Source organism: Rhizobium sp. NPDC090279, from assembly GCF_044769665.1.
Lineage (GTDB): Bacteria > Pseudomonadota > Alphaproteobacteria > Rhizobiales > Rhizobiaceae > Rhizobium.
In genome coordinates this window covers 1-56,021 of the sequence record NZ_JBIVYI010000005.1, presented here as the reverse complement: position 1 = coordinate 56,021, position 56,021 = coordinate 1, and the positions used below count along the sequence as shown (strand labels likewise).

Annotated in this window: 53 protein-coding genes and 1 tRNA gene (1 of these 54 running past the window's edge); 24 read left to right on the top strand and 30 right to left on the bottom strand. The window is 61.2% G+C overall.

The window, feature by feature from the left end; translation table 11 throughout:
• The 3 genes in view from ACIQWP_RS13480 to ACIQWP_RS13470 are tightly spaced (at most 29 nt apart) and all read right to left on the bottom strand, a layout consistent with a single transcriptional unit that may run on beyond the window.
• Positions 1–639, bottom strand: partial view of a cisplatin damage response ATP-dependent DNA ligase gene (locus tag ACIQWP_RS13480; protein ID WP_402787761.1) — the 5' portion only. It extends 999 nt beyond the left edge of the window; only the first 639 of its 1,638 coding nucleotides appear in the window; the start codon lies at positions 637–639; its stop codon lies beyond the left edge, outside the window.
• Positions 639–1,649, bottom strand: a complete 1,011-nt coding sequence (locus tag ACIQWP_RS13475; protein WP_402787758.1) for a ligase-associated DNA damage response exonuclease — start codon at positions 1,647–1,649, stop codon at positions 639–641. The genes ACIQWP_RS13480 and ACIQWP_RS13475 overlap by 1 nt, the downstream gene beginning before the upstream one ends.
• 29 nt (positions 1,650–1,678) lie before the next feature.
• Positions 1,679–2,449, bottom strand: a complete 771-nt coding sequence (locus ACIQWP_RS13470) for a carbon-nitrogen hydrolase family protein (RefSeq protein ID WP_402787755.1) — start codon at positions 2,447–2,449, stop codon at positions 1,679–1,681.
• A gap of 207 nt (positions 2,450–2,656) precedes the next feature.
• Between ACIQWP_RS13470 and ACIQWP_RS13465 the strand changes: the two genes are divergently transcribed.
• On the top strand, positions 2,657–4,027 hold the full coding sequence (locus tag ACIQWP_RS13465; RefSeq protein ID WP_402787752.1) for a TIGR03808 family TAT-translocated repetitive protein: 1,371 nt from the start codon (positions 2,657–2,659) through the stop codon (positions 4,025–4,027).
• On the opposite strand, the gene ACIQWP_RS13460 is transcribed toward ACIQWP_RS13465, so the two are convergent.
• The 7 genes from ACIQWP_RS13460 to ACIQWP_RS13430 all read right to left on the bottom strand — a co-directional run bounded on the left by ACIQWP_RS13460 (position 4,024) and on the right by ACIQWP_RS13430 (position 14,451).
• Positions 4,024–4,812 (bottom strand): crotonase/enoyl-CoA hydratase family protein, encoded by a 789-nt coding sequence (locus ACIQWP_RS13460; protein WP_402787749.1) that lies wholly within the window; start codon positions 4,810–4,812, stop codon positions 4,024–4,026. The genes ACIQWP_RS13465 and ACIQWP_RS13460 overlap by 4 nt on opposite strands.
• Positions 4,809–5,678: a hydroxymethylglutaryl-CoA lyase gene (locus ACIQWP_RS13455; RefSeq protein ID WP_402787746.1), complete on the bottom strand. Its 870-nt coding sequence runs from the start codon at positions 5,676–5,678 to the stop codon at positions 4,809–4,811. Before ACIQWP_RS13455 ends, ACIQWP_RS13460 begins: the two co-directional genes overlap by 4 nt.
• Positions 5,675–7,663 carry an acetyl/propionyl/methylcrotonyl-CoA carboxylase subunit alpha gene (locus ACIQWP_RS13450; RefSeq protein WP_402787743.1) on the bottom strand — a complete coding sequence of 663 codons (1,989 nt, stop codon included), beginning with the start codon at positions 7,661–7,663 and terminating at the stop codon, positions 5,675–5,677. The genes ACIQWP_RS13455 and ACIQWP_RS13450 overlap by 4 nt, the downstream gene beginning before the upstream one ends.
• Positions 7,664–7,672: 9 nt before the next feature.
• Entirely contained in the window at positions 7,673–8,056 is a 384-nt protein-coding gene (locus tag ACIQWP_RS13445) for a RidA family protein (protein ID WP_402787741.1), read from the bottom strand.
• A 10-nt stretch (positions 8,057–8,066) separates the two neighbouring features.
• Positions 8,067–9,674: a carboxyl transferase domain-containing protein gene (locus tag ACIQWP_RS13440; RefSeq protein ID WP_402787738.1), complete on the bottom strand. Its 1,608-nt coding sequence runs from the start codon at positions 9,672–9,674 to the stop codon at positions 8,067–8,069.
• Between the two features lie 35 nt (positions 9,675–9,709).
• Positions 9,710–10,873 carry an isovaleryl-CoA dehydrogenase gene (locus tag ACIQWP_RS13435; RefSeq protein WP_402787735.1) on the bottom strand — a complete coding sequence of 388 codons (1,164 nt, stop codon included), beginning with the start codon at positions 10,871–10,873 and terminating at the stop codon, positions 9,710–9,712.
• Between the two features lie 86 nt (positions 10,874–10,959).
• Entirely contained in the window at positions 10,960–14,451 is a 3,492-nt protein-coding gene (locus ACIQWP_RS13430; RefSeq protein ID WP_402788718.1) for an indolepyruvate ferredoxin oxidoreductase family protein, read from the bottom strand.
• A 282-nt stretch (positions 14,452–14,733) separates the two neighbouring features.
• Between ACIQWP_RS13430 and ACIQWP_RS13425 the strand changes: the two genes are divergently transcribed.
• Entirely contained in the window at positions 14,734–15,393 is a 660-nt protein-coding gene (locus tag ACIQWP_RS13425) for a glutathione S-transferase family protein (protein WP_402787732.1), read from the top strand.
• Positions 15,394–15,400: 7 nt separating this feature from the next.
• Here ACIQWP_RS13425 and ACIQWP_RS13420 read toward each other — a convergent pair whose 3' ends face one another.
• Complete coding sequence (locus ACIQWP_RS13420) at positions 15,401–16,297, bottom strand: LysR substrate-binding domain-containing protein (protein WP_402787729.1); 897 nt, start codon at positions 16,295–16,297, stop codon at positions 15,401–15,403.
• A gap of 150 nt (positions 16,298–16,447) precedes the next feature.
• Between ACIQWP_RS13420 and ACIQWP_RS13415 the strand changes: the two genes are divergently transcribed.
• Together ACIQWP_RS13415 and ACIQWP_RS13410 are read left to right on the top strand one after the other, a co-directional pair.
• Positions 16,448–16,633, top strand: coding sequence for a hypothetical protein (locus ACIQWP_RS13415; protein ID WP_402787726.1), 186 nt, complete (start codon positions 16,448–16,450; stop codon positions 16,631–16,633).
• A gap of 25 nt (positions 16,634–16,658) precedes the next feature.
• Positions 16,659–17,015: an MmcQ/YjbR family DNA-binding protein gene (locus ACIQWP_RS13410; RefSeq protein WP_402787723.1), complete on the top strand. Its 357-nt coding sequence runs from the start codon at positions 16,659–16,661 to the stop codon at positions 17,013–17,015.
• Between the two features lie 5 nt (positions 17,016–17,020).
• Here ACIQWP_RS13410 and ACIQWP_RS13405 read toward each other — a convergent pair whose 3' ends face one another.
• Complete coding sequence (locus ACIQWP_RS13405; RefSeq protein WP_402787720.1) at positions 17,021–17,641, bottom strand: glutathione S-transferase family protein; 621 nt, start codon at positions 17,639–17,641, stop codon at positions 17,021–17,023.
• Positions 17,642–17,930: 289 nt separating this feature from the next.
• Positions 17,931–18,287 carry a DUF4406 domain-containing protein gene (locus tag ACIQWP_RS13400; protein ID WP_402787717.1) on the bottom strand — a complete coding sequence of 119 codons (357 nt, stop codon included), beginning with the start codon at positions 18,285–18,287 and terminating at the stop codon, positions 17,931–17,933.
• Between the two features lie 124 nt (positions 18,288–18,411).
• On the opposite strand from ACIQWP_RS13400, the gene ACIQWP_RS13395 reads away from it, so the two are divergent.
• A complete protein-coding gene (locus tag ACIQWP_RS13395) occupies positions 18,412–19,167 on the top strand; it encodes a DeoR/GlpR family DNA-binding transcription regulator (RefSeq protein ID WP_402787714.1) in 756 nt (251 codons plus the stop codon).
• A 165-nt stretch (positions 19,168–19,332) separates the two neighbouring features.
• The gene (locus ACIQWP_RS13390) at positions 19,333–19,809 is read left to right on the top strand and encodes a DUF2127 domain-containing protein (protein ID WP_402787711.1); all 477 of its coding nucleotides are present in this window, start codon (positions 19,333–19,335) and stop codon (positions 19,807–19,809) included.
• Between the two features lie 19 nt (positions 19,810–19,828).
• Here the strand turns inward: ACIQWP_RS13390 and ACIQWP_RS13385 are convergent, their stop codons facing one another.
• Positions 19,829–20,836 (bottom strand): asparaginase, encoded by a 1,008-nt coding sequence (locus ACIQWP_RS13385; protein WP_402787708.1) that lies wholly within the window; start codon positions 20,834–20,836, stop codon positions 19,829–19,831.
• A 101-nt stretch (positions 20,837–20,937) separates the two neighbouring features.
• A complete protein-coding gene (locus ACIQWP_RS13380; protein ID WP_402787705.1) occupies positions 20,938–21,564 on the bottom strand; it encodes a helix-turn-helix transcriptional regulator in 627 nt (208 codons plus the stop codon).
• A gap of 101 nt (positions 21,565–21,665) precedes the next feature.
• Here ACIQWP_RS13380 and ACIQWP_RS13375 point away from each other — a divergent pair, with 101 nt between their 5' ends.
• Positions 21,666–23,090 (top strand): MFS transporter, encoded by a 1,425-nt coding sequence (locus ACIQWP_RS13375; protein WP_402787701.1) that lies wholly within the window; start codon positions 21,666–21,668, stop codon positions 23,088–23,090.
• Here ACIQWP_RS13375 and ACIQWP_RS13370 read toward each other — a convergent pair.
• The 4 genes from ACIQWP_RS13370 to ACIQWP_RS13355 all read right to left on the bottom strand — a co-directional run bounded on the left by ACIQWP_RS13370 (position 23,071) and on the right by ACIQWP_RS13355 (position 27,193).
• Entirely contained in the window at positions 23,071–24,069 is a 999-nt protein-coding gene (locus ACIQWP_RS13370) for an NAD(P)H-quinone oxidoreductase (RefSeq protein WP_402787698.1), read from the bottom strand. The genes ACIQWP_RS13375 and ACIQWP_RS13370 overlap by 20 nt on opposite strands.
• Positions 24,070–24,148: 79 nt before the next feature.
• On the bottom strand, positions 24,149–25,954 hold the full coding sequence (locus ACIQWP_RS13365) for a GGDEF domain-containing protein (protein ID WP_402787695.1): 1,806 nt from the start codon (positions 25,952–25,954) through the stop codon (positions 24,149–24,151).
• Positions 25,955–26,164: 210 nt separating this feature from the next.
• Complete coding sequence (locus ACIQWP_RS13360) at positions 26,165–26,416, bottom strand: type II toxin-antitoxin system ParD family antitoxin (protein ID WP_402787692.1); 252 nt, start codon at positions 26,414–26,416, stop codon at positions 26,165–26,167.
• A 228-nt stretch (positions 26,417–26,644) separates the two neighbouring features.
• The gene (locus ACIQWP_RS13355; protein WP_402787689.1) at positions 26,645–27,193 is read right to left on the bottom strand and encodes an HdeD family acid-resistance protein; all 549 of its coding nucleotides are present in this window, start codon (positions 27,191–27,193) and stop codon (positions 26,645–26,647) included.
• A 153-nt stretch (positions 27,194–27,346) separates the two neighbouring features.
• Between ACIQWP_RS13355 and betI the strand changes: the two genes are divergently transcribed.
• From betI to ACIQWP_RS13330, 5 genes are all read left to right on the top strand, one after another.
• Positions 27,347–27,934: a transcriptional regulator BetI gene (gene betI / locus ACIQWP_RS13350; RefSeq protein WP_402787686.1), complete on the top strand. Its 588-nt coding sequence runs from the start codon at positions 27,347–27,349 to the stop codon at positions 27,932–27,934.
• 5 nt (positions 27,935–27,939) lie between these two features.
• Complete coding sequence (locus ACIQWP_RS13345; protein WP_402787683.1) at positions 27,940–28,581, top strand: glutathione S-transferase family protein; 642 nt, start codon at positions 27,940–27,942, stop codon at positions 28,579–28,581.
• Complete coding sequence (gene betB, locus ACIQWP_RS13340; protein ID WP_402787680.1) at positions 28,581–30,044, top strand: betaine-aldehyde dehydrogenase; 1,464 nt, start codon at positions 28,581–28,583, stop codon at positions 30,042–30,044. The genes ACIQWP_RS13345 and betB overlap by 1 nt, the downstream gene beginning before the upstream one ends.
• 171 nt (positions 30,045–30,215) lie before the next feature.
• On the top strand, positions 30,216–31,865 hold the full coding sequence (gene betA / locus ACIQWP_RS13335; RefSeq protein WP_402787677.1) for a choline dehydrogenase: 1,650 nt from the start codon (positions 30,216–30,218) through the stop codon (positions 31,863–31,865).
• A gap of 156 nt (positions 31,866–32,021) precedes the next feature.
• Entirely contained in the window at positions 32,022–33,383 is a 1,362-nt protein-coding gene (locus tag ACIQWP_RS13330) for a chloride channel protein (protein ID WP_402787674.1), read from the top strand.
• Between the two features lie 62 nt (positions 33,384–33,445).
• Here the strand turns inward: ACIQWP_RS13330 and ACIQWP_RS13325 are convergent, their stop codons facing one another.
• Positions 33,446–33,892, bottom strand: coding sequence for an RrF2 family transcriptional regulator (locus ACIQWP_RS13325; RefSeq protein ID WP_402787671.1), 447 nt, complete (start codon positions 33,890–33,892; stop codon positions 33,446–33,448).
• Between the two features lie 489 nt (positions 33,893–34,381).
• On the opposite strand from ACIQWP_RS13325, the gene ACIQWP_RS13320 reads away from it, so the two are divergent.
• The 4 genes from ACIQWP_RS13320 to ACIQWP_RS13305 all read left to right on the top strand — a co-directional run bounded on the left by ACIQWP_RS13320 (position 34,382) and on the right by ACIQWP_RS13305 (position 38,628).
• Positions 34,382–35,119 (top strand): phosphoadenylyl-sulfate reductase, encoded by a 738-nt coding sequence (locus tag ACIQWP_RS13320; RefSeq protein ID WP_402787669.1) that lies wholly within the window; start codon positions 34,382–34,384, stop codon positions 35,117–35,119.
• A 126-nt stretch (positions 35,120–35,245) separates the two neighbouring features.
• The gene (gene cysD, locus ACIQWP_RS13315; RefSeq protein ID WP_402787666.1) at positions 35,246–36,199 is read left to right on the top strand and encodes a sulfate adenylyltransferase subunit CysD; all 954 of its coding nucleotides are present in this window, start codon (positions 35,246–35,248) and stop codon (positions 36,197–36,199) included.
• A 1-nt stretch (position 36,200) separates the two neighbouring features.
• Complete coding sequence (gene cysN, locus ACIQWP_RS13310) at positions 36,201–37,679, top strand: sulfate adenylyltransferase subunit CysN (protein WP_402787663.1); 1,479 nt, start codon at positions 36,201–36,203, stop codon at positions 37,677–37,679.
• Between the two features lie 172 nt (positions 37,680–37,851).
• Positions 37,852–38,628 carry an alpha/beta fold hydrolase gene (locus tag ACIQWP_RS13305; protein ID WP_402787660.1) on the top strand — a complete coding sequence of 259 codons (777 nt, stop codon included), beginning with the start codon at positions 37,852–37,854 and terminating at the stop codon, positions 38,626–38,628.
• A 37-nt stretch (positions 38,629–38,665) separates the two neighbouring features.
• On the opposite strand, the gene hisC is transcribed toward ACIQWP_RS13305, so the two are convergent.
• A complete protein-coding gene (gene hisC, locus ACIQWP_RS13300) occupies positions 38,666–39,724 on the bottom strand; it encodes a histidinol-phosphate transaminase (RefSeq protein WP_402787658.1) in 1,059 nt (352 codons plus the stop codon).
• Between the two features lie 172 nt (positions 39,725–39,896).
• Complete coding sequence (locus ACIQWP_RS13295; RefSeq protein ID WP_402787655.1) at positions 39,897–40,820, bottom strand: LysR family transcriptional regulator; 924 nt, start codon at positions 40,818–40,820, stop codon at positions 39,897–39,899.
• Positions 40,821–41,001: 181 nt separating this feature from the next.
• Between ACIQWP_RS13295 and ACIQWP_RS13290 the strand changes: the two genes are divergently transcribed.
• From ACIQWP_RS13290 to ACIQWP_RS13275, 4 genes are all read left to right on the top strand, one after another.
• Positions 41,002–42,564: an MFS transporter gene (locus tag ACIQWP_RS13290; RefSeq protein ID WP_402787652.1), complete on the top strand. Its 1,563-nt coding sequence runs from the start codon at positions 41,002–41,004 to the stop codon at positions 42,562–42,564.
• A 240-nt stretch (positions 42,565–42,804) separates the two neighbouring features.
• A complete protein-coding gene (locus ACIQWP_RS13285) occupies positions 42,805–43,152 on the top strand; it encodes a hypothetical protein (protein ID WP_402787649.1) in 348 nt (115 codons plus the stop codon).
• A gap of 434 nt (positions 43,153–43,586) precedes the next feature.
• Positions 43,587–44,648 carry a porin gene (locus tag ACIQWP_RS13280; RefSeq protein WP_402787646.1) on the top strand — a complete coding sequence of 354 codons (1,062 nt, stop codon included), beginning with the start codon at positions 43,587–43,589 and terminating at the stop codon, positions 44,646–44,648.
• A gap of 409 nt (positions 44,649–45,057) precedes the next feature.
• Complete coding sequence (locus tag ACIQWP_RS13275) at positions 45,058–46,143, top strand: 3-deoxy-7-phosphoheptulonate synthase (protein WP_402787643.1); 1,086 nt, start codon at positions 45,058–45,060, stop codon at positions 46,141–46,143.
• Positions 46,144–46,146: 3 nt separating this feature from the next.
• On the opposite strand, the gene ACIQWP_RS13270 is transcribed toward ACIQWP_RS13275, so the two are convergent.
• From ACIQWP_RS13270 to ACIQWP_RS13245, 6 genes are all read right to left on the bottom strand, one after another.
• Positions 46,147–46,593: a DUF6314 family protein gene (locus ACIQWP_RS13270; RefSeq protein ID WP_402787640.1), complete on the bottom strand. Its 447-nt coding sequence runs from the start codon at positions 46,591–46,593 to the stop codon at positions 46,147–46,149.
• Entirely contained in the window at positions 46,562–47,089 is a 528-nt protein-coding gene (gene msrA / locus ACIQWP_RS13265; RefSeq protein WP_402787637.1) for a peptide-methionine (S)-S-oxide reductase MsrA, read from the bottom strand. Before msrA ends, ACIQWP_RS13270 begins: the two co-directional genes overlap by 32 nt.
• A complete protein-coding gene (gene msrB / locus ACIQWP_RS13260; RefSeq protein WP_402787634.1) occupies positions 47,086–47,535 on the bottom strand; it encodes a peptide-methionine (R)-S-oxide reductase MsrB in 450 nt (149 codons plus the stop codon). Before msrB ends, msrA begins: the two co-directional genes overlap by 4 nt.
• A gap of 181 nt (positions 47,536–47,716) precedes the next feature.
• A complete protein-coding gene (locus tag ACIQWP_RS13255) occupies positions 47,717–48,214 on the bottom strand; it encodes a GAF domain-containing protein (protein ID WP_402787631.1) in 498 nt (165 codons plus the stop codon).
• A gap of 38 nt (positions 48,215–48,252) precedes the next feature.
• On the bottom strand, positions 48,253–48,939 hold the full coding sequence (locus tag ACIQWP_RS13250) for a pentapeptide repeat-containing protein (RefSeq protein ID WP_402788716.1): 687 nt from the start codon (positions 48,937–48,939) through the stop codon (positions 48,253–48,255).
• A gap of 436 nt (positions 48,940–49,375) precedes the next feature.
• Positions 49,376–49,452 (bottom strand) — tRNA-Pro (locus ACIQWP_RS13245).
• A 305-nt stretch (positions 49,453–49,757) separates the two neighbouring features.
• On the opposite strand from ACIQWP_RS13245, the gene ACIQWP_RS13240 reads away from it, so the two are divergent.
• Positions 49,758–50,162: a hypothetical protein gene (locus tag ACIQWP_RS13240; RefSeq protein ID WP_402787628.1), complete on the top strand. Its 405-nt coding sequence runs from the start codon at positions 49,758–49,760 to the stop codon at positions 50,160–50,162.
• 69 nt (positions 50,163–50,231) lie between these two features.
• Here the strand turns inward: ACIQWP_RS13240 and ACIQWP_RS13235 are convergent, their stop codons facing one another.
• Positions 50,232–51,959: a hypothetical protein gene (locus tag ACIQWP_RS13235; RefSeq protein ID WP_402787625.1), complete on the bottom strand. Its 1,728-nt coding sequence runs from the start codon at positions 51,957–51,959 to the stop codon at positions 50,232–50,234.
• A complete protein-coding gene (locus tag ACIQWP_RS13230; RefSeq protein ID WP_402787622.1) occupies positions 51,959–53,032 on the bottom strand; it encodes a glycosyltransferase family 2 protein in 1,074 nt (357 codons plus the stop codon). The genes ACIQWP_RS13235 and ACIQWP_RS13230 overlap by 1 nt, the downstream gene beginning before the upstream one ends.
• Positions 53,033–53,335: 303 nt before the next feature.
• Between ACIQWP_RS13230 and ACIQWP_RS13225 the strand changes: the two genes are divergently transcribed.
• The 3 genes from ACIQWP_RS13225 to ACIQWP_RS13215 all read left to right on the top strand — a co-directional run bounded on the left by ACIQWP_RS13225 (position 53,336) and on the right by ACIQWP_RS13215 (position 55,657).
• Positions 53,336–54,151, top strand: coding sequence for a transporter substrate-binding domain-containing protein (locus ACIQWP_RS13225; protein ID WP_402787619.1), 816 nt, complete (start codon positions 53,336–53,338; stop codon positions 54,149–54,151).
• A gap of 128 nt (positions 54,152–54,279) precedes the next feature.
• Positions 54,280–54,948, top strand: coding sequence for an amino acid ABC transporter permease (locus ACIQWP_RS13220; RefSeq protein WP_174173850.1), 669 nt, complete (start codon positions 54,280–54,282; stop codon positions 54,946–54,948).
• On the top strand, positions 54,935–55,657 hold the full coding sequence (locus ACIQWP_RS13215) for an amino acid ABC transporter ATP-binding protein (RefSeq protein ID WP_402787613.1): 723 nt from the start codon (positions 54,935–54,937) through the stop codon (positions 55,655–55,657). Before ACIQWP_RS13220 ends, ACIQWP_RS13215 begins: the two co-directional genes overlap by 14 nt.
• Positions 55,658–56,021: the final 364 nt, after the last annotated feature.

The window sequence follows — 56,021 nt, the reverse complement described above, 5'->3', positions numbered from 1 at the left end:
CTCAACCGGATTGGCCAGCATGACGGAATGGAAGATCGCCGGCGTCGCCAGTATTGGCCGTTCGCCCTTACCCTCAAGCCAGCGGAACAGGCTTTCATAAGGCGGTTGCAAGCCATGCCACAGCGTTTCGATCTCGGTCACGTCCTTGCCGCTGAGCTCCGCCAGCGCCTGCTTGGCAAGACGGGCCGAGACGCCGATGCGCATCGCGCCGGTTGCAAGCTTGAGGAAGGCGAAACGGCCTGACGTATCCAGCCGGTCCAGCAGATCGCGCACGAAGCTGCGCACTTCGGTCCGCCCGAGCGCATTCATGCCGCGCACGACTTCGCCAAGCCTTGGCTGCTCGCCGGCGGGACGTTCGATATCGCTCTCCTTGTCCCAGACCAGCGAGATCGTTTCGGCGAGATCGCCGACATAATCATAGGAATAGCGGAAGAGCACCTCGTCCATGCGCTCGAGAACGAGTTCGCGCAGCATGGCGGGCTTGACGTTGCGCACCTCAAGCGTACCGGCGATCGCAGCCAGACCATAGCCACGGTCGGGATCGGGCGTATCGCGAAAATAATCGGTCAGCAGCTTCAGCTTGCCGTTGCGGCTCGGCGTCAGCACCAGTCGGTCGAGGAGATCGGCAAAGGCTTTCATCAATCGCCCTCGTCTTCGTAGCCGATGAGATGCAGCGGCTTGGCGGCGATGCCCTGCAGCTCACACCAGCGCACCAGGGCCTCTTCGCGTCCGTGGGTGACCCAGACCTCGCCCGGCTTCAGATCGGAGATCGTCTCGGTCAGTTCCGGCCAGTCGCAATGGTCCGAAATGACCAGCGGCAGCTCGACGCCAAGCTGCTTGGCGCGCTGGCGCACCATCATCCAGCCAGAGGCGAAGGCCGGCAGCGGATCGTGAAAGCGCCGCGCCCAGCGATCCTGGAAAGCGGAGGGCGGGCCGACGACGACGGCACCGTGGAAGATCGACTGATCGCGGCTTTCAATTGTGGCCGGCTTGAGTTCACCGAGTGCGATACCCTGGCTGACGTAATAGTCGCACAGCGTCTCCAGCGCACCATGGATGTAGATCGGCTTGTCATAGCCGGCATCGCGCAAGAGCCGAATGACGCGCTGCGCCTTGCCGAGCGCATAGGCGCCGATCAGATGCGTTCGCTCGGGAAACTGGTGAAGCGAAGCCAGGAGCTTGCGTGTCTCGGCCATGGGATCGGGATGGTGGAAGACCGGCAAGCCAAAGGTGGCCTCGGTGATGAACACATCGCAGGGAACCGGCACATAGGCTTCACAGGTCGGGTCCGGCCGGCGCTTGTAGTCGCCGGAAACGACGATGCGCAGACCATCCTTTTCCACGGCGATCTGCGCCGAGCCAAGCACGTGACCCGCTGGATGGAACCGAACCTTGACGCCGTTGATCGTCACCTCCTCGCCGAAGGCAACCGCCTGCTCCGAACCGGCAAAGCCATCGCCGTAGCGGATGCGCATGATATCGAGCGTCTGGCGCGTGGCGAGAACATGGACATGGCCGGAACGGGCATGGTCGGAATGGCCGTGCGTGACGAGCGCTCGCTCGACCGGCCGTACTGGATCGATATAGAAGCCGCCGATCGGGCAGAACAATCCTTCAGGCGCTGGGTAAAGCAGTTGTTCCGGTCTCATGGTTCGAGAGGATAGCGCGATTTGCACGATTAGGTAGCGATCGCGACAGCTTTTTGAGCAAATCCGCGTTCGGGTTGCCGGTCAGGCAGATCGAAGACGAGGACATCCTCGCAGTAAGGCTTCGCTTTGGCGACGATGACACCATTCGGATCGACGATCGCGCTGCTGCCATAGCTCACCCAGCCGTCGTCATTGCCGCCGACCACATCCGATGCCATGACCCAGCACCGCGTATGCCTTGCGCATGTCCGCAGGCTCGATATGCCCGGCTTGTGCCACTTCTCCGCCTTGTGGGGCCGGAGCATGAGATTGATGGGATTGCAGATGAGACCTGCTCCCTGCTCAGCCAGTCGGCGCGCTGTGTAGGGGTACCTCAGATCAGCGCAGATATTGATGCCGAAGCGCCAATGCCCCTCCTCCCAGACCGGGAAATCCTTTCCGGGCGTGCAGCCGCTTTCGAGCGGATGCGCCTTGGCATAGACCCCGACTATCCGGCCCGCTTTGGCGACGATGCTGCTATTGTAGAGCGCATCGCCCCTCTTCTCGAAAAGTCCGACGACGGCGGTCGTTCTCCCCGCCGCAAAGCGGGCGACGAGGGCGCTCAGATACGGATCATCCAGAGAAAGCGCGCGGCGCCGGGCGATCGCCTCGTTGTAGCTGTGCCCCTGCAGGTAACATTCGGGGAAAAGCGCGAGGTTGATTCCCTGTGCCTCGGCCCAGGCGAGGTCACGCGCCAAAACCTCGCCCGCCTGTTCGACGGCGTCGAAAAGTGCCAGACGTTGAAAGGCCGCGATCCGCATGCCGCAGGGTTAGCATGCGCCGTGAGTCGTCCCTAGCGGGAACGGATCGGTGGCAGAGTATCGCCTGTGCCGGACTGGTAAATGAAATGGGAAGATTTCTGTTCTGATGGCCGGCCGGGAGCCCGCGAACGGCTAGTCCTGTATCGAAACGACACAGATAGGCCTGGCATGATTTCTGCTTTGCCGATGTCGTCCCGGGAGTCCACAATGATCCAACGCCGCGCCTTCATCGCTTCCATCGCCGCTTCGGCAGCGGCCGGTCTGCTTGCGCCTCGCGTTTTCGCCGCGCCGCTTGCCAAGATGACGGGCGCCGAGCTGCGCGGGCCGATCGACGCCATTGCGCTGAAAACGACGCCCGGAACAAGCGATTTCAAGAGCGGCAAGCTGCAGGCGATGATCGACAATGCGGCGCGCACCAACATGCCGCTCTTCCTACCGCCGGGCACCTACAATATCTCCAATCTCACACTCCCCGATAACACCCGCATGACAGGCGTTCCCGGCGCCTCTCGGCTCGTCTATAGCGGTGACGGCCATCTGATGAATGCCGACAAGGCCAGGCGTATCGAGCTTTCCGGCCTCGTGCTCGATGGCGGCAATCGCTGGCTTGCCGATTATGCCGGCGGCCTCCTGCAATTTACAGGCGTCGATGAAGTGCTGATCGACAATTGCGAAGTTACCGGTAGCCGCAAGCATGCGCTGCAGCTGGAGCGCTGCGGCGGCCGGATCGAACGCAGCCGCATCTCGGGCGCCGCCGAGGCCGGCATCTATTCCGTCCAATCAACCGGATTGGCGGTCACCGGCAATCGCGTCGAGGATTGCGGCAATGGCGGCATTCTGATCCACCGCTGGGACAAGGCGGAGGATGGCAGCAGCGTCATCAACAACCGTATTGCCCGCATCCGCGCCAATGGCGGCGGCACCGGCCAGAACGGCAACGGCATCAATGTCTTCCGCGCCGATGGTGTCACCGTTTCGGGCAACCGGATTGCCGATTGCGCCTTTACCGCCATCCGCGCCAACTCGGCATCGAATGTACAGATCTCGAACAATCAATGCCTGCGCTCGGGCGAAACCGCCATCTATTGCGAATTCGAGTTCGTCGGTGCCACAATCAGCAACAATCTGGTCGATGGCGCCGCCAACGGCATCTCAGTCACCAATTTCGACAAGGGCGGAAGGCTTGCCTCAGTGACGGGCAATGTCATCCGTAACCTGTCTCTTACGGCGCCCTACGTGCAGGACGGCGGCTTTGGCATCGGCATCTCGGCCGAGGCCGATACGCTTGTTGCCGATAATGTCATCGAGAACGCGCCACTCTGGGGCATGAGGCTCGGTTGGGGTCAATATCTCCGCAACGTTGTCGCGACCGGCAATATCGTCAGACATGCCGGCATCGGCTGCGTCGTTTCGGTTGCGGACGGCGCCGGCTCGGCCGTGATTGCGGGCAACCTCTTTCATGAGATGCAGCAAGGCGCGATCATGGGCTTTCGCTGGGACAAGCCGGCATCCGGCGATCTCACCAAGGGAAATACGCAGTTCCCACAACTGACCATCGAAAACAACAGGCTCGTCTAGGCCGATCGCCAGTTCGGCTGCCGTTTTTCGAAGAAGGCGGTAACGCCCTCCTTTGCCTCCTCGGTCTCCCAGGCATCCGCCAATTGCTCGACGACATGGTCGATCATGCCATCGGTGATCGGCCTGCCGACCGAACGCGCCAAGGCTTTCGCGCGGGCCGCGGCCTGCGGAGACGCCGCCAGAAAATGGCGGACTTCCGCTTCCACGGCCTCATCCAGCGCCTCCTCGGCAACGACCCGTGAAAGCAAGCCGGTGGCGTGCGCCTGCCAGGCATCGATGATCTTGCCGGAGAGGAAGAGCGGGCGGGCATTCGCCTCACCGATGCGGGCGACGACATAGGGGCTGATGGTGGCGGGGATGATGCCGAGACGCACCTCCGTCAGGCCGAAGCGGGCCGTCGACGCCGAGATCACCATGTCGCAGACACTCAAGATGCCGATGCCGCCGCCGAAGGCATTGCCATGCACGCGGGCAACCAGCGGTTTCGGCAGCTCGTTCAGCGCCTTGAACAACATGGCAAGCCGGCGAGCCTCGACCATGCGCCCGGCGCGCGTGGCGTCGAACTGGGCGCGCATCCAGCCGAGATCGCCGCCAGCACAGAAGCTGGCGCCCTCGCCGGTCAGCACGACGACCCTCACCGACCTATCATGGGCGAGATCGTGCGTTGCCGCCGTCAGGGCATCGATCATCTCGGCCGACAGGGCATTGTGCTTTTCGGAGCGCGCCAGCGTCAGATGCGCAACACCGCGTTCATCGGTTTCGATGCGGATCGTTTGCGATGTCATGAGGCACTCCTGAGGCTGCGGGCAAAGGCGGCGGCGCGGGCGAGCTTGTCCTTGTCGAGGCCGGTTTCGTAGCCCTGCGCAACAAGATAGTCGTGAACCGAAACAGTATCGACATTGCCCTTGGCGCCGGGGGCGAAGGGGCACCCACCAAGACCACCGGCCGACGAATCGAAGACGCGCAAGCCGCGTTGAAGGGCAACGGCGATATTGTCGAGCGCACGGCCGGACGTGTCGTGAAAATGGCCGGCCAGAGCCACGGCGGGGAGCTCGCCCAAGACTGCGGCAAGCATCCGGTCGACGGCTTCGGGCGAACCTCTGCCGATGGTATCGCCGAGGCTGATCTCATAGCAGCCGAGGGCACGCAGCTGCCAGGCGACGCTGACGACATTTTGCGGCGGCACCGCGCCCTCATAGGGGCATTCGACGACACAGCTGACATAGCCGCGCAACGGGACGCCGCGATCGCGGCTGGCTGCGGCCACCGGCCGGAAGCGCTCGATGCTCTCGGCGATCGAGCAGTTGATATTGCGCATGGAGAAAGTTTCCGAGGCGGACGCAAAGATCGCCACCTCATCGGCACCGGCGGCAAGCGCTGCCTCGAAACCCTGCATGTTAGGCGCCAAGGCCGCGTAGCGAACGTCGGAACGACGCTCTATTCCGGCCATGACGACGGCGGCATCCGCCAGCTGCGGCACCCATTTCGGACTGACGAAGCTGGTCACTTCGATGCGCTCGAAACCGCAATCGGAGAGCAGATCGACCAGCTCGATCTTTCGCGCGGTGTCGACCGGCTCTTTCTCATTCTGCAGGCCGTCGCGCGGCGCCATCTCGACGATCGTGACATGGTTAGAAGGCTTGTCGGTCATGCGGTATCCTCCGGCCGAAGCGACAGGAGCACGGCGCTCTCGCTGGTCTGATCGCCCTCGCCGACATGCAGGCTTTCAACGATACCGTCGCGCGCCGCCGTCAACGTCAGCTCCATCTTCATGGCCTCCATGACGATCAGCGCCTGGCCCTTCACCACCGCGTCGCCTTCGCGCACCCGGACGATCTTGACGAGGCCCGGCATCGGCGCAATCACGCGGTCGCCGCCGCTGGCGGCCTCCTCTCCGCCATCCAGCGGATCGAGGCGATGGAAGTGATGCGTATGCCCATCGAGAAATAGCGTCATGCCTAACGGCGTCTCGAAGATATCGACGTGGGATTGCCGGCCGTCGATCTCGACATGTCGGGCAACACCGACAGCTTCGAAGAGACGGACGGGAATGGTGCGACCATCGAAGGCGACGCCAAAGAGCGCCGGACCCTCGGTGCTCACCCGGCAATCCCTATGGCCACCAGCAAAATGCAGTGTGACGGGGCGGCTGGCCTTCCCCCAGAGCTGCCATGCACCGAGCGAAAGCCAGGGGTCGTTGCCGGCAGCCCGCGCAAATCCGCCTGCCTCGACAATAGCGGCGATAGCAAGGGCCGCATCGTCGGGTTGCTGCGCTGAGGTCAACGCTTCCACATCCCGGTCGATCAATCCCGTGTCGGGATGGCCGGCGGCAAACTCCGGCTGGCGGCTGAGCCGGATCAGGAAATCGAGATTGGTGGTGGTGCCGGCAACCTGCGTCTGCTCCAGCCCGTGTGTCAGCTTGGCAAGGGCGGCTGCGCGATCGGGCGCATGCACCGTCAGCTTGGCGATCAGCGGATCGTAGTGCGGGGTGATGCTATCGCCCTCGCGCACGCCGGCATCGATGCGGACATCGCCTTCGGGAAAGCGCAAGTGCGACAGCGTGCCGGTTGCCGGCAGGAAGCCGCGCGATGGGTCTTCGGCGTAGATACGAGCTTCGAAGGACCAGCCGTTTATGGTGAGCTCATCTTGAGCCTTCGGCAGCGGCTCGCCGCTTGCCACACGCAATTGCCACTCGACCAGATCCACGCCGGCGATCGCCTCGGTGACGGGATGTTCGACCTGCAGGCGGGTATTCATCTCCATGAAGAAGAAGCGGTCCGGCGACAGCCCGCCGGAGACATCGGCGATGAATTCGACCGTGCCGGCGCCGCTATAATCGATGGCGCGGGCGGCGCGAATCGCCGCTTCGCCCATGGCGCTGCGCATCTCCTCGGTCATGCCGGGTGCCGGCGCTTCCTCGATCACCTTCTGGTGCCGGCGCTGCAGCGAGCAATCGCGCTCGAAGAGATGCACGACATTACTATGACTGTCGCCGAAGACCTGGATCTCGATGTGGCGCGGCTTGACCAGATATTTTTCAATCAGCACCACGTCGTCGCCGAAAGCCGATTTCGCCTCGCGCTTTGCCGCTTCCAGCGAGGCGGCGAATTCCTCCGGCCGGTCGACCCGGCGCATGCCCTTGCCGCCGCCGCCCGCCCGCGCCTTGATGAGAACCGGAAAGCCGATGCCATCGGCCTGTTCGGCAAGAAAGCCGGGCTCTTGTTCCTCACCATGATAGCCTGGAACAACCGGCACGCCTGCCCGCTCCATCAGCGCCTTGGCGGCATCCTTGAGCCCCATGGCCCTAATCGAGGCGGGCGACGGGCCGATGAAGATCAGACCCGCAGCCTCGACCGCCTCGGCGAAATCGGCATTTTCCGAGAGGAAGCCATAGCCGGGATGGATGGCTTGCGCTTGGGTGCGCTGAGCCGCGCCAATGATCTTCTCTTTCGAAAGATAGCTTTCGCGCGCCACCGCCTGGCCGATATGAACGGCCTCGTCGGCGAGCGCCACATGCAAGGCATCCCTGTCTGCGTCGGAATAGACGGCGACCGTGCGAATGCCCAGGCGCTTTGCGGTACGGATGACCCGGCAGGCGATTTCGCCGCGATTGGCGATCAATATCTTCGAAAACATCGGCAAACCCTATTGCGCGGCAATGACTTCGACTTCGAGCAACCAGGCCGTATCGAAAATACCAGCGATCACGACAGTCATGGCCGGCGTGAGCGCGCCCAGATATTCGGCGCGGATCTCGCGGTTCTCCATCGTGTGATGCCGGTCGGCGAGAAAGACCGTCACCTTGACGATGTCGGCCTTGCTCATGCCGGCCGCCTTCAGCTGGGCATCGACATTAAGCCACGCCTGCCGGGCCTGCGCCTTGAAGCCCTCGGGAAGCGTATCGTCCGATGTCAGCGGAACCTGGCCGCTGACAAAAAGCAATCGCTCGAAATTTTCGAGCTTTACGACCTGCGCATAACCGCCACGTGGTTGCGGCGCGTTCTTTGCATTGATGTTCTCGCGTTTCATTTCCATCTCCTCACATCCTGAAAAGACCGAAGCGCGTGTCTTCGATCGGCGCGTTGAGTGCTGCTGAAAGCGACAGAGCCAGCACGTCGCGGCTCTTGCGCGGGTCGACGATGCCATCGTCCCAAAGCCGGGCCGAGGCATAGAGCGGGTGGCTCTGGGTTTCGAACATCTTGAGCGTCGGCGCCTTGAAGGCGGCTTCTTCCTCTTTCGTCCAGGGCTTGCCGGCGCGGGCCAGCGCCTCGCCGCGCACGGTGGCAAGCACGCCGGCCGCCTGCTCCCCGCCCATGACGGAGATGCGACTGTTGGGCCAGGTCCAGAGGAAACGCGGCGAATAGGCACGGCCGGCCATGCCGTAATTGCCGGCGCCGAAGGAGCCGCCGATGAGCATGGTGATCTTCGGAACCTTGGTGGTGGCAACCGCCGTTACCAGCTTGGCGCCGTTCTTGGCGATGCCTTCCGTCTCGTATTTTCTACCGACCATGAAGCCGGTGATGTTCTGCAGGAAGACCAGCGGGATCTTGCGCTGCGAGCAAAGCTCGACGAAATGCGCGCCTTTCAGCGCCGATTCCGAGAAGAGGACACCGTTATTGGCGATGATCCCGACGGGAATGCCGTGGATATGGGCAAAGCCGCAGACCAATGTCGTGCCATAGCGCGCCTTGAACTCGTCGAGCCTAGAGCCATCCACCATTCGGGCGATAACCTCGCGCACATCATAGGGCGTGCGCAGATCGGAAGGCACGATGCCGAGGATTTCTTCGGGGTCGTAGAGCGGTGCCTCCGGCGTGCGAAGCTCGACACCCTCCAGCTTGCTCCGATTGAGATTGGCGACCGCCTGCCGGGCGAGCGCAAGCGCATGGACATCGTCGCGCGCCAGATGATCGGCAACGCCGGAAAGCCGCGTATGGACATCACCGCCGCCGAGATCCTCGGCCGAGACCACTTCCCCTGTCGCGGCCTTGACGAGTGGCGGGCCGGCGAGAAAGATCGTTCCCTGCTTCTCGACGATGATGGTTTCGTCCGACATGGCGGGCACATAGGCGCCACCCGCCGTGCAAGAGCCCATGACGACGGCGATCTGCGGGATGCCGGCCGCCGACATATTGGCCTGATTGTAGAAGATGCGGCCGAAATGATCGCGGTCCGGAAAGACCTCGTCCTGGTTCGGCAGATTGGCACCGCCGGAATCGACGAGGTAGATGCAAGGGAGATTGTTTTCCGCCGCAATCTCCTGTGCCCGCAGGTGTTTCTTCACCGTGATCGGATAATAGGTGCCGCCTTTGACCGTGGCATCGTTGCAGACGATCATGCAGTCGCGGCCCGAAACCCGGCCGATACCGGCGATCAGGCCGGCGCCCGGCGCCTCATCGCCGTGCATCCCGTGAGCAGCGGTCGCGCCGATTTCGAGAAACGGCATGGCGGGATCGATCAAGCCGGCAACGCGATCGCGCGGCAGCATCTTGCCGCGGCTGACATGCCGCTCGCGCGCCTGGGCACCGCCACCTTCCGCCGCTTTCGACGCCGCAACCTCGGCGACACCGATCGCCTCCAGCATGGCGGCGCGATTGTCGCGAAAGCGATCCGTGTGCGTCGATATCTCTGATTTCAGGACGGTCATGCGGTCTCACCGGTCGAGTAAAATGGAATTTGAAATCAGGCCGTTTCGCCGAACAATTCGCGGCCGATCAGCATGCGCCGGATTTCGGAGGTACCCGCGCCAATCTCATAGAGCTTGGCGTCGCGCAGTAGCCGTCCGGCAGGATAATCATTGGTGTAGCCGTTGCCGCCGAGCGCCTGGATGCATTCGAGCGCCAGCGAAGTCGCCTTTTCGGCCGAGTAAAGAATACAGCCAGCCGCATCCTTGCGCGTGGTCTCGCCGCGATCGCAAGCGGCAGCAACCGCATAGACATAGGCGCGCGCGGCGTTCATGGTGACATACATGTCGGCAAGCTTGCCCTGCATCAGCTGGAATTCGCCGATCGACTGACCGAACTGCTTGCGCTCATGCATGTAGGGCAGCACCACATCCATGCAGGCGGCCATGATGCCGACGGGACCGCCAGACAGCACGACGCGCTCGTAATCGAGACCCGACATCAGCACGCGAACGCCGCCATCGACGTGACCCAGAACATTCTCCTCGGGCACTTCGCAATCCATGAAGATCAGTTCCGAGGTGTTCGAGCCGCGCATGCCGAGCTTGTCGAGCTTCTGGCCGACGGAGAAACCCGCAAAACCCTTTTCGACCAGGAAGGCGGTGATCCCTCGCGGGCCGGCGTCCGGCGAAGTCTTGGCGTAGACGACGAGGACATCGGCATCGGGGCCATTGGTGATCCACATCTTGCTGCCGTTGAGCACATAGTGCGAGCCGCGCTTTTCGGCATGCAGCTTCATGGAGACGACGTCGGAGCCGGCGCCCGGTTCCGACATCGCCAATGCACCGACATGCTCGCCTGATACCAGCTTCGGCAGATAGCGCTCCTTTTGCGCCGTCGTGCCGTTGCGGTGGATCTGGTTGACGCAGAGGTTGGAATGGGCGCCATAACTCAGGCCGACGGAGGCCGACGCGCGGCTGATTTCCTCCATCGCGACCGTATGGGCGAGATAGCCGAGGCCGGAGCCGCCAAAGGCGTCGTCGACGGTGATCCCGAGCAGGCCGAGATCGCCCATCTCCCGCCATAGATGCATCGGGAAAGCGTTGTTGCGATCGATCTCGTCGGCAAACGGCGCGATGCGGTTGGCAGCGAAACGGCGCACCTGCTCGCGCAGTGCGTCGATGTCCTCTCCCAGCGCGAAGTTCAATCCCCCTGCAAACATTCTGTTTCTCCTCCCGGCCTTCCCGAACAACCGATCCTTGTGAACGTATATCTCTTTATGCCCGCTTCAAGCGTCTGCCGTGTTCGTCATGCCGCATCGGCAGGCACATGCTGCTTCTCCCGCGGCGCTTCGTAAGTCCTCAGCTTGTCGGAGATCCTTGCCATGATCTTGTGGGCGGCGTCCTCCTTCACCGGACCGAAGCCTCTTATCTCATCAAACAATGAGAGGATGGCAAGAGCCTCGGCCTCGTTGTCCTGGCGCAGGCCGACAAGGACGCGCTCGGCAATCCCTTCGTAGTCGGCGATCAGGCGACGCTCCGCCCGGCGCTCGGCCGTATAGCCAAAGGGATCGAGAGCGGTGCCGCGCAGCCGCTTCATCGGCGCAAGCGCGCGCAGGACAGGCAGAATCCAGGCACCGAATTCGCGCTTCTTCGGCCGGCCATTCGGGTCCTTGCCACCGAGGATGGGCGGGGCAAGATTGAAGGCCAGTTTGAAATCGCCTTCCATTTCGTCCCGCAGATTCGCCGCAAAGGCGGGGTCGGTCAGAAGCCGGGCGACCTCGTATTCATCCTTGTAGGCCAGAACCCGCGCATAGGTGACGGCAACGGCAAAAGGCACCTTGTCGGACAAGCGTTCTCGCGTGGCCAAGGCGTTGGCATGGGCGACGAAGGCGGCGTAGCGGTTGGCAAGGGCTGCGTCCTGATAGGCCGTCAAGTGCGCCTTGCGATGCTCGATGAGCTCATCGAGGCTCATGTCTGACAATGTCTTGCCAACATCCGGCCCGGCCATCATGGCATGCACCGCCCGCGGATCATGCGCCAGAAGCCTGCCCCACTGAAAGGCGGAGAGGCTCGACTTGACGGCCACGCCGTTGAGTTCGATCGCCTTTTCGATCGCCTCCAGCGACAGCGGCAGCAGACCGCGCTGCCAGGCAAAGCCGGTCAGCAGGATATTGGTCGATATGGCATCGCCGGTTACCTCGGTCGCGACACGGCCGAAATCGAGGAAGACGGACCTGTCGCTGACGGTCTTGGCGATCGTATGCTGCACCGAGCCGGTCTTGAAATCGAAATCGCGATTGCGGACGAAATCGGCAACCGGCATCAGGCCGGTATTGACGATGGCAGTGGTGCGCGCGGACGAGCAGAGCGTGATCGCATCCTTGGAGGCGCCGACCACCTCGTCGGCTGATAGCAGCAGGTCCGCACCGCCATTGACGATGCGCGACGAGGTGACATCGGCCTGATTAAGGCCGATGCGCAGGTGGCTCATGACCGCGCCTCCCTTCTGGGCAAGGCCGGCCATGTCGAGGATCATCGGCACCTTGCCGTCGAGATGCGCGGCCATGCCAAGGATGGCGCCGACAGTCAGAATACCGGTGCCGCCGACGCCGGCAATGGCGATATTCCAGGGGCGATCGGCGATGACGGGAATCTCCGGCATCGGCACTTCGATATCCGCATGGTCACGCGCTTTCCGCTTGCGGCGCTTGCCGCCATGCACCGTCACGAAGGATGGGCAGAAGCCTTTGACGCAGGAAAAGTCCTTGTTGCAGCTCGACTGGTTGATCTGGCGCTTGCGGCCGAATTCCGTCTCCAGCGGCTCGACGGAGATGCAGTTGGATTGCACGGAACAATCACCGCAGCCCTCGCAAACGGCCTTGTTGATGAAGACGCGCTTGGCCGGGTCTTCCATTAGACCACGGCTGCGGCGGCGACGCTTCTCGGCCGCACAGGTCTGCACGTAGACGATCGCCGAGCAGCCCTCGGTGTCGCGCAACGTCAGCATCACCCGATCGATATGATCGCGATGCAGCACCTTGACGCCCGGCGCCAGCTCGGAAGCGCTATAGGCATCGGGACGATCAGACAGAAGATAGATCGGCTTCACGCCTTCATCGTGCAGCTGCTTGGTCACCAGCTGCGGCGTCAGATGGCCGTCGATCTGCTGGCCGCCGGTCATGGCGACGGCGTCGTTATAGAGCAGCTTGTAGGTGACGTTGACCTTGGCGGCGACGGACTGGCGGACGGCGAGAATGCCAGAGTGGAAATAGGTGCCGTCGCCAAGATTGACGAACATATGCTTTTCGTCGGTGTAGCGGGCGATCGCCGTCCACGGCACGCCTTCACCGCCCATCTGCGTGAAGGTCTCGGTGTTGCGGTCCATCCAGGTCGCCATGTAGTGGCAGCCGATCCCGGCAATGGCGCGGCTGCCTTCCGGGACGCGGGTGGACGTATTGTGCGGACAGCCGGAACAGAAGAACGGCGTACGGTTCAGCGGCGCGACATGGCTGCGGCTGATCTGGCCGCGCTCGGCGAGATAAGCGAGCTTTGCGGCGATGCGGTCATGCAGGCCCTGATCGAGATCGAGCTTGACGATGCGTCCGGCGATGGCTCTGGCGACCGCGCCGACGGTCAGTGCCGAGGACAGGCTGAGGTAGGGTTTGTCGTGCTCGTCGAACTTGCCGACGATGCGCGGGCGGACGTCTGCACGCCAGTTGAACAGCTGCTGCTTGATCTGGTTCTCGATGATCTCGCGCCGCTCCTCGACGACGAGAACCTCGTCCAGCCCCTCGGAGAAATGCCGGACGGCCTCCGGCTCCAGCGGCCAGGGCATGCGCACCTTGAGGATGCGCAGGCCGATATCAGCCATTTCGCTCGGTCCGATCTCAAGCTCGCGCAATGCCTGCAGCACGTCCTCATAGGCCTTGCCGGAGGAGATGATGCCGAAGCGGGCGTTGGGCACGTCATGGGTGATTTCATCGACGCGATTGGCGCGGGCAAAGGCGATGGCCGCATAGGCCTTGTAATTCTGCAGGCGGTCGTCCTGCATCAGCGGTGGATCAGGCCAGCGCAGGTTGAGGCCGCCGGGAGGCATCTCGAAATCAGCAGGCAGGACGAATTGCCGCCGTTCGCCAGAGAGATCGACGGCTGCCGTCGTCTCGACCGTGTCGGCGATGAATTTCATGCCGACCCAGCAGCCCGAATAGCGCGACATGGCGATGCCGAGCAGGCCGTATTCCAGGAATTCGTGGATGGACGAGGGATAGATGACCGGCATGACCGCCGACATGAATTCATGGTCGGTCTGATGCGGAATGGTCGAGGATTTGGCGGAGTGATCGTCGCCAGCAAAACAGAGGACACCGCCATGCTTGGCGGTACCGGCGGCATTGCCGTGCTTCAGCACGTCGCCGGAACGATCGACGCCGGGGCCCTTGCCGTACCAGATGCCGAGCACGCCATCCTTGCGGGCGCCGGGGGAAAGACCGACCTGCTGCGAACCCCAGACCGCCGTTGCCGCAAGGTCTTCGTTGATGCCGGGCTGGAACGTGACATCATGGGCGTTGAGGTAAGTCTGCGCTTTCAGAAGCTGCTGATCATAGCCGCCGAGCGGCGAGCCGCGATAGCCCGAAATAAAGGCCGCCGTATTGAGGCCGGCGGCGCGGTCACGGCGCATCTGCGTCATGGGCAACCGCACCAGCGCCTGCAGGCCGGTCATGAAGACGCGGCCGTCCTCAGCCGTGTATTTGTCGTCCAGCGATACACTGGTTGCAAGCATCTGCTCTCCTCCCGAGATCGCAGCGACCGATTGCGCATATCCTTTCGCCGGATGCCTCCTGCCGCATCCGATGAAAACCTTGATGGAACCCTAACATGCGCCATGGCTAATTTCCGAACGAAGGCTGGGCGTCAACAGCATGTTTTGCAAAGAATTCGGGAAGTGCCCGATATTTTCGTGCTTGCAGAGCCAGGTGCGCGACCACTCATCACAAGCTTTCATCGAGATATCAGCGGTAGGGTCTTTTACTCTTCCGGTGAGCCTCATAATGTCGCGCCGACTCGAAAATAGGAGGCATTCATGCTGACGATCTATGGTGTCTATCGCTCGCGCGCCTCGCGCAATTACTGGATGGCGGAGGAGCTCGGCATCGAGTTCAAATCCGTACCCGTGATCCAGGCCAGCCGGCTTGCCAATCCGCTCGCGGCCGATGCGCCGATCAACACCCTGTCGCCGGAGTTTCTGGCCGTCAATCCGATGGGCATGATCCCCTGCATCACGGACAGCGATCTCGCCCTGCATGAATCGCTTGCCATCAACCTCTATCTCGCGCGCAAATATGGCGGCCCGCTGGCCGGCACGACTGTCGAAGAGGAAGGGCTTATGGCGATGTGGACGATGTGGGCCGCGACCGAAGTCGAGCCCTACAGCGTCGCGCTCGTCCGCATCTACGACAATGCCCAGGAAAACAGCGAGCAGGGCAAGGCAGGGATCGCAGTCGCTTGCCGCTCGCTAAAGAAGCCGCTCGACGTTCTGGAAAAGCATCTGCAAGATCAGGATTATCTCCTGGGCGATCGCTTCACTGCGGCAGACCTCAACCTGGCCGAGGTACTGCGCTATGCCCAGACCGAGCAGGAACTCTTCGACAACAGGCCGAAGATGAAGGCGTGGATCGAGCGCTGCCAGTCGCGAGCCGCCTACAAGGCGATGCAGGCGACACGCAGCAAGGAGCCGGTCTGATACAAGATTATTGGAAGAGACGGATGCTCTCTTCCATTTCCTCGCGTATCCAGGCCTTGAAGGCAGAGACCTTCTTCGGTTCGCGGACACCTTCGGCGGTGACGAAATAATGGCCGAAACCGGTGCTTGCGCGAATGCCGAAGGGATCGACGAGGCATTTCTGCTCCAGCGCATAGGCGGCCAGCGTCTGCCAGGCAAGCATCACGCCCTGCCCGGCCATGGCCGCATCCAGGCAGAGCGACGCGTCGTTGAAGATGTGCCGCTCTTCCATGCAATGACCCGAAAGCCCGGCCTTGCGCAGCCACACCTCCCAGCCGAACATCGCGTGTCCGTCGATGACGGCGGGAACTTTCAGGAGATCGGTAGGCTCCCGCAATGTGGCGGCGATCCGCGGCGTGACGACCGGGAAGACTTCCTGCGCCAGCAGCAGCTCGGACTTGACATCGGGCCACTGCCCGCTGCCGACCCGAATGCCGATATCGACATCCGACGTCGCCGGATTGATCAGGCGCGTGGTGGCATCGATGCGCAGGCGGATGTCCGGATGGCGGGCGGCGAAGCGATCAAGCCGGTACACCAGCCAGCGGGCTGCAAAAACCGGCGCGACCGAAATGGTGAGGATGTTCTCATCCCTATGCTGCGCCAGCGTGATTGCCGCCGAAAGCGCCTGAAAGCCTTCGCCAAGCCTCGTCAGTACCGCGAGACCCGATGCCGTGACCGTCATGCCCTTGGGCGTGCGCTCGAACAGCGGCCGACCGAGCTGCGCCTCGGCCTTGATGACCTGCTGGCTCACCGCGCCGACCGTCACGCCAAGTTCGTCGGCCGCCGCCTGCAGCGAGCCCAGCCGGCCAACCGCCTCAAGGGCGCGCAAACCATTCAGATGAACGTGGTTGAGGTTTTTCATTGTAGAATATCTATATCGGCATCTCGTCATTCTCAATTGCGCAAAACGGGAATTTGCGCGATTATTGCAGCATGGAATTGAAAACCGCTGCCGCTTCGCCAGCTGATGCCGCCATGGTTGCATCGATGCGGAGATCCAAGGAGGCATCTCATGTCGATCTTGAAGCTTTTCTTTAGTCATCTACTGGAAGAGGATCGTGAACGGGAAAGCGATCCTTTGCAGCATCCCATGCTCGCCGCCATGTCACTGGAAGAATTGGCCGACCTGCCGCTGATGCCGGAAAATCTCGGGCGTCCCATGGACAAGCGGATCGTTCAGCCGGAAGAATGTGCGTAAGAGGAACCTACTCGAGCGCACAAGCATGACATCGACCATCGACATGGACGCGATCGCGGAACGATTGCAGCGGCTTATAGCTCAAGCCCGGCTGCCGGCGGTGGAACCTGGCCTGCATTACGGCCTGCCGGCCTTCAAGGTCGGCGGCAAAGCCTTCGTCTCGGTGAAGAATAACGAAACCATCGTGCTGTCGCTGCCGATCGACCGCAAGGAACAATTGATGGAAATGGCGCCGGAGATCTATTTCCAGACCGATCACTATGTCGGCTGGCCCGCCCTGCCCCTGCGCATCGGTGCGATCGGCGATGAGGAGTTGCAATTGCGCCTGATCGAGGCGTGGCAATACCGCGCCCCGAAAAAGCTCCGGGCAACGTTCGACTGACGGGATCAGCCCTCTTCGATCGCGAGCGCTTTCTGGACAGCCGGGCGCTCGAGCATGCGCTGGTAGTGGGCGCTCACCTTCGCGAACTGGCTGCGATCGACATTGTCTCCCGGCAGCCATTTCGCCATGGTGAAGAGATAGCCGTCGGCGACGGTATACTGATCGCCCATCACCCACGGTCCCCTAAGCATCTTGTCTTCGAGCAAAGCGAAACTTTCGGCCATGGTCTGCGGCACCTTGGCCTTCATGGTCTCGATGGCGGCTGCATCGTCGGTCCAGCGGGCGCCGCGAGCCTTATGTGAATGGTTTATGTGGACGGTCGAGGCAATATAGCTGTTGAAGGCCTGCATCTGCGCAAATTCGAAGGGATCGTCGAGCGGTGCCAGCTTTGCGGCGGGCGCAATCTGGGCGAGATAGGCCTGGATCGCGATATTCTCCGTGATGACGCCCCGATCGGTCACCAGCGCGGGAACGCGGCCTTTGGGGTTGATGGCGAGATAGTCGGGCTGGCGTTGGTCGCCATTGGCGAGGATGAGGCGACGGTGCTCATAGGCGAGACCGGACTCTTCCAGGGCGATCAGACTGGCGAGCGCGCAGCTTCCAGGCGCGAAATAGAGTGTCAGCATGTTCCGTTCCTCGATTGGCGTCCATGGGAAGCTAAAGGCAAGCCGGCCAATACGGAAGGGGCTGACGCTGATGGCCGCTACAAAAGGTTTTGATCGATCGGGCCGATATGCCCATCTCCCCAACGCCGCATGCTCCTTCTCCCCTCGGGGAGAAGGTGGCCCAAAGGGTCGGATGAGGGGGATGCCAAGAGCGCAAAGCCGATGGGTTCAAGGCGTTTGCCCCCCTCATTCGCCTGTCGGCACCTTCTCCCCGGGGGGAGAAGGGGTCGTGCGGCAATGATCTGCGCGCTTACGCGCAACCGGGCACGTCTTCCAGTCTGTACCAGACGGGAATGCCGCGCTCGCGGGCGATGCGGACATCATTGTCGGCGCCCTTGGAATCGCCTGATAATCTCAGGACGCCTTCGCAAAGCTGCAGCAGGCGGCCAGCCGTCGGGTGGAAGATTTCTTCATAGAGGTTGTCGCCGATGCTCTTGCCGCCGGCGGCGTTCCAGACCGGCAAAGCGACCCATTCGCCGATCATTGGCAGATGTCCGGCCTTGAACAGGGCATAGGACGGTTCCTCCAGGCGTTTGAGGTTCTCGGCCATCTTCTTCGGATCATCGCCGGTGCCGGAGCGATACGGCCCCGCAATCAAGATCAACATGTCATGTCTCCTTTTCCTTCCCGCATCCTGCAGGAATTTGCACGAATATGCGTATATTTTCTTGAATGTCGAATCTATTCTGATAGATTCACGATATTTCGTGAGATAGCGTGCAAGGACCGACATGCTGACCAGCCAACGCAAAGCCCTCATCCTCGATCGATTGCGCCGGGACGGCCAGGTGATCGCCAAGGCACTGGCCGATGATCTCGATCTTTCCGAAGACACGATCCGGAGGGACTTGCGGGAGATGGCGGCGGCGAAATTGCTGAAGCGGGTGCATGGCGGTGCGCTGCCGCTTGCGCCTGAACTGCCGGATTTTACCGCACGACAGGCGCTCTCATCCGATGCGAAACGCCGGCTCGGCGCCTATGCTGCCAATATGATCAAGCCGGGCCAGACCGTGTTCCTCGACGGCGGCACGACGAATGCCGAAATTGCCCGTCAGCTGCCGAAGGATCTTGCCGCCACCGTCGTCACCCACAGCCCGACGATATCAGGCGAACTGGAGCATCATCCCTTGGCTGAGGTGATCCTGATCGGCGGCAAGCTCTACAAGCATTCGATGGTGGCGACGGGTGCCGCCGCCATGGCGGCGATCGCCTCCATAAGGGCCGATATCTTCTTTCTCGGCGTCACCGCCATCCATCCGGCGCGCGGCTTTTCGACCGGCGATTTCGAGGAGGCGGCCATCAAACGGCATATCGCGCAATGCTCGGCGGAAACCTATGTGCTGGCGACGCCCGAGAAGCTCGATGCAGTCTCGCCATGCCAGATCCTGCCCATGGGGAGCGTTTCCGGCCTGATCGTACCCTCCGACGTTTCCGAGGAAAGCCTGGCGCCTTACCGGGATGGCGAGGTTCCGCTCTTCCTGGCCTGACGACGGCAGACCGAACGGCTGGCAAAACAAGAGCCGCACGACCATTTGCGTTGCCGTCATCATGATGCGGTCGAAGATTGGTTCTATCCCGACCGGACAGCGGCTCGCCTTGCGGTCATCGCTGATCAAGCCTACCTCAATAGGTCCTCGAGGTTACGATCGCCCATGAACGAACGCCGCATTCACCAGCTTTTCGAAATCAGCGTCCTGTTGAAAGGTGCCCATGCCTTGATCGAATGCCTCGGCGGCATCGTGCTCGCGCTCGTCAGCACCGAGTCCATTCTTCGTTTGGCGAACAGGGTCACCCAGCCCGAGCTGCTCAACGACCCACATGATTTCATCGCGACGCATCTGCTCGCCTGGGCGCAGGACTTCTCCGTCGGCACCAAGAACTTCTACGCCTATTACCTGCTGAGCCATGGGCTGGTGAAGGTGCTGCTCGTGATCGGCCTGCTCAGGGGCAAGATGTGGGCCTATCCGGCATCGCTGGTGGCGCTCGGGCTTTTCATCGCCTATCAGCTTTACCGCTTCACCGACACGCACGGCATAGGACTCATCGTCCTCACTGTCTTCGACCTCGTGGTCATGATCCTCATCTGGCACGAATACAGGATCGTGCGGCAACATGTGCCAGCACGATAAGCTGGAGGCTGAAGCAGAGTTATGCCATCAGGGCAGAGGCCGGCCTGATATCGCCGACATGGATGCCGTTCCAGTTCTTGAAGGATCTGTCAGCCATCGCCATGAGGCCGGCATGAGCCGCGCCGTCTTTCTCGAAGAAGCGGGCGAGTGTCGCAGCCACCATGACCTCGGCCGCGCGACCGTTGCCATCGTCACACTTGACCGCGATGGCGATGCCCTGCTCGGGTATTGCAGCGCAAAACACGCCTTCGGCGCCGGTCTTGACGAAGATGCGGCCGGGCGCGATCTGCATCAGCTTCGTGCAGGCGCGATCGGTACCGGCAACATAAAAAGGTTCGGCCATGCAGGCCTCGAACAGCCGGCGCGATGCCTTGGCGCGCAACGGCTCTAGGCCAGCGCCAGTCGCCATCTTGGCAAAACCGTGCGCCAGTCCCTTGAGTGGCACCGCGTAGGTCGGGATCGAGCAGCCGTCGGTTCCGCAATTGTCATGGGCGAGAACGGCACCCGTCAGGCTCTGCATGGCGCCACGGATCTGCTGCTGCAGCGGATGGTCATAACCGACGTAGCCTTTGGGATCGATATCCTGATGACAGCAGGCGCAGACGAAGCCGGCATGCTTGCCGGAACAATTGTTATGCAGCGCCGTCGGCTTCTCGATGGTGCGGGCCTGATGGATCACGGTCTTCAGGTCGGAAGACCAATGCGCGCCGCATTCGAGCGTGCCGACATCGCGGCCGGCGCTTGCCAGCATCGCGGCGGCAAGCGCAACATGCTCATCCTCGCCATTGTGGGAGGAACAGGCGAGCGCCAGCTCCTTGTTGCCGAAGCCATAGGCGTCCGCGGCACCGCTTTCGACCAGCGGCAGCGCCTGCATCGCCTTGCAGGCGGAGCGCGGAAAGACGCCGCGTTCGATATCGCCGAGCGAGAAGACGAGCTTCCCATCGCCATCGACGACAACGACGGAGCCGCGATGGCGGCTTTCGACCAGATTGCCACGGGTGACTTCGACGCAGACGGGATTAGACATGACGGGAGGCAGCCTTTGATTTGCGAGATGGCCAGTGATAGCCGCTGCACCCGCAATTGCCAATCGTCAGCGACAGCCGCCGCCATCAAAAAGCCCATAGGTCAGGCGGCCGGCCGAATCCTATAGGCGCAACGCCGGGCGCCGAGAAGGATATGTTCCTCCCGCTCGACCTGCGCGCCGAGCACCGCGCGGAAAGTCTCCAGCTCGGAACGGCAGAAGCCGGCGCAGGCACATGCGGCGGCGCAGATGGGGCAGTGATTCTCCACCAGCATGAGCGAGCCATCATCGTCCTGCCAGTGATCGGCCATATAGCCTTCCTGCGTGCGGATGGCAGCCAGGCTCGCGACGCGCGACGACAGATCGGCCGCAAGGTCGATCTCGCTGCGATACCGTCGAAGGGTCTCCGTTTCGCGGGCGGAAATCACGGCATCCACGGCACCCTGCCCCAGCTGGCTGACCATGGTCGCAAGCAGCGTCGCGGTCAGGTCGGCATGGCCGTCGGGAAATTGCCGGTTGCCGGCAGCCGTCAGATGCCAGAACTGACGCGGCCTGCCCCGGCCGGCTGCAGCCTCCGCCACCGGCTCGACCAATCCCTCCTCCGCCATCTTCGTCAGCTGCTGACGAGCCGCCTCGGACGATATGCCGAGCGCGTCGCCGACGGCTGCTGCCAGCTGCGGCCCCTCGGTTTTCAACAGGATCAGGATTCGATTGGCAGGTGACTGACGCATTTTTCCAAGTTTTCTCTTGTTTTAATCCAACAAGGATGTAATTTTCCAAATTATAACTTGGAAAATAATCAACCGCTAGGGAAAATACCGAGGATCTGCCGATGTCCAGCATCGAAAACACTGCCCCCACTCCGTCGTCCTCCGTCTTCACATTGTTCTCGCCGAAACTTCTGCCCGCGACGCTGATGCTCGGCGGCGGCGTCACGCTCTATGCCGTCGAATCCTACATCACCGCCACGATCGCCCCCTCGATCGTCCGGGATATTGGCGGCCTCGAACTGTTTTCATGGATGACGACGCTCTTCGTCGCCGCCGGCGTGCTTGGATCGATTACCGTTGCCACGCGGCCGAAGGGCATGGGCCTGCGTACCGTTTATATCGGGGCGGCGCTCACCTTCGGCATCGGCAGCCTGGCCTGCGCCATCGCACCGATGATGCCCGTGTTGCTCGCGGGCCGCGCCATCCAGGGCTACGGCGCCGGCATGTTATCCGGCCTAGCCTACGCTTTCATCCGTTTCGTTTATCCGGAGGCGTTGTGGCGCAAGGCCTCCACACTCTATGCCGCCATCTGGGGAGTGGCGACGGTGCTCGGCCCGACGCTCGGCGGCCTCTTCGCCGCGGGAGGCGCATGGCGCGAGGCCTTCATCGTCCTCGTGCCACTGACCGTCATCATGGCGCTCTCCGCGCGCCGGCTGTTACCAAACGTGGCGGATGACCGGATCGACACGCGGACACCGCTTATGCAGATCGGGCTGCTGCTGACCGCCGTCCTGTTCGTCAGCATCGCCGGTACGGTCGAACACGGAATATACAAGGCGCTATTGATTGCAATTTCCATCGCGCTTGTCGCGACAATGGTCACGATCGAGCGCAAGAATGACGTACGGCTTCTGCCCTATGGCGCCGTCATGCTCGGCAATCCGATTTCGCGGCTCTATCTGACGATGTTCGTGGCCATGATGGTGCTGACAAGCGACATCTACATTCCCTACTTCCTGCAGACCCTGCACGGTGTCACGCCACTGGTCTCCGGCTATCTCGTCGCGCTCGTTGCGCTGGGCTGGACGATCGCCGCCTTCTTCAGCGCCTCGTTTTCCGGCAGGCAGGCCGTTGCGGCCATCGTTGCCGGCTGCGTTCTGGAAACCGCCGCGACCGCATCATTGATCCCGTTCCTGGCGACGACCACGCCCTTCGATACCGTCGCCAGGTTTGCACCTGCCGTCGTCGCCATGTTCCTGATGGGTTTCGGCGTCGGTCTCGGCTGGGCGCATCTGGTGACCAAGATCATCGGCATCGCCCGCAGAACCGAACAGGACAAGGCGTCGGCCGCGATCTCGATGACGCAGTCGCTCGGCGGCGCGTTCGGTGCCGCACTCGCAGGCGTCATCGTCAACGGCGCCGGCCTGACCCATCCGGGCGGCATTGCCGGCGGCCTCTCCGCGGCGACCTGGCTCTATGCGCTGATGGCCGTGCCGGGCCTCATCGCCGTCGCCCTGTCGCTGACGATCAAGCCAGCTTCAGCATGATCTTGCCGATATGGTCGCTGGTTTCCATCAGGCGGTGCGCCTCGACCACATCCTCGAAAGAGAATGTCCGATAGATGACGGGGGCAACCGTGCCCTCGTCGAGCAGCGGCCAGACCTGGGAGAGAAGGTCGTCGCGAATGGCGCGCTTTTCCTCGGGCGTGCGCGGACGCATGGTCGATCCTGTCACCGTCAGGCGCTTGACCATGATCGGTGCCAGATTGGCCTTCTCCGCCACCGCGCCGCCAAGGAAGGCAATGATCGAGAGGCAGCCATCGCGTGCGAGGGAAGCGAGGTTCTTCTCCAGATAGGCTGCGCCGATCATGTCGAGGACGATATCGACACCATGTTCCGTCTCCGCCTTGATGACCTCGGCGAAATCCTCTTCCTTATAATTGATCGCCCGCTTGGCGCCGAGCTTGACGCAAGCCTCGCACTTCTCCTTCGAGCCGGCGGTCGTATAGACCGTCGCGCCGAAGGCGCGGGCAAGCTGGATCGCCGTCGTGCCGATGCCGCTGGAACCACCGTGGATCAGCACGCTTTCGCCTTCGGTGAGGCCGGCCATCTGAAAGAGATTGGCCCATACCGTGAAGAAGGTTTCGGGGACGGCGGCGGCGCGCACGGCATCATAGCCGTTCGGAAAACGGAGCGCCTGACCGGCTGGAAGCACGCAATATTCGGCATAACCGCCGCCATTGGCAAGACCGCAGACCTTGTTGCCGATCGCAAACTCCCGCACGCCGGGCGCAACGTCGACGACTTCGCCTGATATCTCGAGACCCAGGATCGGGCTTGCGTCCTTTGGCGGCGGATAGGTGCCCTGACGCTGCGCCACATCGGGCCGGTTGACGCCGGCAGCCTCGACGCGAACTAAGATCTCGCCCGGTTTCAAGACCGGCAAGGGCCTGCGGGCGATGGTCATGACCTCAGGTCCACCAAAGGACGGCAGATCCACAAAACGCATTTCAGACGGCACGGGCATGGCGCAATCTCCTCTCCCAGCGAAGCAATGGAGATAGTTTAGCTTAGCGCGCTTGAAAAGGATCGCATGCCAGAGGGCGTCAATTCGTCTCGGCCAAGCCGAGGAATGCAACGCCGGCTTTGCTTTCCTTGGCCTTGGCCTTGATGCCCGCGATGGATGTGCTGACGCGGTTGATATTGTCGATCACCAACCCTTCCGGCAGCTGCAGAATGCCGATCGAGCAACGCATCAGTGGAAACTCCGCCTCGGCGCCGCCCCGATCATGGCCGCGAATGCGGCCGGCCGCACGATCTTCCGCCGAATAGAGTTCGAGGACATCGGCATGGAAATCGGCAAGCAGCCGGTCGAGAACCTCGCGAAGCTCCTGCGTGCTCCAGCCGGTGACGCCGATGAAGAAATCGTCGCCGCCGACATGGCCGAGGAAATGGCGCTCGGCAAAGAAATAGCGGCGCATCAGGGCTGCGAACAAGGAAATCGCGTGGTCGCCGAGATGGAAGCCATAGGCATCGTTGAACGGCTTAAAATTGTCGAAGTCGCAATAGCAGAAATGTCTGGTCTCATCGCCGTCCCGGCCGGCACTCTGCATGAAATCGTGGATCGCCCTGTTGCCGGGCAGGCCGGTCAGCGGATTCTGGTCCTGGGCGATCTTCAGCTGCTTCTCGTTGATGACCTTGATCAGCGAGGCGGCCGACACGATGCCGGCATAATGCGTGCCCTCGGTGACGATCAGGCAATCGCTGCTTTCCATGTTGGCGAAAATCGCCATCAGCGTATCGGCGTCGGAATCAAGACCGACGATCGGCGCCATCTCGACGAAATGCGAGATCGAGCGCTTGTAGACCTTGTTCTTCAAGAGGTCGCGGCCGAAGGGCTGATAGATGTATTCCTTGAGCTGGTATTCGTGGATGATCCCACGCGGCTCGTCATTGGCGTTGACGACCGGGAAATAGGCCCGGCGCGGATTGCGGCGGAAGAGCTCGAAGACGCTATCGATGCTGTCACTTTCGCGGATGGTCGGCAACACTTCGATCTGCTTGCGAATAAGGATTTCGTCGAGCGACTGGCTGTTGCGCACCGTCTTGCCGAGATCCTGCAGGTGCGGAAAGCCTGGTTTGAGCTCGTTGACCAGCACCGTCGGCCGGGCAATGAACCAGCCCTGGACAAGATCGACGCCGAATTCGCGGCACGTCAGGAACTCCGCCTCGGTCTCGATACCCTCGGCGATGACGCGCGTGCCGAGGACGTGGGCGATATTGACGAGATTCCTGAGGATGTGGCGCTTGCGGGCGCTGCGGTCGATATCGACGATGAAATGACGGTCGATCTTCAGATAGTCGACCGGATAGTCGGACAGCAGCTTCATTTCGCCGCGACCGACGCCGAAGTCGTCGATGGCGAGCTTGAAACCGGCATTGCGCATCTTGGCAACCAGTGCCGAGAACTCGGGCACGATGGTATTGTCGAAGCGTTCGGAGAACTCGAAGCAGACGGAAGAAGGGGCAATGCCGGCCTTTCTCATATGCTGCAGCAGGCCGTCGACCAATATCGCGCCCTGCGCAATCAACCGGACATCCAGATTGAGGAAGAGGGTCGTGGTAGCGGTATTGGGCAGAGTGGCAAATTTCGCAAGCGCCCGGCTGGTGACCATCTGTTCCAGCCCGAGAAGCTGGCCGGTGCGCTCGGCTTCGTCGAGTATCTCAACCGGGCTGTCGAAACCGATGCGCTCCTGCCCGCGCATCAGGGATTCATAGCCAAAAACAGCGCCGGTGCCGGCCTCCACGATCGGCTGAAATGCGTTTTCGATCACGAGCTTGGCGAGAGTGACGATCTGGTCGCTGGCATATCGGCGCAATACGCCCGGTTCGACTGCGGCAGTCAGGGACATGCCCATCTCCACTTGCGGATTTTGATCTAATTTATTTAAGTAAAACTTTGGATTTACCGCGTTTTCAACCCAAGATGCGCCATAAAGCGTCAACGAAACCTTTCCCGCATGTGAAAGTTTCATGAATGGTAAAGCAATCTTAACCATTCGTCGGAACGAAAAATCAGCACAGGGCAGCCGAACAGCTACCATGACGAGCGCGTTTCAGCGCTAGTTGCTAGAGTGCCTCTCCGCCTCGTAATCGGCGAACATGTCGGCGACGCAGCGACCATTCCTGCTGGTCTCGCCGCCGTCGTTGGCTGCGTGCGGCACATCGCAGATGTCGCCCCGCTTGCGGGCGGCATCCCACATGCGCAAGGCCTCCCGCACGACTTCGCTGCTCGAGGCATAGGTGCCAGTGTCAACCACTGCCCGGATGCCGGCAGCCTGAAGCGGAGAGATGGAAACCGTTACCATCGGCATGATATTCCTCCCTTGACGTTGCTACGCGGAAATATGGCTGGAAGCATGCTCCGCGGAATCGACCAGCGCCTTCAGGGCATGTCCTCAGACATGCGTGCTTCCAGGTGAAGGTGCTGTCGCTACATCAACTCAACGCTTCTCCGCCTGACTAGGCGAAGACTTTAAGAGTACCGCCGCTCACGCTCCTTGTCAAAAAGTAGCAGTGCGTTACCCCTTTAGGGAGGTCGCCTACCGCCTGAGCACGAGGCCGAATGCCACCAATGTCCAACCCTGGAAGATCAGATCGAAGGCCAGGAAAAGCCCGAGAATCCAAAGACTGTTGACCGGCCAGCCAAGTGCGATGGCTATGCCGGCAACAGCGGTCGCAAGGCCACTGATGACGATCCAGATCCAACCGCGCTCCGGCTTCAGCTTACGGCCGACCCAGACGCGAAACGTGCCGGCAACCAGCAGCGCGATGGCAAGAAACAGGGTCAATGCCTCGGAGGCCAACAACGGATTGGTGAAGGCAAGGATACCGGCAATCGTGTAGAGCAAGCCGCTGAGCACCCAGAACACGATGTGCTCCCATCCCCGCACCTGAAAGGCATGGGCCAGATGCACGATCCCGCCGATCAGCATCAGCATGCCGACATAATAGACCGACGCCACCGTGGCGATGAACAAATTGCCGAGCGCGATGCCGCCGCAGATCAGCAGCAATATGCCGAGCCCGACAAACCATCCCCACTTGTCGCGCATTGCGGATGGGGGAACTTCATCAAGAATATCGACCATGATTGCACCTCCTCCTATGGGGAAGTATGGCACAGAAATGCTTCTCGGAAAGAGGTTGCGGATTTTTCGCTGTGGGTCGCCCGGCACGTGATTTTTTTATTGATTGATCAGTCAATCAAAAATACACTCATCTCCAGCCTTGGGGATTGAAGCATGCCGAAAGTCGGAATGGAACCGGTGCGCCGCAAGGCGCTTGTGGATGCCGCGATGCGGGTGATCGGCGATCACGGCTCGCTGACCGTCACCATGTCCGAAATCGCCAAGCAGGCCGGCGTTTCTCCTGCTCTCGCGCATCACTATTTCGGCAGCAAGGAACAGCTGCTGATCGAGACAGTTCGTGTCCATCTACAGCGGCTGCGCGACAGCGTGGTGACGGCCCTGCGTGAGGCAAAAAAGCCACGCGAAAAGCTCTCGGCCGTCATCCGCGTCAGTTTCCAGGCCGACCAGTTCGCGCCGGAGACGATTGCCGCCTGGCTCGCCTTCTATGCCGAGGCGCAGCGCTCGGAGGAGACGCGCCGCTTTCTGGTGATCTATGCACGCCGGCTTCGGTCGAACCTACTGGCCAACCTCAAGACGCTGTGCCCGGCCGAGGATGCCGAGCGCATCGCTGAAGGTGCCGCGGCGATGATCGACGGGCTCTATATCCGTCAGAGCCTGCGATCGGCGCCGATCAGCATCGAAGCGTCGATCGCGCTCACCGAGGATTATCTGACCACTCACCTCAACGCGCTGAAAGGGTAGAGGGCATGCTGACCGTCTGGGGCCGCAAATCGTCATCCAACGTGCAGGCGCTGATGTGGTGCATCGGCGAGCTCGGCCTTGCCTATGAGCGCATCGATGCCGGCTTCACCTACGGCGTCAACGACACGCCGGAGTTCCTGGAAATGAACCCGAACGGCACCGTTCCGGTGCTGCGCGACGGCGATGGCGAACCCTTGTGGGAATCGGGGGCAATCCTGCGCTATCTCGCCACGCAATATGGTGAGGATGCATTCTGGCCGAAGGATGCGCGTCATCGCGCCCAGATCGACAAATGGGCGGAATGGGCGAAGATCAATATCGCCTTGAATTTCACCGCCCCGATATTCTGGCGCGTGGTGCGCACAGCCCCTGCTCTCAAGGACGAGAAGGCGATCGTTGCGGCGGTTGCCGCGCTCGCTGCGAAGCTTGACATCGCCGAGTCGCAGTTCGGACGGCATCGCTTCCTGGCCGGCGATAATCTGACGCTTGCCGACATACAATTCGGGCATCTTCTCTATCGCTATTTCGATATCGACATCCAGCGTCCCGCCCATCCGCGGCTGGAGCGCTATTACGAAAACCTGACCGAGCGGCCTGCTTTTCAAGAGCACGTCATGGTGTCCTACGAAGAATTGAGGGTTCTATAATGCGCGCACAACCGAAAGCCTCGCATTTCATCGACGGAGAGTATGTCGAGGACACCGACGGCACCCTTATCGAAAGCATCTATCCCGCAACCGGCGAGGTGATCGCGCGATTGCACGCCGCAACGCCCGCCATCGTCGAAAAGGCAATCGCGAGCGCCAAGCGTGCGCAACCGGAATGGGCCGCCATGAGCCCCACTGCTCGCGGACGCATCCTGAAGCGCGCCGCCGACATCATGCGCGAGCGTAACCGCGAGCTTTCAGAGCTGGAGACGCTGGATACGGGCAAGCCGATCCAGGAAACCATCGTCGCCGACCCGACGTCGGGCGCCGACAGCTTCGAATTCTTCGGCGGCATCGCGGCCGCCGGCCTCAACGGCTCCTACATCCCGCTCGGCGGCGACTTCGCCTATACCAAGCGCGTGCCGCTCGGCGTCTGCGTCGGCATCGGCGCGTGGAACTACCCGCAGCAGATCGCCTGCTGGAAGGGTGCGCCGGCCCTCGTCGCCGGCAACGCCATGGTGTTCAAACCCTCGGAAAACACGCCGCTCGGCGCGCTGAAGATCGCCGAAATCCTGATCGAGGCCGGTCTGCCGAAAGGCCTTTACAACGTCATCCAGGGCGACCGGGAAACCGGGCCGCTGCTGATCAACCATCCCGATGTCGCGAAGGTTTCGCTGACCGGTTCGGTGCCGACGGGCCGCAAGGTGGCGGCTTCTGCTGCTGGCAACCTCAAGCATGTCACCATGGAGCTCGGCGGCAAGTCGCCACTGATCGTCTTCGATGACGCCGATATCGACAGCGCCATCGGCGGCGCCATGCTCGGCAATTTCTATTCGACCGGCCAGGTCTGCTCGAACGGCACGCGCGTCTTCGTCAACAGCAAGATCAAGTCGGAATTCCTGAAGCGGCTGAAGACCCGCACCGAGGCCATGCTCATCGGCGACCCGATGGACGAGGCAACGCAGATCGGCCCGATGGTCTCCTGGGCGCAGCGCGAAAAGGTGCTCGCCTATATCGAGAAGGGCAAGGCCGAGGGCGCGACGCTGGTGGTTGGCGGCGGCATCCCGAACAATGTCTCCGGCGAAGGCTATTACATCCAGCCGACGGTCTTTGCCGACGTCACCGACGACATGACGATCGCGCGCGAAGAAATCTTCGGGCCAGTCATGTGCGTTCTCGATTTCGATGACGAAGCCGAGGTGATAGCCCGCGCCAATGCCACCGAATTCGGCCTTTCCGGCGGCGTGTTCACCGCCGATCTCAGCCGCGCCCACCGCGTCGTCGACCAGCTCGAGGCCGGCACGCTGTGGATCAACGCCTACAATCTCGCGCCGGTGGAAATTCCCTTCGGCGGCTCCAAGCAATCCGGCTTCGGCCGCGAGAACTCTCTGGCGGCGCTGGAACATTATTCGGAATTGAAGACCGTCTATGTCGGCATGGGGCCGGTGCTGGCGCCTTATTGATCCACCTCCCCCTTGAGGGGGGAGGTCGCCGCTTAGCGGCGGGTGGGGGTGACCAGCCGCAGCACGCATAGCAGCAATCACCCCACCCCGGCCTTCGGCCGACCCTCCCCCTCAAGGGGAGGGTGAAGAACCGCCTCGATTTACGCCCCTATCCGTTTGGAGCACATGGTCATGCAAGCAGATTTCATCATCGTCGGCTCGGGCTCGGCCGGCTCCGCCATGGCTGCGCGCCTGTCGGAAGACGGCAAACATTCGGTCATCGTGCTGGAATTCGGCGGCAGCGATTTTGGCCCGTTCATCCAGATGCCGGCGGCGCTTGCCTGGCCGATGAGCATGGACCGCTACAATTGGGGCTATCTCTCCGAGCCGGAGCCAAATCTCAACAATCGCCGCATCACCGCGCCACGCGGCAAGGTGATCGGCGGCTCTTCCTCGATCAACGGCATGGTTTATGTGCGCGGTCATGCCGAGGACTTCAATCGCTGGGAGGAACTCGGCGCGCAAGGCTGGGCCTATGCCGACGTGCTGCCCTATTTCAAGCGGATGGAGCATTCGCATGGCGGCGAGGAAGGTTGGCGCGGCACGGACGGCCCGCTGCATGTGCGACGCGGCGACGCCCGCAATCCGCTGTTCCACGCTTTCATCGAAGCCGGCAAACAGGCGGGCTTCGAGGCGACCGAGGACTATAATGGTGGCAAGCAGGAAGGCTTCGGCCTGATGGAGCAAACGACCTGGAAGGGTCGGCGCTGGTCTGCGGCAACAGCCTATCTGAAGCCGGCCCTCAAGCGGCCGAATGTCGAGCTCATCCGCTGCTTTGCCCGCAAGATCGTTATTGAAAACGGCCGTGCCATCGGCGTCGAAGTCGAGCGCGGCGGCAAGGTCGAGATCATCAAGGCGAACCGTGAGGTGATCATTTCGGCCTCCTCGTTCAACTCGCCGAAGCTGCTGATGCTTTCGGGCATCGGACCGGCACAGCATCTGCGCGACATGGGCATAGGAGTGAAGGTCGACAGGCCGGGCGTCGGCGCCAACCTTCAGGATCACATGGAATTCTATTTCCAGCAGACCAGCCTGAAGCCGGTGTCGCTCTATTCCTGGCTGCCCTGGTACATGCAGGGGATCGTCGGCGCACAGTGGATGTTCTTCAAATCAGGCCTCGGCACCTCGAACCAATTCGAGGCCTGCGCCTTTCTGCGCTCGGCGCCCGGCGTCAAGCAGCCCGATATCCAATATCACTTCCTGCCTGTTGCCATCAGCTATGACGGCAAGGCGGCGGCCAAGAGCCACGGCTTCCAGGTGCATGTCGGCTACAACCTGTCGAAATCGCGCGGCAACGTCACGCTGCGCTCCTCCGATCCGAAGGCCGATCCGGTGATCCGCTTCAATTACATGAGCCATCCGGAGGACTGGGAAAAGTTCCGCCACTGCGTGCGCCTTACTCGCGAGATTTTCGGGCAGAAGGCCTTCGACGACTATCGCGGATCGGAGATCCAACCGGGGGCAAACGTCCAGACGGACGACGAGATCGACGCCTTCCTGCGCGAGCATCTGGAAAGCGCCTATCACCCCTGCGGCACCTGCCGGATGGGCGCGAAGGACGATCCGATGGCGGTGGTCGATCCCGATACCCGCGTCATCGGCGTCGACGGCCTGCGCGTCGCCGACAGCTCGATCTTCCCGCATGTGACCTACGGCAATCTCAACGGCCCCTCGATCATGACCGGCGAGAAGGCCGCCGACCACATTCTCGGCAAGCCGCGGCTGGCGCGATCGAACCAGGAGCCATGGATCAATCCGCGATGGGAGACGAGCGATCGGTAGTGCCATCGCTCATCCGCCACAGTCGGCGCAGACTGGGTCGGCGAGTAAAGTGAAGTTCTGTAAGACAGTGTGACTATCTTAAGATCTCGTTTTTAAGCAGATTGTTCGAACGGAGTCCGCAAGGACCTGTCTATCAATCTATCGGTCACGAGTCATATGCCCCCCATCTATCGCAAGTCGAAGCTCCTCCGCCGTTCCCGCGTCATCTGGGGCTCTTTCAATCTCTGGCGGCCGCGACTGGTGTTCTGGACGGGGGCGCTGGCGATCGGGGTGATCAGCGTCGGCTTTGCCAAGCTCGCCGATCTCGCACAGCGCGCCTTTACCGGCGTCACCCAATCGGGCGAATGGATGTGGCTGCTGCCGCTCGTTCTGACGCCGCTCGGTTTCGTGCTGTCAGCCTATCTCGCCACGACCCTGTTTCCCAACGCACAAGGAAGCGGCATTCCGCAGGCGATTGCCGCGCGGCACCTGCACCATGATGAGGACCGCACCAAGCTGCTGTCGCTGCGACTTGCCTTCGGCAAGATCGTGCTGACCATTCTCGGGCTCTTGAGCGGCGCCTCGATCGGCCGCGAGGGGCCGACGGTGCAGGTCGGTGCCGCCTTCATGCTGGCTGTCGCCCGATTCGGAGGCATGGCACAGGCAAAGGGGCTGATCCTTGCCGGCTCCGCGGCGGGCATCGCAGCCGCCTTCAATACGCCGCTCGCAGGGATCGTCTTTGCCATCGAGGAGATGAGCCGCACCTATGAATCGCGTGCCAACGGCCTGGTCTTAACGGCCGTCATTCTTTCCGGCCTTGCAGCCCTTGGTCTTTCCGGCAGCTACAATTATTTCGGCACGGCCGATGCGGCGCCGACAATGTTCCGGGACTGGATCGTCATGCTGATCTGCGGTGTTGGCGGCGGCGCGCTTGGCGCCACCTTCAGCGGCCTGGCGCTTTATGCGGGCATCCGCATACGCCGCTGGGCGCAGCCGCAGCCGCTCAAGCGCATGCTGATCCTTGCCGGCCTCTGCGGTCTCGTCGTTGCCGCCATCGGCGTGCTCTCCGGCGGCCAGACCTTCGGCACCGGCTACGAGCAGGCCCGCGGCGCGGTCGAAGGACATGCCCTGCCGCCGTTCTTCTTCGTCGGCAAGCTGCTGGCGAGCTTCCTGTCGATGATCTCTGGCATTCCCGGCGGCATCTTCGCACCATCGCTTGCCGTCGGCGCGGGCTTCGGCAGCACGGTCGGCACGCTCGTCGGCGGTGGCGTGGCGCTTGCGGCGATCCTCGGCATGGCCGGCTATTTCGCCGGCGTGGTGCAGGCGCCGATGACCGCCTTTGTCATCATCCTCGAAATGACCGGCGACCATCAGGCCGTGATCCCCATCATGGCGGTATCGATGATCGGCTATGTCACCTCGCGGCTGCTGTCGCGGGAACCGCTCTATCATGGGCTGTCGCGCGTCTTCATCGCAGCGGCAATCCGAGCCCGGCGAGCCATGGAAAAAGAAGGCAGCGAAGAACACGCCGCCCACTGAGGGCCGAAGCCCTGCAACTTTCGAAGGGAGGACCGCCGTGTGCCTGCCTGGGCTTGACCTGTCTAGGCCATCAGCCTGGCGACTTCCGCACCATCAGGCTGCGCGATCGCATCCGCTATGGTCGTCGAAAAGAGGACCTTTCGCGTGGCGTCCGCAACCCGGGCAAAGACATGGCGAATTTCGCAGGTCTGCTCACCGTCGCAATCGTCGCAGCGACGATAGGCGGTGAGCGACAGACAGGGCAGCGGCGCCAGCGGTCCGTCGATGACGCGAAGGATCTCGCCGAACGTGATTTCCGCTGCCGGTTTGCGCAGGAGATAGCCGCCCTGCTTGCCGCGCCGGCTGATCACGATGCCCTGGTGCTTCAGGTCGAGAAGGATCTGTTCCAGGAATTTCTTCGGGATCTTCTGCTGGGCCGCGATGTCGGAAATCATCATCGGCTCGCCCGCCTCTGACTGAGCCAAGGCAGACAGCGCCCGCAGCGCATATTTTGCTTTTTGAGTAATCATTTCGAACCGCTTCACACACACATGCGATACGATCGGCCGATGGATTCGACCGGTCCGCTCCCGAACTCCTCAGCCCTCGTCCCCGGGGCATTTTCGAAGCACCCACACCCATGGCGCAATGCCAGGAAACATCAGCAACCCAGACTTGTTATCATTTTTCGTCGCTATGCCCATAGTTTAGCGCAAAATCCGCCGCAGCGCATCAATTTGAGCATCACTTCCGATTTCCGTTTGACAAGCTATGTGTAACTCTACTATTTCTATAGACATTAAAGCAAGCACTTAAACATGGCCAGCCATATCAGGTGCTTCCGAAGAGCCGCTTCCGGTGGCAAAACGCCTTGGTTCACAGCCGAGGCGGTCGCTTTTCCTTATCGGCGCTGCTTCATGGAGATATTTACTCTCCATCCGCTTCCTTTCGAAATCTATTTTTCTGTCCGCTACCCTTGCGAACTGCGATACTCCGGCAGCATCAGGACAGGACCCCCAATGACTGCCATTACTTCAATTGAAGACGCCGCGACGCTCAACAGCAAACTCGCATCGCTCGACCTTGCAGGCCGTCTGTCCCTCGTCGCCGGCCTCGGCGGCCGTGTGGTGTTCACGACGTCGCTCGGAATAGAAGATCAGGTCATCACGGCCGAGATCGGCAATCATCGCCTGCCGATCGAAGTCGCGACCCTGCAGACCGGCCGTCTCTTTCCCGAAACGCTCGCCCTGATCGACGAGACGGAAAGCCAATACGATATCAACATCGTCCGTTATGAACCAGAGCAGGCTGATATCGATGCCTACGCGGAAAAATACGGTCTGAACGGTTTCTACGAGAGCGTCGAAGCCAGACATGCCTGTTGTGGCGTGCGCAAGCTGAAGCCGCTTGCGCGAGCACTTTCCGGCGCCACAATCTGGATTACCGGCCTGCGCCGCGGCCAATCCGCCAATCGCGCCGATACGCCATTCGCCGAATTCGACCCCGAGCGCAATCTGATCAAGATCAATCCGTTGGCCGACTGGGACATTGATGTTATCCGTGCTTATGTCGCTGACAACAGCGTGCCGGTGAACCCGCTGCATGCCCGCGGCTATCCGTCGATCGGCTGCGAGCCCTGCACGCGCGCCATCAAGCCCGGTGAGCCTGAGCGCGCCGGCCGCTGGTGGTGGGAGAATGACGAGAAGCGCGAATGCGGCCTGCATGTTCACGAAGAGGCGGCAATCGCCGCGCAATAGCATATCCCGCCGGCTCCCGGCTCCGATCCGAAGCGCGTTTCATCGCCGCCGATCTCCAGGGAACCAACGCATTCATTCATTCCGGCCAAATTCCCGGTCGAGACAATTGAAGTTCTGGAGTCATCAATGCCCGATAGCCGTCCGGATACGGAAATCTCCAATCCGCAAAGCGTCAAGCCGCCGCTCGATCCGCATCTGAAGGCGCTGGAAAACGAAGCGATCCATATCTTCCGCGAAGTCGCGGCCGAATTCGAGCGTCCCGTCATGCTCTATTCGATCGGCAAGGATTCCTCGGTTCTGCTGCATCTGGCGCGCAAGGCCTTCTATCCCGGCCGCGTCCCCTTCCCGCTCTTGCATGTGAACACCGGCTGGAAGTTCGCCGAGATGATCACCTTCCGCGACGAGATCGTTCGGAAATACGACCTCGATCTGATCGAGCACATCAATCCGCGCGGCAAGGCGGAGAATATCACGCCCTTCACCTATGGGTCGGCTCGCTATACCGACATCATGAAGACCGAAGCGCTGCGCCATGCGCTCGATGCCGGTCAGTTCGATGCCGCCTTCGGCGGCGCCCGCCGCGACGAGGAGGCTTCGCGCGCCAAGGAGCGCATCTACTCCTTCCGCACGCCGGACCACCGCTGGGACCCGCGCAACCAGCGCCCGGAGCTCTGGAACGTCTATAACGGCCAGATCCGCAAGGGCGAAAGCGTTCGTGTCTTCCCGCTCTCCAACTGGACCGAGGTCGATATCTGGCGCTACATCCAGGCCGAAGACATTCCGATCGTGCCGCTGTATTTCGCAGCGAAGCGTCCCGTCGTCGAGCGCGACGGCATGATGATCATGGCCGCCGATCCGCGGCTGGAACTGCTGCCTGATGAAGTCAAGCGCGAGGAGCTTATCCGCTTCCGCACGCTCGGCTGCTTCCCGCTGACCGGTGCCATCCGCTCCACCGCCACAACCCTTGAAGAGATTATTGCAGAGCTGGAAATCGCCACGGTTTCCGAACGTCAGGGCCGCGCCATCGACCGCGACCAGTCCGGCTCCATGGAAAAGAAGAAGCGTGAAGGATATTTCTGAGATGACCGTAAACGCCAACGTCGTCACAATACCTGCCGTCGAACCGGCAAAGGCCCTTCGTGACTCGCGCCCGCTTCGCCTGATCACCTGCGGCAGCGTCGATGACGGCAAGTCGACGCTGATCGGTCGTCTGCTCTGGGATACCAAGGCGGTCAAAGAAGACCAGGCCGCCACGCTCAGGCGCGATTCGACCGGAAAGCAGAACGATCTCGGCCTGCCCGATTTCGCGCTGCTGCTCGATGGCCTGCAGGCCGAGCGCGAGCAAGGCATCACCATCGATGTCGCCTATCGCTATTTCTCGACCGACAAGCGCTCCTTCATCGTCGCCGACACGCCCGGCCACGAGCAATATACCCGCAACATGGCGACCGGTGCTTCCACCGCCGATCTCGCCATTCTGCTCGTCGATGCACGCATGGGCATCCTCGAACAGACCCGTCGGCACGCGACGATCGCCTCGCTGCTCGGCATCAAGCAGTTCGTGCTCGCCGTCAACAAGATCGACCTGACGAATTACGACCGCGCCGGCTTCGAGAAGATCTCGCACGACTTCCGCGAATTCGCGCTGTCGCTCGGCGTCAAGCAGATCACCGCCATACCGATGTCGGCGCTGAAGGGTGAGAACGTTGTCTATTCCGGTCAGGCCGTCATGCCCTGGTACAACGGCCCGACGCTGGTCGACGCGCTGGAACTCGCCACCGTTCGCTCGGCGCAGACGGTTGGCTTCCGCCTTTCCGTGCAGCGCGTCTCGCGCCCCGGAGAGAGCTTCCGGGGCTATCAGGGCACGGTTGCCGGCGGCTCGGTGAAGCCGGGCGACAGCGTCATGATCCTGCCGTCGGGCATGGTCGCGAACGTCTCGAAGATCGTCACCTTCGATCTCGTACGCAACGCCGCTGTTGCCGGCGATGCCATCACCCTCGTTCTCGATCGCCAGGTCGACGTATCGCGCGGCGACATGATCGTTGCCATCGACAGCCAACCGCAGTCAGGCCTTTCCTTCGATGCGCAGATCGTCGCGCTGCAGCCGGAGGGTATCGAGCCCGGCAAGCGCTACTGGCTGAAGAGCGGCAGCCGCCGCCAGCGCGTGCAGGTGCAGCCGATCGCCCAGCTTGAGCTGAAGACCGGCGCATGGGCACCGGCGCAGGCGCTGTGGATGAACGCCATCGGCAAGGTTCGTCTTTCCTTCGATGAAGCCGCCGTCTTCGACCCCTACGACCAGAACCGCTCGACCGGCTCCTTCATCCTGATCGACCCCGAAAGCAACAACACGGTTGCCGGCGGCATGATCACCGGCAAGCGCACCGATATCGGTGGCATCCACAAGGAAGGCCAGCGCGTTCTCCTGTCCCTGCCGGCCGACCTTGCCGAGCAGATCATGGCAAGCGAACTCTTCGCCAGCCGCCGCGACGAAACGGAAGTTCGCCGCGTCACTGCCGCGCAGGCTGCGGAACTCTGGGCGAACGCAGCCAGCGACATCTGATCGCCGCAGCCATCCTGCCTCTCCGGCTCACTGATCGGCGGCTCTATCGAAAGATTCGCCGCCGGTCGGGACCTGCTTGCCGCTGCCAGCGTTCGCGCCGGCAGCAAAGCTTAGTCCATGCCCCGATGGGCCGCATCTCGATCAGGCGAAACAACAACTATCGGGTCGTATCGTGAAAACCTTCCAATCAAATGCCGCGCAAGGCGGCATAAGATATCACGACATCGGCGTGTCGGCGGATGGCCCGCCGCTGCTCTTCGTCCATGGTCTTGGATGTGCATCTTCGTGCGACTATCCCACGGTTGCGGCAGACCCGGCTCTTTCGGGACGTAGACTGTTGCTGATCGATTTGCCGGGATCGGGTTTCAGCGACCACCCTGCCAAATTCGGATACGCCATCGTCGACCATGCGCAAGCATTGGTCGAGTTCATCCATGGCTTGGAACTGGAGTCCATCGATCTTTTCGGCCACAGCATGGGTGGCGCCGTTGCCATCAAGGTCGCTCATCTTCTGACCGATCGCGTCCGGCATCTCGTGTTGAGCGAACCAAATCTCGATTCGGGAGGCGGCTTCTTCAGCCGCGCGATCGCAGAGATCAGCGAGGCCGACTATCTGGCCCATGGCCATGCCGACCTCATTCGGACGTGCATGACGGACGGAAACGACATCTGGGCTGCATCTCTATCACTATCAGCACCTTATGCCGTTCATCGCTCCGCATCCTCTCTGGTCCACGGCGATCTTCCGAGCTGGCGCGAGCAATTATATGGATTACCCATGCCAAGGACGGTGATCTTCGGTGAAAACTCATTACCCGATCCGGATTGGGAAACCCTGCCGAAGTACGCCATCAATGTTGAGATCGTCGATCAGGCGGGGCACTCGATGGCCTGGGAAAATCCGCAGGGCCTGGCGGCGGCCATAAAGCGGGGATTGATCCGGCAATAGGTCGCGTTCGCCTTTTCCGCTGCTCCATCAGCCGATGCTAGCTTACTATTTCCTTGAGAGCCGCCAGCAGGCGATCGCACTCGTCATCCGTGCCGATGCTGATGCGCAGGAAGTCGCCTATACGCTCGGCGGAAAACCGTCTTACCAGAATGTTCCTGCTCCGCAGCTCGGCCGCCAGTTCGGCGCCTGGGCGATTGGGATGTCGTGCGAACAGAAAATTAGCGGATGACGGAAGAACGTGAAAACCCAACTCCCCGAGCGCGGCGGCCAAGCGCTCGCGGCTGGCGATGATCATGGCGCGATGACGCTCGAACCAGTCCCGATCCTTCCAGGCAGCCACCGCACCGGCCAGGGCGAGCCGGTCGAGAGGATAGGAATTGAAGCTGTCCTTGACCCTTTCCAGCGCCTCGATCAGCGGCCGTTGCCCGACAGCGAAGCCGACGCGCAGGCCGGCAAGGCCACGCGACTTCGACAGGGTCTGGACCACCAAGAGGTTCGGATATGTCCGGACAAGCGGAACGGCGCTCTCGCCACCGAAATCGACATAGGCTTCGTCGATGACGACAACCTGGTCCGGGTGCTCTCGGACAAGCGCTTCGATACCCGATAGGGGTAGGCCGATCCCTGTGGGTGCGTTGGGATTGGGCAGGATGATCGCGCCGCAAGACTGGCGATAATCATCGAGGCGGACGCGCATCTGGTCGTCGACCGGAACTTGCCGGAACGTGATGCCATAGAGGCGGCAATAGGTCGGATAGAAGCTGTAGCTGATATCCGGGAAAAGCAGAGGCTCTTCATGGTTCAACAGCCCCTGGAACGTATGCGCCAGAACCTCGTCCGATCCATTGCCGACGAAAATTTCGTCCTTATCAACCCCGAAACTTTCCGCGATTGCGATGCGCAGCTCCCGCGCCGTCGAGTCCGGATAGAGCCTGAGCGTATCCGACGTGGCCCTCGAAATCGCCTCCAGGGCGAGCGGCGAAGGACCGTAGGGGCTCTCATTGGTGTTCAGCTTGGTCATCCCGCCCGTGGTCGGCTGCTCGCCGGCGACATAGGGGATTAGGGAATGAACAATCGGACTCCAGAAGTGGCTCATCGTGGTTTCCAAATTTTTGCGGTTGCAGGCCGCGGCTCGGCGCGGCAAATCTGCATGTGAAGCCTACACCGTCGCAAAACCAAACTCCTTCGACAACCGCCTGCGGAGCAATTCTGGAAATTATCTCTCCGACCAGGCAAGCGTTTTGCGAGTCAGGCCCAAAGCCTCTATCTCAGGCAGTAGTCATCGCCGGCAAAGCGTCGCAGCTTTTCGCAAAGAGCCGCTCGCTCAGAAAATCGACGAAGACGCGGACCTTGGGCGACATGTGACGATTGGACGGCCAGAGCAGATGGAAATGGCCGGGCTCGTCGATGAAATCATCGAGAACCGTTCGCAGCCTTCCTTCCGCAAGCGTGCTGCGCACTAGGAAATCGGGCATACAGCCGATGCCGAGGCCGGCGACCGTCGCGCCGCGCACGGCTTCCATATTATTGCAGGAGAAGGCCGTCCGCATCCGCAGGTCCAGCTCGCCCTCCGGCATTTTCAATGGCCACTCCTGCAGCTTGCCGCTGTTCGGAAAGCGAAACCGGACTGCCAGATGCTCGTCGAGCGCGCGCGGGCAATCGGGCAGGCCGAAGCGTTCGAGATAGCTGGGTGCTGCGCAGAGCAGCATCTGAAACGGCCGCAAGGTGCGCGATATCAGCCGCGAATCCGGCAGATCGCCACTGCGGATCGCGACATCGACCCCCTCCTCGATCATATCGACGATGCGGTCGTTGAAATCGATATCGAGCTCGACCTCGGGATAATGAGCGACGAATTCAGGCACGACGGGCAAGAGGAAGTGGTAGCTGACGATCGGCACACTGACGCGAAGCCGGCCGCGCGGTACGGCGACCGCCTGCGCAAGCGAGGCCTGCGCATCGTCGAGATCGTCCAGCACCCTGCGACAGCGTTCGTGAAAGAGACGTCCCTCCTCGGTCAGGCGGATGCTGCGGGTGGAGCGCTGCAGCAACCGGACGCCCAGCTGGTGCTCCAGATTGCTGACCGCCTTGCCGACAGCGGAGGCCGAAAGGCCAAGCACGCGCCCGGCGGCCGCGAAGCTGCCGAGATCCGCCGTGCGAACGAAAGCCGTCAAGCCGCTCAAGCGATCCATGGAGACACTCCATTCGAGAGTTTTATTCCGGTATGAGTGGCAATATAGCGCGATTATCATGCGATTGCAGCAAAACTATCTTGCTCGGGTTATTTGAAGCCCGCGGACGATGGCCCTTTGGCCAGCACCACTCCCAGGATTGCCCGCGGCTTTCCCCTTGCTCGAACCCAATGGTAATCCGATGACCTCACCTCAGACAAAGGTCGCAAGTCCGACCGAGAAGTTCTTCGTGCTCGTCGCCGTCTGCTGCGCCGCGGCGGCGATGCCGCTCACATTCACCGGTCCGGCCGTTGCCTTGCCGGCCATCAGCCGCACGCTCGGCGGCAGCCCGATCGCTCTCAACTGGGTCACCAACGCTTTCATGCTGACCTTCGGCAGCTGCCTGATGGCATCGGGCGCGCTGGCGGACAGCTTTGGCCGCCGGCGCATCTTTCTGACCGGCGTCGGCTGCTTCGCGCTGTTTTCGGCCGGGCTGGCTCTCGCCCGCAACATCGTCTGGTTCGATATATTGCGGGCACTGCAGGGCCTCGGCGCCGCAGCCGCCTTTTCCGGCGGCATGGCATCGCTCGCCCAGGAATTCGACGGCACGGCGCGGATGCGGGCGTTCAGCATCGTCGGTTCCAGCTTCGGCGTCGGTCTCGCCTTCGGGCCGATCGCCTCCGGCCTGATGATCGATGCGTTCGGCTGGCCGTCGATTTTCGTTCTCGTGGTCGCGCTGGCGTTGCTTGCTCTCGGCCTTGGCGCCTATTTCCTGCGCGAGTCCCGCGATCCCGCTGCGACCGGACTCGATTGGCCGGGCGCGCTGAGCTTCACGCTTGCCCTGACGCTCTTCACCTATGGCGTGCTGCGCGCACCGGAGACTGGCTGGAGCGACCCGCTCGTCATCGCCCTGCTGGTCGGCGCCGCATTGCTCTTTCTTGCCTTCGGCATCATCGAACGCGTCGTGAAGCGGCCCATGCTGGATCTCACCCTGTTTCGCTATCCGCGCTTCGTCGGCGTGCAGCTTCTCGCGGCAGCACCCGCCTATGCTTTCGTCGTGCTGCTGATCCTGCTGCCCGTGCGCTTCGTCGGCATCGAAGGCATGAGCGAGATCGCCGCCGGGCGCATGATGGTTGCTCTATCAGCGCCGCTGCTCATCCTGCCGATCGTTGCAGGCCTTCTGACCCGCTGGCTCAGCGCGGCAACGATCTGCGGCACCGGCCTCATCATCTCGGCGGGCGGCCTCTTCTGGCTCAGCCATTTCGCCGTGGGTTCAGCTCCATCAGCCCTCATCGGTCCGCTTTTGACGATCGGCATCGGCATCAGCCTGCCATGGGGCCTTATGGACGGGCTTGCCGTCAGCGTCGTTCCCAAGGAGCGCGCCGGCATGGCGACCGGCATCTTCAGCACCACCCGTGTCGCCGGCGAGGGTGTGGCACTTGCGGTCGTCAGCGCCATCCTCTCCGCCCTTGTCCGGTCGAACCTCGGATCGTCGGCGGGTGAGAATGCCTCGGCTGCTGCGCAACGGCTCGTGACAGGCAATCTGGCCGCCGCGGCATCGAATGTGCCGGCGATCGGGCACGACGCTCTCATCCAGGGCTATGGCCACGCCTTCAGCGCGTTGCTCTGGCTTCTGAGCGCCATCACCGTCATCACCGCGGTCGTCGTCTTTTCCTTCCTCGGCCGGGTATCTGCGGCCGCCGCCGCAGAAGACGTGGAACAATCGCAAGAGAACGAAGAGACGCTCGTCGTATCGAAAGCTTAGGTAGCAGTGACGGCTGGCCGGGAGGCAACCCGGCCAGCCCGAGCCACCGGCCGCGGCATAGCAAGAAGGCAAATCGAAGGCTGAGAGCTGCCGAAAATTCCACGGCGGCGCAACAGAATGTTTCGAAACCACATAAAATGTGCGCGCCGTATCCTTGCGTGGACCGTCTTCAGAGCGGTGTCAGGCTGGCGTTTATATGCACCGCTGCTATATCATATCCCCATGATATCAGACCGGTTTTTGAAGATTATCGCCTGGACCTATATTGCGACGCTCATCGGCGTGACCTTTGCGCATCTCAATTGGCAGGCCGCATTCGGAAATCCGTTCGACATCTTTCGCGCCGTCGCACTCTGCGTAGCAGGGATGCTTGCCCGGCTGGCCTACCCGCAATCTCCTTCCTTCACTTGCCTCTTGATGATCGGCAGCGTGCTGCTGCTTTCCGTTTCGCATCTCCTGGCAAACGGCAATTATGGTTCGACGCTCGACATCATTGTCGGCATGACCAGCGGGCTCTGGGGTATCATGATCGGCTCGATGTTGAGCAAGCTCATCATCTCGGCCTCCAAGCGACCAGCCTCATACTAACCATTACCGTAAGAGCTATCGATTGCTCGAATATGCCGCCCTCGATGACCGCGAGGGGCGATGATCCCGGCGCGAGCAATTAAATAGCCAATTGCGACCGGTCTGTCGTATGCGGCAATATTACCAAACAATATTCGAATATAATAAAGCATATCATTGTACCTCAAAATGACTATTGCGCAGCCAATATTATGCAACACTTACCATCTATGTTTGTAGATGTTGCTTTCCTGCAACTAGAATTTAAAATTCACGAAAAAGTCATCTCGAGAAAAATATATCATATAACTTTGCAGGAATTCGTCTTTAATGGCGACCAGAAGCGGGTGGGGCCCGTTTCTCCCGAGTCGGGGTTTTTAAACAGGGATAGGGTCAAGGCACGTCGATTTTCGGCGCGATTGCCTATGCCCAATCTATATTGGATTGGAGTACTTATGAATATCAAGAGCCTTCTTCTCGGCTCCGCTGCTGCTCTGGCAGTAGTTTCTGGCGCCCAGGCGGCTGACGCGATCGTCGCTGCTGAGCCGGAACCGTTGGAATATGTCCGCATCTGCGACGCATTCGGCGCTGGCTATTTCTTCATCCCGGGCAGCGAAACCTGCCTCAAGATCGGTGGTTATGTTCGTACCGAAGGCAAGTGGTACGACGCTTACAACCCGCGCTCGACCAACGGCACCTACTGGCGTAGCCGTGCACACCTGACCGTCGACACCGCATCCGACACCGAATACGGCGCGCTGAAGACCAACACCATTCTGCGTTTCGACTGGAACGACGGCGGCGCAACGACCACCAAGCTGCTGTTCGCCAACATCAGCCTCGGCGGCTTCACCATCGGTAAGCTCGACTCTCAGTACAACCTGTACACGGGTTATGCCGGCGGCGTCATGAACGACGACGTTGTTTACGACGGTCCGTACGAACTCAACCAGTTGACCTACAACTACGACGCAGGCAATGGCTTCACCGCTGTTGTCTCGCTCGAAGACAGCAACTCCGGTTCGGGTGCCAAGGGCGTAAACGGCCGCGACAGCACCAACCATTACACGCCGGACGTCGTTGCAGGTCTCGGTTACAAGGCTGGCAACTTCGGCTTCAAGATCGTTGGTGGTTATGACTCCATCGTCGAAGAAGGCGCCATCAAGGCTCGCGTCGATGCTGACTTCGGCGTCTTCAAGGCCTTCTTGATGGCTGGCTGGAACACCGACGGCGATCAGCTGAACAAGTACGCAAGCTCGAACGGCTCCGGCCCTGCCAAGACGATCGGCTGGGGTGACTGGGCTGCTTGGGGCGGCGTGACCGTTCCGATCAACAGCAAGGTTCAGGCCAACGCTCAGGTTGCCTACACCGACTCGAAGATCTTTGCCGCTACGGCGAACCTCAAGTTCACCCCGGTCAAGAACTTTCAGATCACCCCAGAAATCTCCTACACCAACTGGGATTCGATCAATCAGGACCAATGGTCCGGTCTGCTGCGTTTCCATCGCAGCTTCTAATCGCTCGTTTACGAGATCTGATCTGACTTGACCCCTGATCGGATGGGGGCCGGCCTTACTTCCAGCGAAGTCGGACCGGCCCTTCCGAGACAGGGGTTACGCTTTTTACCCACGCCGCTCGAACGAGCGACTGTGGCTGCGCAACCAGGCACGGAAGAGTGGCTTTGACCGCTAGTTGGAATGCCGCCATTACAGGCCGGCCTCTTTCATTGCTTCCGCATCAACAGCATCGACATCACGCATTTTTTGTCGTAGAGACAGGTCATGTCGATCATCTGCGCATATGCCTCGCGATTTTATTCGTACCGCTGCTTTCAGCGGAGGCGGGCCTGTGCGTAGTTAAAATCGACGCGACACCAAGGACCGAACAGCCGCTAGTCTACCTGGCGGCTTTTTTTGTCGCCGCGGTATGACCTCACAAGGAACCGATACCGTGCTGAATTCCACTGATGATTTGCGTATTGTCGAAATCACGGCGCTGACGCCGCCCTCTCGGATCATAGACGAGATCCCCCGCGACGCCGCCGTGACGACAACCGTCACCGAGGCACGCAATGCCGTGCATAATATCCTCCGCGATGAGGACGACCGGCTGATCGTCGTCATAGGCCCCTGCTCCATCCATGATCCGGATGCCGCACGCGAGTATGCGGCATGGCTGAAGGAACAGCGCGACCGGTTCGCCGACGATCTCGAAATCATCATGCGGGTCTATTTCGAGAAGCCACGGACCACTGTGGGCTGGAAGGGTCTGATCAACGATCCGCACCTTGACGGCAGCTACCGCATCGAGGAAGGCCTGCGCATCGCACGGAAGCTTCTGGTCGATGTCAACGAAATCGGACTGCCGGCCGGCTGCGAATATCTCGATACGATCACGCCGCAATATATCTCCGATCTGGTCAGCTGGGGCGCGATCGGCGCAAGGACAACCGAAAGCCAGGTGCACCGCCAATTGGCATCCGGTCTCTCCTGCCCTGTCGGCTTCAAGAACGGGACGAATGGCGATGTGCGGATTGCGCTCGATGCCATCATCGCCGCTTCGCAGCCACATCATTTCCCGGCTGTGACCAAGGAGGGTCTCGCCGCGATCGCTTCGACACGCGGCAACGAGGATTGTCATGTCATCCTGCGCGGCGGCAAGCAGCCGAACTACGATGCCGCCAGTGTCCAGGCGACCGCCGAACAGGCACTGAAAGTCGGGCTCGAGCCGCGCATCATCATCGATGCCAGCCATGCCAACAGCAGCAAGAATCCGGAAAACCAGCCGTTGGTGGTCACCTCGGTCGCGGAGCAGGTCTCAGCGGGCGACCGACGCATCAAGGGCATGATGATGGAAAGCAACCTCATCGCCGGCCGCCAGGATCTCGTTCCCGGCAAGCCGCTGGTCTATGGCCAAAGCATCACCGACGGCTGCATCGACTGGCAGACCTCCATCCGCACGCTGGAGGATTTGGCCAGGGGAGTACAGGCAAGACGGCGGCTGGCCCAATAAGGACTAGGCACGTCGATAGTGCGCGAGGCTCAGATAGTGCTTCCTGGGCCCGCGTACATGCCACACCTCAGCCCAGGCATCATGCCCTCGAAAGAAGAGCCGGCCCCGATAGAGATCGGGGCCGCAGTGATGAACGACACGCTGAGATGCGCTGCCGTCGATACGAATGAATTCTGCAAGGCTGGGGAAACGGACAATGAGCGTCTCGGCCACATCATCATCGAGCCGATAGGTGCGACTGCTTCTGAGCGTCGCGTGATCGCTGCGCGTGTCGCCATGCTCCTCGAACTGGACAGGCGTTACGAACGCCTGTCCTTCGAAGGTGATCACGGCACGATTGAAGCGGTCGATGATCCGGCGCTTCACATCCCACGTGCCGAGATAGGGTTTCAGCCGGTCGATTGGACCGCTCCCTGCCTCAGGACGCCGCGCGCTGCGCTGCGTCGGCATGCCGGCGCGGCAGCTTCCAGCCGGGCCGGACGAAATGGCAGGTATAGCCGTTCGGATAGCGCTCCAGATAATCCTGGTGCTCCGGTTCGGCTTCCCAGAAATCGCCGACCGGTGCGACCTCGGTAACGACCTTGCCGGGCCACAGGCCGGAAGCGTCGACATCGGCGATCGTATCGAGCGCGACCTGCTTCTGCTCCTCGCTGGTATAGAAGATCGCCGAGCGATAGCTCATGCCGACATCGTTGCCCTGGCGATTGCGCGTGCTCGGATCGTGGATCTGGAAGAAGAATTCCAGCAGATCGCGAAAGCTGATCTTCTGCGGATCGAAAATGATCTCGATCGCCTCGGCATGGGTGCCGTGGTTGCGGTAGGTGGCGTTGCGGACATCGCCGCCGCTGTAGCCGACGCGCGTCGAGATGACGCCGTTGTAGCGGCGGATGAGATCCTGCATGCCCCAGAAGCAACCGCCGGCGAGAACTGCACGTTCCGTTGTCATCTTACATCCTCCACTTGATCGATGTAGGCACCATAGCCCTCTGCTTCCATGCGGTCACGTGGCACGAAGCGGAGGGAGGCGGAATTGATGCAATAGCGCAGGCCACCGCGATCGATGGGACCATCCGGGAAGACATGGCCCAGATGGCTGTCACCACCGGCCGAGCGCACTTCGACGCGCACCATGCCATGCGACATGTCCGTCAGCTCGCTGACATTGGCGGGCTCGATCGGCTTGGTGAAGCTCGGCCAGCCGCAGCCGGAATCGAACTTATCCGCGGAGGCAAAAAGCGGCTCGCCCGAGACGATGTCGACATAGATGCCCGACTGCTTGTTGTAGAGATGTTCGCCGGAGCCGGGACGTTCCGTGCCGCTCTGCTGCGTCACGCGATACTGCTCGGGGGTAAGCTTGGCTATAGCCTCTGCCGTCTTGCTGTATTTGCCCATTGTTGTTCTCCTTGCCCCTCGGCACGCATTTCGAGCTTGGCCGAGGTCCTTTGGCAGGACGAGAGAGGGCCGGATGAAGCTCGATCAGCGCTAAGGGAGTGTTTGCAGAGCCAATATAGGCATCGCGCGATCGCTTTGCCATATCGATCACGACTGCGTGACGCCCTGTGCCTCCCGCGCCTTACCAATCCGTTTCATATGAGCCGGCATAAATTACGGCGAGCGCCTCGACGCCAGCCTGATCGTCACTATCGAACCGGCCGGGAAGCGGGCTGTCGAGATCGATGACGCCGAAGACCTTCCCATTGCGAAAGAGCGGCACGACCAGCTCCGATCGCGAAGCGGCATCGCAGGCGATGTGCCCCGGGAACGCATGCACATCCTCGACCAGGATCGACTGCGCCCTTTCGACCGCCGTCCCGCAGACGCCGCGGCCGACGGCTATGCGCACGCAAGCCGGCTTGCCCTGAAACGGGCCAAGCACAAGCCCGTCCAGCTGCCGCAGGAAATAGAAGCCGGCCCAGTTGAGGTCTGGCAACATCTGGAAGATCAATGCGGAGGTATTGGCGGCGTTGGCGATCGGATCGTGCTCGCCGTCCAGCAGGGCTTTCAGCTGATCGGCAAGCTCGCGATAGAATTCGCGCTTGCTGTCGTGTCGGATCGACTTTTCTACGAACATGGGCTTGGTCTTTCGAAATTCCTGTCTCGGAGAGACTATCAGTCCTTATCGTCAGGCGGGCAAGGCCAGCCGGACGGCGCCTTCAGCCAGGATGGCAATATGGTCGTATTGTCGCCGCAAGCCAGATTGACCTGCGCCTGCTGCAGACCGCTTGCCTTCGACAGATCGAGCCCCTCGATGCGCGTCAGATACATGAAGGCGCCACCGAAGGAGGTCGCCCCGTCTATCACCGCACCGTTCAGCGTCGCGCGCGAAAGATTGGCGAAGGAGAAATTCGCGCCCGTCAGCACCGCCTTGTCAAAATCGGCGCGCCCGAGTTCGGCCTTCTGAAAATCGGCATCCTTCAGCTGAGCGCCGGCAAATTCGGCCCTTTGCAGCTCGGCATTGGCAAAGGACGTGCCGTTGGCGGAGGCGTTAGTGAAATCGGAACGATATGCCTCGATCTTGGCGAAGTTGGCGCCGTCGGCCTTGGCATTCTTCAGCCAGGCACGCACCAGGGTTGCCTTTTCGAGGTTCGCGGAAGTCAGGTTGGCATCGCTCAGATCGGTGCTGTCGAAATGAGCGCCCGCGAGATTGGCGCCATGCAGATCACTGGTCTGCAGCATGATGTTGGTCTTGCTGCAGCCGCTCCAATCAAGCCCGGGGCCGGCGACATTGCCGCAATCGGCGGCGCGCAGGGCATCGCTGCTCGAACCCAGGAGAAATGCGGCGCTCAACGCCAGCACGCCAAAACCGGTGGCGAGCCCCAATTTCTTCCCGACGGCATCTCCACGCAAAGTGCCACAACGCTGCCGTCGACCCACAAACGCCTCCCCAGCCAATCTGGCCACCCCGTCAACAAGATCCATTCCGCTACTCCGCTCAAGCACCTGCCAACCGAACTCCTCCATGAGTCGGATGCACGTCCCTCTTCCTTGTATATGGTGCTTCGGGCGACAAAAAGAGCCGGTTTTGTAAAAGCATCGCCAAGGCGCGGTTTGGATCTCGACCGGCGGCCGTCGGGAATGGCCCTCCGCCACAAGAAGTTTCACCAAAACCACACACAGGCCTGGCCTTGGGCAACCGGCACAGCGAGGCGCAAACGCAGCCGGACCTTGCGCAGCACGGGTAGACAATATTTTTGATCGGAGATTTTTCGGGAGGAAGATCAGTGTTTTAAGCTGGTCGGAGTGGAGTGATTCGAACACTCGACCCCCACGTCCCGAACGTGGTGCGCTACCAGACTGCGCTACACTCCGTGACCAGCGGCGCTTCTATAGACCAGCCATTTTTGATGTACAAGCACCAATTTCAAAAAAAGCGTTTGATTTTTGACGAAAAGATTACAGCTGCATCTGCCTAGAAAATCGGCAGGAAACGGCGGTCGAAAAGGCCGGCGTGCAAAAGACGCAACAGATCGAGTAAAATCCAGCTTGTACACGCGGATGGGAATTTTCTTTTGCCGGCTTTGGCGCTAAAGCCCTATGCGGGACAGGTGGAAACGTCGTGGGACAGCACGGCTTTTCCGCGACCGAATGCGTGACAGAAGCTCAAGGACGACACGATGAATATCCGCATGATTACCGCGGCTGGACTGCTGCTGGCGCTGGCCGGCTGCAGCACCACGACGACAACGACGGCAGCCCTTCCGCTGCTTGCAAAAAATCCCGTTCAGGATCGCTGGCAGGGCCAGTCTGCAGGCCGCTTCTTCGCAGCCTACGGTCCGCCGATCTCCGACCGCGACGAAAGCGGCAATCGCGTCTACACCTGGCGCGGCGGCTACAAGAACGTCACCATCGTTACCAAGGACGGCAAGAAGAGCGGCAAGCGTTCTCTCAGCTGCAAGGCCGACATCGTCACCAACCAGAGCTATGAGATCCGCTCGGTCCATATCCTCGGCGACCAGCCTGGTGTCAGCGGCCCGTCCTACTGCGCCGAACTGCTCGCTCCGCCGGAAAAGGCGAGCTGAGGCCAAAGCTTCACACGGAACAATGCCAGCAGGCGGCCACGCAAAGGCTGCCTGTTGTGTTCCCAGGCATCAGCCGTTTGCGGCGGCGAGTTCGGCGCAGCTTTTTGACGGAGGTGCATCGGCAGCCGGAACAAAGGCCTTGTCGACAGCATAAAGTTTCGCAAACGGCGTTTCGGCGACCAGCCGTACGCCTTGCGGAACCACGCCGCCAAAGCGATCCTCGACATCCGCATTGACGAGCAGGACAAAATCGAAGCGGCGCCGCCAGTCGTTGAGATAGGGCGCGATGCCGCTGACGGCCTTGATCTCATCCGGGCAATCCAGCACGCTTATGGAGAAGAGATTGCCTTCCGGCACGGCGATGTCGCTCCAGGGCGGCAACACAGTCAACGGCTGCTTACCCTTGGCGGTAAAAAGCGTCGGCACAAAGGCATGGGCATAGGGGACGGCAAGCGTCGGCAAATGCCGGAATGTATCCTGATTCCACGCGAAGTAGCGATGATCCGCAAAGCCATGTTCGCTCTGCTGCCGCATGACCGGCAGGACGGCCGCGCCTTCGGGCACCGCAGCCAGGACAGTGCTGACGTCGGCGGCATCGGCTTCCCCTTGCCACCAATTGACGCCGATCCAGGCCGTTCTGCCCAATACGACGGTAGACAGCACCAGCATGACAACAAAAGCCTGACGACGCGGCAGGCGAGGCAGAGGGCAGAGCATCACCATGGCGGTGAGCGCCGTCATGATCGGAAAGCGCCAGCTGATCCAGCCGGTTCCAAGCATATGGCGCGGCACGACGCAGGACAGAAGCAAAAGACCCGCGGCCGTAACCGCCATGCCGGCATGGAGGCTCAGACGGCGCGTACGCACAGCATAGGTACAGACCAGTATCAACGGCATGAGGAACAGCATGTCGGCCAACAACGCATAGCTCCAGAGCGCTGACATCATGTTCGCCAGGATCAGAAGGATCGAATTGTTCCAGGATGCGTCGAGACTGCCGCCACCGCCCGGCAAGACAGGCTGATAAAGGAAAAGGCAGATCGCCGGCAAGGTGCAACCAAGCATCGCAACCAGAAGCCTGCCGCACAGGCGCAGCAAGTCGCGAGGCGATCTCAAGGCTACCGCCGTCGGCGAAAACTCAAGCCCGCAGACAAGCGCCAGGTAGAAGCCCAGCGAAAAGAGATGCATGACGGTGAGCAGCAGGCCCGCCAGCAGACGCCAGCCGAACAGTATAGCGGGATTGCGGGACTGCAGAATATGATCGACTGTCGCGAAGAATAGCGCCATGCCGAGCCCGATCTGGAAATTGATGAAGCCGCCGATCAGCGTCGCGCACCAGGCGAAATACAATATGCCGATCTGCCAGTAATAGCCGCCGCCATGCAGGCGCCGGTGCAGCGCTATCGCGCCGAGCGGCGGCAGCACGATCGCCAGGAAGAGCAGGCTGCGCGCCAGCAGCGAAACACCGATCAATGGCCCCAGCCAATAGGCGGCGAGATCGATGCCGACATTGGTGAACGTCCTGTTCCAGTCGAGCGCATAGATCTCACGAAACGGCGGCGTGTCGATGCCGCCGGCCAGCAGCCACATACGCGCATAATGGTTCGGATAGTCGAGGATCGGCGGGAACTTGAAGATGGTGACGAAAATGGCAACCAGGATCAGGAAGGCGGCGATCGCGATGCCTGGCCTCTGCCTGACGATGGCGGTGTCAGCATCAACTGTTTCACGCGCGGGCGCGGTGTCGGAAACGGCCACCTTCTCGGCCGACGGCGACGTTGCAAAACCTTGCGGCATCAGCGGACCGCCCTCACCCGCTCCGCATCGTCAGCCGCTTCGGCGCGGCCATGCAGGGCCTCGTCGAGCGCCTGTCGTTTGCCCGCGGCATCCAGCTCGGAAAAGCCGCCGGGAATATCGAGCGATCGGCCGCCCTGCAGCAGGCTTTCAATCATGAACATCGGCCGCCGCTTGTTCTCCTGCACCAGGCGGCCGACATATTCGCCGATGATGCCGATGCAGATGAGCTGGATGGCGCTGAACGCGGCAATGGCCGCCATGATGCTCGACCAGCCGACGATCGTCTCGCCTGCAAACCAGCGGATGAGCGTGTAAAGCAGCAACAAGGCGGCGCAGCCGGCGCTGGCAAGGCCGAGCCAGGTGCTGATGCGCAACGGCACGGTGGAAAAGCTGGTGATGGCGTCGAGCGCGAAATTGATCATCTTGCGCAGCGGATATTTGGTCGTGCCGGCAAAGCGCGCGTCACGCTCGTAAGGCAACGGCACCTGCCGCCCGCCGATCCAGCTTACCATGCCGCGAATGAAGCGATCCCGCTCCGGCATTGCCAGCAGAATATCGACGACGCGGCGCCGCATCAGCCTGAAATCGCCGACGTCACGCGGGATCGTCACCGAGGCGAGCCGCGACAACAACCGATAGAAGAGCGAGGCCGAGGCGAGCTTGAACCAGCTCTCCCCCTGCCGGCGTACACGCTGGCCATAGACGACATCGGCGCCGCGATCCATGATCGGCATCATCATGAGCAGCAGTTCCGGCGGGTCCTGAAGATCGGCGTCGATGAGCAGCACCCGCTCGCCGCGCGAGGCGGCAAGACCGGCGGTGGCGGCAAGCTGGTGGCCGTGGTTGCGCATGAGGCGCACGCCGAGCACCTGCGGCACCTCCGTCGCAATCGAGGCGATGACCTCCCAGGTGGCGTCCGTGGACCCGTCATCCACCAGGACGATCTCGAAGGCTTCGCCGGCGATACTCCGCGCCGTCGCCTCCGCCCGCCGGCAAAATTCCCTCAGCCCCTCCTCCTCATTGTGGCAGGGGGCAACGATGGAAAGCAGCAGTTCCTGGGATTTCTGGTTCATGATCGCCTGCGTCAAGGTAATGGCGACCAGAGTGCAGGAAAAAGGTCAAACAAGCTTTAAGGATGGGGTCAACGGCAGGCGGCCCAATTTCCCGCACCGGTTTCATGAAGAATGGATCATATTGCAGACAGTATCCCTGCTTCGCGGTGTCATTCCCAACCAAAATGTTACAGCTCAACCCTTGACCCGGAAACATTGTCGTTGAATATGGCCCTCGGGAGAAGCTTGCAGTCTAAGGCTACGCGCTATCTGAAGGGTTGTGGCGGCCTCAGTGCATGATCTCCCGTCAGAAGGAGAGCCCCCTTGAAAAGCAAAGCACTTATCGTATTGGTCGCCACAGTGGCTTCCGGTCTTGCAACCACCATTTGTGGAACTTCCGTTGCCATCGCTCAGGATGCGGCAACCAGCATCGTCGTCGGTGCTGATACCACTTTCCCGCCCTTCGAAACCGAGAAGGACGGCGTCGTCACCGGCTTCGACATTGACATGATCAATGCGATCGCCAAGGCCGAGAACATGACGGTCACTCTGAAAACCCTGCCGTTCAACGGGCTCATTCCGAGCTTGCAGGCCGGCTCGATCGATGCGGCCGTTGCGGGCATCACGATCAAGGCCAGCCGGTTACAGAACGCGAATTTCAGCGACGCGTATTACAAGTCCGGCCTATCGGTTCTGGTGAAGACAGACTCCGATATCAAAAGCTTCGATGATCTCAAGGGCCATGTCGTCGCCACCAAGAAGGCAACGTCTTCGGTCGATTACCTGACAGGTCACGGCGTCTCGTCCGATTACATCAAGCAGTTCCAGAGCATCGACGCGGCCTATCAGGCGCTTATGACGGGCGGCGCGGATGCGGTCATCTTCGACAACCCCGTCAACATCGACTTCAAGGCCAAGCACGCCGGCGTGCAGACCGTCGGGCCGCTGCTGACAGGCGAATATTATGGCATCGCCCTTAGCAAGACGAAACCCGAACTCGTCAACAAGATCAATGACGGACTGGCCAAGATCAGGAAAAGCGGTGAGTACCATCAGCTTTTCGTGAAGTATTTTGGCGGCGATACGAGCGGCGAGGTCAACGACGTGCTCGATCCGGCGAAGGTCGCACTTTCGGAATAATATCGGCCGAAGATATTCGAGGCTTACCGAAAGTACTGTGATTGATCCGTAGGCTGCGCGGCGCATACTTGCGCGGCGCAGCGACATCAGTCCTCCGATAGATAAAAGAAACAAACAAGGCACGGTTCATGGACGCCATCTGGCAAAATTTACCTGTGATCCTCAACGGTCTGCTCCTGACGATCGAATATTCGATCGTCGCTATCATTCTGATGGTCATCATCGGACTGGTTGCGGCGCTTATGCGTCTTTCGAAGGTTGCGCCGCTGAGATGGATCGCCACAGCCTATGTCGAGATTTTCAGATCAACGCCTTTGCTGGTCCAACTCTTCTTCATAGTGCTCGGACTGCCGGCAATCCTGCCAGTCAACGCATGGTTCGGACAGCTCACCTATCCTATCCTCGCAGCCGCTCTCACCCTCAGCCTCAACGAGGGCGCTTACGTCACCGAGATCGTCCGAGCCGGCATTCTCGGCGTTGACCGGGGGCAGAAGGAAGCTGCGGCAAGCATTGCGATGACCGGCTTTCAGACGATGCGCTACATCGTTCTGCCGCAGGCCTTCAAGCGCATGATCCCGCCTTTGGTCAACCAGGCGGCCCAGACGATCAAGGACACCTCGCTGCTGGCGCCGGTCGGCATTGCCGAACTGGTCTACAAGGGCGAGATCGTGATAGCCGAAACCTTCGCATCCTTCACGATATGGGGTTTCGTCGCGGTGCTGTATTTCATCATGATCTTCTCCCTGTCGAAGTGCTCGTCCTACATTGAGAGGAGGCTTCAAGTTGATAAGCGTTAAAGAGCTTCACAAATCCTTCGGGCATCATGAGATCCTCAAAGGCATCACCACGCATGTGGAGAACAATGAGGTCGTCGTCGTCATCGGACCGTCGGGAAGCGGCAAGAGCACCTTCCTGCGTTGCCTGAACGGACTGGAAACGCCCACCAGCGGCGACATCGAAATCGCCGGAATGATGCTGACCGATCACAAGACCAACATCCACAAGCTGCGCCAGCATGTTGGAATGGTGTTCCAGCAGTTCAATCTCTTCAAGCATCTGACGATCCTGGAAAACATCACGATCGGTCCGCGCAAGGTCAAGAAAGTCGCGCCTGACGAAGCCAACCGCGTGGCGCGCGAATTGCTGGCGAAAGTCGGACTCACCGGAAAGGAAGCGAATTATCCCGACGAGCTTTCCGGCGGTCAGCAGCAGCGTGTCGCCATCGCGCGCGCGCTGGCGATGGGGCCTGACGTCATGCTCTTCGATGAGCCGACCTCGGCGCTCGACCCCGAGATGGTGGGCGAAGTGCTGCAGGTCATGAATGATCTGGCGCGAGAAGGCATGACGATGGTCGTCGTCACCCACGAAATGGGCTTTGCCCGCGAGGTCGGCCATCGCGTGATCTTCATGGATCATGGCCAGATCCTTGAGGAAGGCGCCCCCAAGGAGATTTTCTCAAATCCGCAGATGGATCGCACAAAGAATTTTCTGGCGAAGATTCTTTGAACAAGAGGCCCGCTTCGGCGGGCCTTTTCCTTTCAATTAGGGAAATTATGAAGTTTTAGGCCAGCAAGATCGAGTTTGGATGAGCTCACTAGCCAGACCGTCCGGATCTCAAGCTCTGTTGATGTCGATTTACCAAGCAGGAAATTCGCTTAATACATCGGGCTCTAATATTGAGAGTAAGGCATTAATTATCCGCTGACCTCCGAACCAAAACTTGCTGACATGGCAGAGCGATCTCCATCAAGTTGTGGTAAGGGTGGCCGCCGGCATGGTCTGCCCCCATGGGGTGATCCGGGCTTAATGTTAGTGCATGCTCGGTCTAGCCGCCACTGCTGGCGTTGAAGCCGGGCCATTCTGGCGCGGC

What these genes read in the sequence shown, in the direction of transcription:
- ACIQWP_RS13275 (WP_402787643.1), top strand. Translation starts at nt 45,058, where the DNA reads ATGACCTCACAAGGAACCGATACCGTGCTGAATTCCACTGATGATTTG.
- ACIQWP_RS13255 (WP_402787631.1), bottom strand. Translation starts at nt 48,214, where the DNA reads ATGTTCGTAGAAAAGTCGATCCGACACGACAGCAAGCGCGAATTCTAT.
- ACIQWP_RS13440 (WP_402787738.1), bottom strand. Translation starts at nt 9,674, where the DNA reads ATGACCGTCCTGAAATCAGAGATATCGACGCACACGGATCGCTTTCGC.
- ACIQWP_RS13330 (WP_402787674.1), top strand. Translation starts at nt 32,022, where the DNA reads ATGCCCCCCATCTATCGCAAGTCGAAGCTCCTCCGCCGTTCCCGCGTC.
- ACIQWP_RS13380 (WP_402787705.1), bottom strand. Translation starts at nt 21,564, where the DNA reads ATGCGTCAGTCACCTGCCAATCGAATCCTGATCCTGTTGAAAACCGAG.
- ACIQWP_RS13435 (WP_402787735.1), bottom strand. Translation starts at nt 10,873, where the DNA reads ATGTTTGCAGGGGGATTGAACTTCGCGCTGGGAGAGGACATCGACGCA.
- ACIQWP_RS13455 (WP_402787746.1), bottom strand. Translation starts at nt 5,678, where the DNA reads ATGACCGACAAGCCTTCTAACCATGTCACGATCGTCGAGATGGCGCCG.
- ACIQWP_RS13270 (WP_402787640.1), bottom strand. Translation starts at nt 46,593, where the DNA reads ATGCCGACGCAGCGCAGCGCGCGGCGTCCTGAGGCAGGGAGCGGTCCA.
- ACIQWP_RS13320 (WP_402787669.1), top strand. Translation starts at nt 34,382, where the DNA reads ATGACTGCCATTACTTCAATTGAAGACGCCGCGACGCTCAACAGCAAA.
- ACIQWP_RS13405 (WP_402787720.1), bottom strand. Translation starts at nt 17,641, where the DNA reads ATGCTGACACTCTATTTCGCGCCTGGAAGCTGCGCGCTCGCCAGTCTG.
- msrA (WP_402787637.1), bottom strand. Translation starts at nt 47,089, where the DNA reads ATGACAACGGAACGTGCAGTTCTCGCCGGCGGTTGCTTCTGGGGCATG.
- ACIQWP_RS13445 (WP_402787741.1), bottom strand. Translation starts at nt 8,056, where the DNA reads ATGAAACGCGAGAACATCAATGCAAAGAACGCGCCGCAACCACGTGGC.
- ACIQWP_RS13375 (WP_402787701.1), top strand. Translation starts at nt 21,666, where the DNA reads ATGTCCAGCATCGAAAACACTGCCCCCACTCCGTCGTCCTCCGTCTTC.
- ACIQWP_RS13220 (WP_174173850.1), top strand. Translation starts at nt 54,280, where the DNA reads ATGGACGCCATCTGGCAAAATTTACCTGTGATCCTCAACGGTCTGCTC.
- betA (WP_402787677.1), top strand. Translation starts at nt 30,216, where the DNA reads ATGCAAGCAGATTTCATCATCGTCGGCTCGGGCTCGGCCGGCTCCGCC.
- ACIQWP_RS13365 (WP_402787695.1), bottom strand. Translation starts at nt 25,954, where the DNA reads ATGTCCCTGACTGCCGCAGTCGAACCGGGCGTATTGCGCCGATATGCC.
- ACIQWP_RS13390 (WP_402787711.1), top strand. Translation starts at nt 19,333, where the DNA reads ATGAACGAACGCCGCATTCACCAGCTTTTCGAAATCAGCGTCCTGTTG.
- ACIQWP_RS13425 (WP_402787732.1), top strand. Translation starts at nt 14,734, where the DNA reads ATGCTGACGATCTATGGTGTCTATCGCTCGCGCGCCTCGCGCAATTAC.
- ACIQWP_RS13295 (WP_402787655.1), bottom strand. Translation starts at nt 40,820, where the DNA reads ATGGATCGCTTGAGCGGCTTGACGGCTTTCGTTCGCACGGCGGATCTC.
- ACIQWP_RS13370 (WP_402787698.1), bottom strand. Translation starts at nt 24,069, where the DNA reads ATGCCCGTGCCGTCTGAAATGCGTTTTGTGGATCTGCCGTCCTTTGGT.
- ACIQWP_RS13410 (WP_402787723.1), top strand. Translation starts at nt 16,659, where the DNA reads ATGACATCGACCATCGACATGGACGCGATCGCGGAACGATTGCAGCGG.
- ACIQWP_RS13325 (WP_402787671.1), bottom strand. Translation starts at nt 33,892, where the DNA reads ATGATTACTCAAAAAGCAAAATATGCGCTGCGGGCGCTGTCTGCCTTG.
- ACIQWP_RS13400 (WP_402787717.1), bottom strand. Translation starts at nt 18,287, where the DNA reads ATGTTGATCTTGATTGCGGGGCCGTATCGCTCCGGCACCGGCGATGAT.
- ACIQWP_RS13420 (WP_402787729.1), bottom strand. Translation starts at nt 16,297, where the DNA reads ATGAAAAACCTCAACCACGTTCATCTGAATGGTTTGCGCGCCCTTGAG.
- cysN (WP_402787663.1), top strand. Translation starts at nt 36,201, where the DNA reads ATGACCGTAAACGCCAACGTCGTCACAATACCTGCCGTCGAACCGGCA.
- ACIQWP_RS13240 (WP_402787628.1), top strand. Translation starts at nt 49,758, where the DNA reads ATGAATATCCGCATGATTACCGCGGCTGGACTGCTGCTGGCGCTGGCC.
- ACIQWP_RS13460 (WP_402787749.1), bottom strand. Translation starts at nt 4,812, where the DNA reads ATGACATCGCAAACGATCCGCATCGAAACCGATGAACGCGGTGTTGCG.
- ACIQWP_RS13465 (WP_402787752.1), top strand. Translation starts at nt 2,657, where the DNA reads ATGATCCAACGCCGCGCCTTCATCGCTTCCATCGCCGCTTCGGCAGCG.
- ACIQWP_RS13355 (WP_402787689.1), bottom strand. Translation starts at nt 27,193, where the DNA reads ATGGTCGATATTCTTGATGAAGTTCCCCCATCCGCAATGCGCGACAAG.
- ACIQWP_RS13345 (WP_402787683.1), top strand. Translation starts at nt 27,940, where the DNA reads ATGCTGACCGTCTGGGGCCGCAAATCGTCATCCAACGTGCAGGCGCTG.
- betB (WP_402787680.1), top strand. Translation starts at nt 28,581, where the DNA reads ATGCGCGCACAACCGAAAGCCTCGCATTTCATCGACGGAGAGTATGTC.
- ACIQWP_RS13235 (WP_402787625.1), bottom strand. Translation starts at nt 51,959, where the DNA reads ATGCCGCAAGGTTTTGCAACGTCGCCGTCGGCCGAGAAGGTGGCCGTT.
- msrB (WP_402787634.1), bottom strand. Translation starts at nt 47,535, where the DNA reads ATGGGCAAATACAGCAAGACGGCAGAGGCTATAGCCAAGCTTACCCCC.
- ACIQWP_RS13385 (WP_402787708.1), bottom strand. Translation starts at nt 20,836, where the DNA reads ATGTCTAATCCCGTCTGCGTCGAAGTCACCCGTGGCAATCTGGTCGAA.
- ACIQWP_RS13470 (WP_402787755.1), bottom strand. Translation starts at nt 2,449, where the DNA reads ATGCGGATCGCGGCCTTTCAACGTCTGGCACTTTTCGACGCCGTCGAA.
- ACIQWP_RS13290 (WP_402787652.1), top strand. Translation starts at nt 41,002, where the DNA reads ATGACCTCACCTCAGACAAAGGTCGCAAGTCCGACCGAGAAGTTCTTC.
- ACIQWP_RS13450 (WP_402787743.1), bottom strand. Translation starts at nt 7,663, where the DNA reads ATGTTTTCGAAGATATTGATCGCCAATCGCGGCGAAATCGCCTGCCGG.
- hisC (WP_402787658.1), bottom strand. Translation starts at nt 39,724, where the DNA reads ATGAGCCACTTCTGGAGTCCGATTGTTCATTCCCTAATCCCCTATGTC.
- ACIQWP_RS13415 (WP_402787726.1), top strand. Translation starts at nt 16,448, where the DNA reads ATGTCGATCTTGAAGCTTTTCTTTAGTCATCTACTGGAAGAGGATCGT.
- ACIQWP_RS13230 (WP_402787622.1), bottom strand. Translation starts at nt 53,032, where the DNA reads ATGAACCAGAAATCCCAGGAACTGCTGCTTTCCATCGTTGCCCCCTGC.
- ACIQWP_RS13395 (WP_402787714.1), top strand. Translation starts at nt 18,412, where the DNA reads ATGCTGACCAGCCAACGCAAAGCCCTCATCCTCGATCGATTGCGCCGG.
- ACIQWP_RS13280 (WP_402787646.1), top strand. Translation starts at nt 43,587, where the DNA reads ATGAATATCAAGAGCCTTCTTCTCGGCTCCGCTGCTGCTCTGGCAGTA.
- betI (WP_402787686.1), top strand. Translation starts at nt 27,347, where the DNA reads ATGCCGAAAGTCGGAATGGAACCGGTGCGCCGCAAGGCGCTTGTGGAT.
- ACIQWP_RS13475 (WP_402787758.1), bottom strand. Translation starts at nt 1,649, where the DNA reads ATGAGACCGGAACAACTGCTTTACCCAGCGCCTGAAGGATTGTTCTGC.
- ACIQWP_RS13360 (WP_402787692.1), bottom strand. Translation starts at nt 26,416, where the DNA reads ATGCCGATGGTAACGGTTTCCATCTCTCCGCTTCAGGCTGCCGGCATC.
- cysD (WP_402787666.1), top strand. Translation starts at nt 35,246, where the DNA reads ATGCCCGATAGCCGTCCGGATACGGAAATCTCCAATCCGCAAAGCGTC.